Raw genomic sequence first — 57,124 nt, 5'->3', positions numbered from 1 at the left:
CCACGCAGAGTCATCGGCCGTGTCCGGTGGAGATACATCGTCCGGACCTCGCGCCGGCGTCGACTGGGCTCACCGCGGCTCCCGCATGACGTATCCGACGCCACGCAGCGTGTGGATCAGCGGGGCGACCCCATAGTCGAGCTTGCGCCGCAGGTAGGAGACGTAGGACTCGACGACGTTGACCTCACCACCGAAGTCGTAATTCCAGACGTGATCGAGGATGCGCGGTTTGGACAGCACCGTGCCCGCGTTGACCATGAAGTAGCGCAGCAATGTGAACTCGGTGGGCGAGAGCGAGATCGACTTGCCTGCCTTGCTCACCTCGTGCGACTCGTCGTCGAGTTCGAGGTCGGCGAAGGTGATACGCGTGTTCTCCTTGACCCGCTCACCGAACCCACCGCGCCGCAACAGAACCTGCAGTCGGGCGACCACCTCTTCGAGGCTGAACGGTTTGGTGACGTAGTCGTCGCCGCCCACGGTCAGACCGTTCACCTTGTCGGCAACCGAGTCCTTGGCCGACAGGAACAGTGCCGGCGCGCCGATACCGTCGGCCCGAAGTCGCCGCAGCAGACCGAAACCGTCCATCCCCGGCATCATCACGTCGAGGACGAGCACGTCGGGTTTGAGGTTGCGGCACCGGTCGATGGCCTCGGGTCCGCCGGCGGCCGTCGCGACGTCGTAGCCCTGGAATTTCAACGACACCGACAGCAATTCCCGGATGTTCGCCTCGTCGTCGACGACGAGAACCTTCGCACCATGACCCGCTCCACTCATGGTCTCCACCTCACAGACCCAGTCTGTCACGAACCTGGAATCTGCCTGGGAGGTTCCTGATAGCTCTGACCTGCAGAGATCCGTCAGACCTCGTCCGGTTCGCCGTAGCGGCGGGCGATGTCGGGTGACCCGGCCCACCCCGAATAGGTGGGATGCTGCGGCCACCCGGCCGGCGAGTCCTGCCATTGTTCCTGTCGTCCCCACGGCAGGAGGTCGACGAGACCCATGGTGTGCCCGAGTTGTTCGGTACCCCGACCGGTGGTGTGCCAGGTCCGGAACACGCGGTCACCGTCGCGCAGGAAGACGTTGACGGCGAATCCGGCGCCGGGCGCCGCGTCCATCTCGGTCCCGAAGGTGCTCTGCGACGCCGAATACCACTCCATCGGGTTGCCCACGCGCCGTTTGTAGGCGAGCGCCTCGTCGATGGGGCCGTTGGTGACGATGACGAACCGTGCGTCGTAGTCGTCGAGGAATTCCAGCCGGGTGAACTGTGAGGTGAAGCCGGTGCAACCGGGGCACTGGAATTGCGCGCCGTCGGTCCACATGTGGTGATAGGTGATCAGCTGGGACCGGCCGGCGAAGACGTCGGCGAGTCGGATCGGCCCGTCGGCGCCGATCAGGGTGGTCTCGTCGACCTCCACCATCGGCAGCCGTCGGCGGTCCGCGGCGATCGCATCGAGCTCGCGGGTCGCGGCCTTCTCACGTCGACGCAGGTCGGCGAGGGCGGTGCGCCAGGTCGCCTCGTCGACCACGGGCGGCAAGGCCGATGCGGTATCTGTCCGTGTCTGCTGGGTCATCGGGTCTCCTCGGGGGCTGTGGGATCGGAAGCCGGTACGAGGACAGACCGGGGGACGGCCGGGAAATCATCGGCGCGGCGTGAGTTCGCGAAGATACGGCGGCGGATAGCCGGGGCGGAAGGCGACGTCGCCGAGCCACGCGGTGAGCTCGTCGGCGCGCTCGGCGACTGCGCGCCGCGCCGCGCTCGACAGATCCTCGAACAGATGCACGTCGATACTGCGGCCGTCGCTTCCCTCGCCGCCGCGATACCAGCCGCCGACGATGCGCCCGTCCCACCAGACGGTTTGCCCGCCGTTGCCGTTGCGGTCGAAGATCTTGCCGGCATGTGGGCCGAGGTAGAAGTCGCGGGCCTTGTGGCCCATCGTGGTCGGGTCGAGTTCGGGTAGCAGGATCGCCGCAGGCGCCACCGGCTCGTCGTCGGGTCCGCCGGGTAGGTCGTCGGCGAGGACGTAACCCGTCGATCCGTCGTCGAGCTCGACCTCGGCGACGCCGAGCGTTGTGAGCGCCTGGCGCACATCGCGTTTGGTCGAGCCCAACCACCACACGAGATCGGCCTCGGTGCCCGGCCCGAACCGGGCGAGCCATCGGCGGATGAGAGCGGCATGCGCGGCGGCGACGTCGGGCACATCGAGTGGGTGCCGCAGCCATCGATCCATCGCCGACCACGACGGCCTCGACACGTGCCAGCCGCCGTTGTTCGGGCCACGCACCACCTCGCCGGCCGCGCTCATCATGTTGAGGACGCGAGGTATCAACGGACTCGGTCCGCCATACGATTTGCCCGGGCTGATGATGACCTGCCGGTCCACCTCGGGCAGCCGGGCCCGCAGCTCGGCGGAGGTCAGTGTCGTCCCGTCGGCGAATTCGGCGCGGATCGCCGCCCGCGCGGTGTCGATCCACCCCTCCGGGTCCACGGCGTCCTCGCTGCGGCGCAGATCGCGGAGCATGTTCGTGCGTTCGGAGCCCGCAACACGCGATCCGATCGCGCCCACGGCCTCTCCGAGTACGGCACCGGAAAAGACGAAAAGCGTTCGGCGCATGGCCAACTGCTTGATCAGGGTGCGGTCGTCGTAGAGCGCCGAATCCACGTCGGCGGCGCGGAGATCCTCGGTGCGCGCCCACGCCGACAGGTAGACCGTCGACGGTGTGGTCGCGTGCAGTCCCACCATTGCGTCGGCCACCTCGAGGACCGATGCGCCGCGATGGCCCGGTGCCAGACAATGCCTGCGCAGCAACCGATTACGTCGCTGCACATCAGTGATCCGCGGCCGATACGCACTCATGAACCTACCTCCGAACAATCGACCCCGAGCGTAGGACGCCGTGCGAGACGAGCCCGACGACGATGGCCCAGAAGGCGCCACTGATCCCCCAGAATGTCACACCCGCGGCCGCGGTGACGAAGGTCAGGGCAGAGGCGATGCGGAACTCGTCGTGGGTGAAGGCGCCGAGCAGCGCATTGCCCAGCGTCGCGAGCAATGCGAGACCGGCCACCGACTCGAGCAGCCCGGCCGGTGCAATCGCGGTGATGGTGACGAGTGCACCCGAGGCCACGGCCAGCACCAGATAGCTGATGCCGGCGGAGACGCCGGCGACCCAGCGCCGGGAGCGGTCGGCGCCGGCCTCGTCCCCGGCGGCCAGCGCGGCCGACAGAGCCGCCAGGTTGATCGCATGTCCGCCGAATGCGGCGCCGACGACGGTGCCCGCGCCGGTCACGAACATCGCCGGCCGCCACGGCGTCTCGTACCCGAAGGACTTCAGCACGGCGACGCCGGGGACGTTCTGTGAGGCCATTGTCACCACGTAGAGCGGAACGGCCAGACCGATGACGGCCGCGATGTCGAACGTCGGGGTGGTCCAGGTGATCTGCGGCCACCACTGCGTCGAGGTATGCGCATCGATGCCGTGCACGCCGACGTAGATCCCGATGACGACCAGCGCGGTCACCAGCGTCAGCGGCAAAGCCCACCGGGTCAGCCAGCGTGTCGTCAGCAGCCACACCGCCAGGATCGGCAATGTCAGCAACGGCTGCGCGGCAAGGGATTTCATCGGAGCAAGGCAGAGAGTCAGCAACACACCGGCAAGCATCGCCTGGGCGATGGGCGTCGGTATCCGGCCGATCAGGTCGCCGAGGGCGGGGACGAGTCCGGTGGCGAGAATCAGGATGCCCACCACGAGGAAGGCCCCGACGGCCGACGGCCACCCGGCGTGGTAGTTCGCCCCGGCGGCGACCAGCATCGCCGCACCGGGAGTCGACCACGCCAGCGTGACCGGGATACGTGTCGCCACACACAGGATGAGGATCCCGATCGCAAAGGTCACGGTGAGCGCGAGCAGTCCGGATGCGGCCTGCTCGGCATCGGCGCCGACCGCCCGCAGCCCGGCGACCACCACCACGAACGACGAGGTGAAGCCGACCAGTGCGGTGATGATCCCCGCGATGATCGGCTCATAGAGCGACGATGGGGCCCTCGAGGTGGTCACCCGGCCACCATAACGCTAGTGTTCTGTTTACGGAACACCGAATCCGGGATGAAGGGTCTGGCGATGAACGATACGGATCGACGGCGGGCGGCGGTCGGCGCCCGCATCTCCGAGATCCGGGCCCGGCGCGGAATCAGCCTGTCCGGCCTTGCGCGCGCCGCGGGCGTCGGTAAGGGCTCACTGTCGGAACTCGAGTCGGGTCAACGCAATCCGACGCTCGACACCCTCTACGCCATCGCCGGGCCACTCGGCGTGCCACTGACCGCCCTGCTCGGCGAGGAGGCCGGCACCGAGGGCTCGGGCCCGTATCTCGCGGCGCGGCTGCTGCACGTCGAACACCATCCCGACGGCGGCACGACCGAGGTGTTCTGGTTGCACGTGTCCCCCGGCGGCACGCGGGTCTCCCCGGCGCACGGCGCCGGCGTCGTCGAACACATCCGCGTGGTGCGCGGTCGCGTGTTCGCCGGACCCGTCGGCGGCGAGAAGTCTGCCGGACCGGGCGAATCCCTGCACTGGACCTCCGACACCGAACACACCTACCGCAGCGACGACGGTGCGCTGGCGGTGCTCACCATCGATTCACCGGCCGATGATCCGGCGCCGAAAACGCCACAGCGCGAACGCCAACCGCGTGAACAACAACGGCCCCCACCGCCGAAGCGGTAGGGGCCGTTGGGGTTTCGCAGAGAGACCGGCTCAGTTGGTGGTCTTGCCCGGGGACTTGCGAACCGGGGCGCGCTTGGCCGGCGCCTTCTTCGCGGCGGCGATCTTCTTGGCGGGCGACGACGACGCGGTACGGGCGCGGCCCTCCACGGTGCCGGCGGCGCCGTCGATCTTCGACGCGGCGGTCCCGGTCCGCGACTTCAGGGTCTCGCCGGCCTCGGTCACGGCTTCGCTTGCGTCGTCGAGCTTTTCGTTGACCTCGAGCGCAGCCTCGTCGACCCGGTCACCGATCGCATCGGCGGCGTCGTCGATGGCATCCCCGGCCTCGCCCACCCGGGCGCCGACCAGTCCGGCGATCTTGGCGGCCTGCTCGCCGACCGAACGTGTCTGCGACGACACGACACCGAGGGCGTCCTCGGTCAGATCGACGGCGTCGTTGTAGGTCTTCTCGGCGCGGGTCAGGCCTTCCTGGACCAGCGGCTGCCTGCGGAGGCGCTCGACGGTCTCCTCGCCACGCTCGGCGAGCGAGTTGTACAGGGTGGTGGCGAGCTCGACGTACGGCTCGGCGACCTTGCGCAGCTCTTCCGGGGTCAGCTTCGAGCGGAGCTCATCGATGCTGGGAACCTCTTCGGGAAGGCTGTTGAGCCGGGACTTGGTCTCCCCGAAGCGGGTGGATGCGGTCTCGGTGCGCTCACGCAGCTGCGCGAGCGTCTCGGTGACCTGGGTAACGGCCAGATCGCCGGCGCCGACGACGGCGTAGAAGGGGTTTGCCAGGGTTCGTTCGACGGTGCTCATAGCGGCCTCCTAGTGGGTGTGGAGAAGATTCAGCAGCGCTGATGATCTCGAACATGGCCGAAATCGGATGTCTTGCGCGCTTCCACCTACCAGTATCCACGCTTCGCTAGCAATTGCAAGCGCTCTGCTAGCGCAGTCTTCGGATCACCGGTCACACAGCGTGCCCGAGCACTCAGGCGTCGGCACCGGCCTCGGAATACGAGTAGAACCCGCGGCCGCTCTTCTTACCGGTGCGGCCGGCCTCGACCATCCGCAGCAGCAGCGGCGGCGGCGCGTACAGCGGCTCCTTGAACTCGAGATACATCGAATCCGCGATCGCCTTGATGGTGTCGAGGCCGACGAGGTCGGCCAGGCGCATGGGACCCATGGGGTGCGCGCAGCCGAGAACCATTCCCTTGTCGATGTCTTCGACAGTGGCAAAACCCCGCTCCACCATGCGAATTGCCGACAGCAGATACGGCACCAGCAAGGCATTGATGACGAAGCCGGAGCGGTCCGCCGAATGGATCACCTGCTTTCCCAGCACATCGTGGGCGAACGCCTGCGCGCGGGCGCAGACCGCCGGCGCGGTCTCCAGAGTCGTCACCAACTCGACCAGCGGCAGTACCGGAACCGGATTGAAGAAGTGCATACCGACCACCCGGCCGGTGTTCTGGGTCGCCATACCCAGCTTCATGATCGGAATCGACGAGGTGTTGGAGGCGAGCACCGCGTCGGCATCGGTGACGACCTTGTCGAGTTCGGCGAAGATCTGCGTCTTGACCAATTCGTCCTCGACGATGGCCTCGCACACGATCTGCCGATCGGCGAGATCGCCGAGATCGGAGGTGAAATGCAGTCGCGCGGAAGCCTGTTCGCGTTCCCGCTCGGTCAGCTTGCCGCTGGACACGCCGCGGTCGAGCGAGCGCAGGATGCGGGCACGCCCGGCGCCGGTCAGCTCCCGCGTCGCCTCGTACACCAGCACGTCGGTGTCGACCCGGGCACATACCTCCGCGATCCCGGCACCCATCTGACCGGCACCGACCACACCTACGCGGGACACCTTCTCGGTTGCCACGAACCACTCCTTCACCAAAAAAATGAACCCCGGCACCAAAAACGAAACCCGGGGCGAGCGGGAGTGATCCCACTCGCCCCGGGTTCTCGTCACATCGGGCTGTCGACTCTCGCCGGCCTGGTTCTCAGTGGAACTGGCCTTCCTCGGTCGAACCCTTCAGGGCTGCGGTCGAGGTGTTCGGGTCGACGGTGGTGGCGATGCGGTCGAAGTAACCGGCACCGACCTCACGCTGGTGCTTGGTGGCGGTGTAACCGCGCTCCTCGGCGGCGAACTCGCGCTCCTGCAGCTCGACGTAGGCGCTCATCTGGTTGCGGGCGTAGCCGTAGGCCAGATCGAACATCGAGTAGTTGAGGGCGTGGAAGCCGGCCAGGGTGATGAACTGGAACTTGAAGCCCATCGCGCCGAGCTCGTTCTGGAACTTCGCGATGGTCGCGTCGTCCAGGTGCTGCTTCCAGTTGAACGACGGCGAGCAGTTGTAGGCCAGCAGCTGGTCGGGGAACTCGCTCTTGACAGCCTCGGCGAACTTGCGGGCCAGCTCGAGATCGGGCTTGCCGGTCTCCATCCAGATCAGGTCGGAGTACGGGGCGTAGGCCTTGGCACGGGCGATGCAGGGCTCGATGCCCTTCTGCACGTGGTAGAAGCCCTCGGCGGTGCGCTCACCGGTGACGAACGGCTTGTCGCGGTCGTCGACATCGGCGGTGATCAGGGTGGCGGCCTCGGCGTCGGTGCGGGCCACGACGACGGTCGGGGTGTTCGCCACGTCGGCCGCGAGGCGCGCCGAGGACAGGGTGCGGATGTGCTGCTGGGTGGGGATGAGCACCTTGCCACCGAGGTGGCCGCACTTCTTCTCCGAGGCGAGCTGGTCCTCCCAGTGGGTACCCGCGGCGCCGGCCTTGATCATGGCCTTCTGCAGCTCGTACACGTTGAGGGCGCCACCGAATCCGGCCTCGCCGTCGGCGACGATCGGCACGACCCAGTTGTCGACCGACTTGTCGTCCTCGACGCGGGCGATCTCATCGGCGCGAAGGAGCGCGTTGTTGATGCGCTGCACGACGGCCGGGACCGAGTTGGCCGGGTAGAGCGACTGGTCGGGGTAGGTGTGACCCGACAGGTTCGCGTCACCGGCGACCTGCCAGCCCGACAGGTAGATGGCCTTGAGGCCGGCACGGACCTGCTGCACGGCCTGGTTGCCGGTGAGGGCGCCGAGCGCGTTGATGTAGTTGTCGCCGTTCACACCCTCCCAGAGGATCTCCGCGCCACGGCGGGCCAGGGTGTGCTCCTCGATGACACTGCCCTGCAGTTCGGCGACCTGCTCGGCGGTGTACTCGCGCTTGATGCCCTTCCATCGCGGGTTGGTGTCCCAGTCCTGCTGGATCTCCGCGGCGGTGCGGGGCTTTCCGACGTTGCTCATTAGCCACTTCGCTTTCGTTGTGCTGCTCGGCCCGATGTGACCGATCGTGGTTTCGGACCGGCCGTGGAATCTGGCGGTCGAACCCTTGCTGGCAGACAGCCGGCGGACCGGGAGAGACGCTTTGCCAACTCTCCGGGACTGCCCGGTGGTGTCTGTCTTCAAGAGTGCCACATGACAAACCTGCAGGTCCAGTGAGGTTTGGGGTGTGAAGAGTGGCCACGATTCGCCAGCGCCCGGCAAACTTTGCAAATCCGCGCGTGTGAAGTCCTGGCGTCGACCGGCAAAAAAGTACGCGCGTACTGGGATTTTTGCGTCGAGTACTCCGCCGCGCCACTCCCCGGCCCGCCTGGCGGGGGTCGACCAACGGCCCGACAAGTCGGCAGCCACGTGTGACCACCTTCACAACAAGGCGCCGGTAAATCCGGCAGCCGCCCGGCACCGACGGCGGACGGGCTAGCTCTTGCGGCCCTGCACGGCGGTGGTGAGCGCGCTGCCGAACAGCGATACGAAGTCCTGTTCGGGCATTGCCGGACGGGCCATCGGGGCCGGCGCGGGGGGCGCCACCGCCTCGGTCGGGTCGCCGGAGACCGTCAGCCCGACGGTCACCGGTGTGGCGCGCGCAGAGTCCGCAGAGGCGTGGGAGCCGGCCACAACGGCGTAGCCGACGTAGTCGATCCTCGTCCGCACCGAATGATCGGCGAGGGTGGTGGTGGTCGCCGATTTGATCAGGAGCATCTGCTCGACCTGATCGGCAGCGTGGCCGAGATCGGGCTGGGCCATCTCGGTGTGCTGGGTGACGACCCGCGTTCCGGCGAGGTTGCCGTTGCTGATGGTCGTCTCCGTGCGCGCGCAGTCACCGGTCATGGTCGCGATGTCGGCGCCGATGTCACGCGACTGCGTGGTCACCAACTCGACGAGCCCGCCGAACGAGGCCTGCGCCCCGAGTACCGCCGAGTTCGCCTCGTTCAGGGTGGGATCGAGTCGTGCATCGGCGGTGGGCCGGCACTGCGGCGGGGAGACCTCGGTGGCGTCGGAGGCCTTGAGCTGCGACGCGTTGGCCTCGACGAGCTGCGCGACCGACAATTCGGTGGCGGTGAATCCGACCGGCAGCGCCGACGGGTCGAGCAGCAGATCGGCAGGTGCGAGCGCGGACTGCGCGACACCCGTCGGGCCGCCGCCACACGCCATCGTCACCGCCGCGCACAAGGCCAGCACCACCGCCGGCCCCGCCGCTCTCCCCCTGCGCCCATGAGCGCGAAGCACACGCACGCGGGTCACCGTACCCTGAAGTGCGCTCTGCCCACGATCGCCGGTGATCTCCGGTCCGCGTCGGGGCGGCGCGGCCATCGGGAACGGCGGAGGTGTGTGCGGTGACCAAAAGTTATGCCGGAGCTCGGACATATGTCGGCTCACGGCTGCGTCAGCTGCGTTCGGAACGTGGTCTGTCTCAGGTGACACTGGCGCACACCCTGGAGATCTCGCCGTCCTACCTCAACCAGATCGAACATGATGCGCGGCCGCTGACCGCCACGGTGCTCGCCCGGATCACCGAGACCTTCGGAGTCGACGCCGGGTTCTTCGATTCCCAGGACGATGTGCGCCTCGTGGCGGAATTGCGGGAGGTGCTGCTCGACGACGACGTGGCGGCCGCGTCCACCTCGCTCGATCCCCAGGAGATCAGTGCGATGGTCGCCGTGCATCCCGAGATCGCCACCGCGATGGTCAATCTGTACCGGCGATACCGCAACTCCACCGATCAGCTCGCGGCGGCCACCGACGAACGTGGTGACCGGTCGATGCGCGGCGCGATCACCGCACCGCATGAAGAGGTGCGTGACTACTTCTATCAGCGCCGCAACTACATTCACGAACTCGACGTCGCCGCCGAAGAGATGACCACGCGTATGCGCATGCACACCGGAGACGTGCGCCGCGAGATCATCGACCGGCTGGAGAAACGCCACGGCGTCACCGTCGTCCGCCGCGTCGATCTCGGCGACTACGTCCTGCACCGCTTCGATACCGAGACCGGGCGCCTGGAGGTGTCGGCGGCGCTGTCCTCAGGGCAGCGGGCCTTCAAACTCGCCACCGAACTGGCGCTGCTCGAATTCGGCGATCTCATCGGCGAACTCGTCGAAGCCGGCACGTTCACCAGCGACGAGGCGCGCTCGCTGGCGCGGTACGGCCTGGCCAACTACTTCGCTGCGGCCGCCCTACTGCCCTACCGTCAATTCCATGGCGCCGCAGAGGATTTCCGCTACGACATCGAGCGACTGTCGGCGTTCTACGCGGTCTCCTACGAGACGATCTGTCATCGTCTCTCGACGCTGCAGCGACCCAACCTGCGCGGCATCCCATGGTCGTTCGTCCGTGTCGACCGGGCCGGAAACATGTCAAAACGGCAGTCGGCGACCGGGTTTCACTTCTCGTCGTCCGGCGGCACCTGCCCGTTGTGGAATGTGTACGAGACCTTCGGCTCGCCGGGCAAGATCCTGACCCAGATCGCCGAGATGCCCGACGGCCGCGAATACTTCTGGGTGGCGCGCACCGTCGAACGCCGCGCCGCGCGCTTCGGTCAGCCGGGCAAGACGTTTGCGATCGGGCTGGGTTGCGAACTGCGCCATGCGGCCCGCGTCATCTACTCCGATGGCCTCGAGATCGGGCCGCAGGCCCGCATCACCCCGATCGGCGCCGGCTGCCGCGTCTGCGAACGCCAGAATTGCGCGCAGCGCGCGTTCCCGTCGCTCGGCACCCCACTCCGATTCAACGAACACGGCAGCAGCATCTCGCCCTATATGGCACTCTGAGTTCGCCGAGCGGGTCTTTCCGAACCCGCATTCGGACAACGGCGTCGGGAGCCAGCCATGCGAACGGGAGTCAACCGTGCAAGCGGCGTGATCGTGGCGGTCACCGTCATGGCGCAACTCGCCGCCGGGATACTCGTGTGGTCCTCGGCGGGCGCCGAGCCGCCCGAGATGACGGCCGTCCCACCGCAGGTCCCGCAGGCGATCGATGGCGCGGTCCCGCCGCCGCCATTCCCGCATCTGACCCGGATTCCGCCGCGTGCGGTGGCCCCCGGACTTCCGCACCGGCTTCAGGAATTGCGTGCCGCCGCACTGCCCGATCCCACCGGTGACCCCTTCTTCGACCACTGGCCGGCCGATCTCGATCACCGCGCACCGGGAACGATCATCGCCACCCGCGACGTCACCGACCCCGCGGCGCTCCTGGTCACCGCACCCATCCGCTCGGCCCGACAGGTCAAGTTCGCCACCCGCGACGCCGTGGGACGGCCGTCGTTCGGCACGGCGACCATCCTTGTCCCACGCCAGGACTGGCACGGCCGCGGTGCCCGCCCGATCCTGGTCAACAACCTCCCCATCGACGCGCTCGGTGCTGCATGCACGCCGGGAATGACACTGGCACACGGACTTTCCATCGCCACGGGGTTCACCGACTTCTTTCCGCCGAGCACCCAGCTCGCACTGGCTCGTGGCTACTCGGTGATCGTGCCCGATCATCAGGGTCCGCGCATGGCGTATGCCGAGCCGACCACGGCGGGACACATCATCCTCGATTCGGTGCGGGCCGCCGACGCGCTCGACCACGTGGCATTCGGGTCGAGCCGAATTGCGATGACCGGTTATTCCGGCGGCTCGATCGCCACCAACGGGGCCGCCAAACTGCTCGGCGAGTATGCGCCGGAACTGTCACCGCGATTCGTCGGCGCCGCCATGGGCGGCGTTCCCGCCGATTTCCAGATGCTCGTCGGCAGCATGAACGCCAACCTCGCCACCGGACTCTTCCACGCCGCGACCTTCGGTATCGCCCGGGAACGCCCGGAGGTCCTCGCCCTGGCCAACCATGCGGCGCAGTGGATTGCGACGTCGCCGCTGAAGAACGTGTGCGTCGTCCCCGAGGCCGTCGCAGGTGCGACGTTCATGCCGATGCAGTTGATGTCCTCGGTCCCCGATCCGTTCCATTCGCCGGTGGCACAAGAGATCTACCGCGTCACCAAGATGGCCGATCGGCGTGCCGACGTGCCGCTCTACATCTACAACGGCACCCAGGAATGGTGGATCCCCGCGGCCGGCGCGCGCAACCTGTACCGCGAGCAATGCCGGTTGGGCGCGAACGCGACCTACCGGGAGGTGTTCGGTGAACACCTCAGCGCCGCGGTGCTCGGCTATCCCGACGCGCTCAGCTGGCTCGACCAACGACTACAGGGGATCCCGGCCCACAACGACTGCCCGCGGTGACCGTACGCGCTCCCGCTCAACCATTTGCTTCCCGCTCGACGAGATCGTCGAGCGGGAAGCAAATGAGTGAGCGGGAAGGTCAGTAGACGAGTACGCGCACGTTCTCCGCCACACATGCCGGCTTGTCGACGCCCTCGATCTCGACGGTGTTGCGGACCACCATCGTCACGCCTTTCGGGCCTTCCTCGACGGAGGTGATCACCGCATTGGATCGGATCCGGGAGCCGACGGGCACCGGGCGCGGGAAGCGGACCCTGTTCAGGCCGTAGTTGATCACGAGTTTCGGCCCTTCGACGGTGAAGATCGAGCCCGCCAGCCCGGGCAGCAGCGACAGGGTCAGGAAGCCGTGTGCGATCGGGGCGCCGAACGGGCCGGCGGCCGCGCGTTCGGGGTCGACGTGAATCCACTGATGGTCGCGCGTGGCGTCGGCGAACTGGTTGACGCGTTCCTGGGTGATCTCCAGCCATTCCCCCGACCCGAGGTCCTCGCCGATCGCGGCCTTGATTTCCTCCAGAGAACCGAACGAGCGTGGTGTGATGGTCGCCATAGTTCCCGTAGTCTACCGTGAGGGCATGAGCAGCCCTCGGATCGCTCCCGGTGGACTCCGCGACCTCGGCCCCGTCAATTGGGCTTTCGCCCGGATCGCCGGGCGCGTCATGGGAGTCGCCGACCCCCACATCTTCTCCACCCTGGGCCGCAGCCGCGGACAGTTTCGGGCCTGGCTGCACTTCGGGGCGCGGCTGATGCCCTTCGGGGCACTGTCGCGCAAGGACTCCGAGATGGTGATCATACGGGTCGCCCATCTGCGCGGATCGCAGTACGAGCTCGATCACCACCGACGTATCGGCAAGCGCGCCGGTCTCACCGACGACGACCTGTCCCGGATCATCGAGGGCCCCGACGCCGGGTGGGGCGATCGGGAACGGGCCATCCTGCGGGCCGCCGACGAATTGGTGACCACGTCCGACATCAGCGATATCGCCTGGACCGCATTGCGCCGTCATCTCGACGAGCGGCGCACCATCGGCTTTCTGCTCCTCGTCGGCCAATACGACATGCTCGCCACCACCCTGCACACGTTGCGGGTTCAGCCCGACGTGCGCGCCTGACCGCACGATGCCGTCGTTCGCCGCGCACCTGATGCGCAATCCGTGGTTCTCGCGCATCTACGAACGGGCGTGGCGCCCGGTGTTCACCCGCGGGTTCAGCCTCGGCAGTACCGAGACCACCGACTACGACACCGCACTTCGGGCCTACCTGTGCCGGCCCGGAGAGCGGATGGTCCTCGACATCGCCTGCGGGCCCGGCAATTACACGCGTCGCATCGCCGACGGACTCACCGGCACCGGACGGGCCGTCGGCGTCGACTCCGCACCGTCGATGCTGCACACCGCGGTGGCCACCAACGCCGCCTGCCCCGCGACCTACCTCCGCGTCGACGCACACGCGATCCCCTTCGCCGACAACACCTTCGACGAAACCCTGTGTCTGGCTGCGCTCTACCTCATCGACAACCCGCTGCCCGTGCTCGACGAGATGCTGCGGGTGACGCAGCCCGGCGGGCTGATCGTGGTGTTCACCTCGGCGCCGGGACCGGTGGCGGCATTACCCGGCGTATCCACCCTCGCGACCCTCGGCGGCTTCCGGATCTTCGGCCGGGACGAGATCACCGGTGCGCTACGCCGCTTCGGCGCCGAGCACATCGAGCAGATCGTCATCGGCGAAGGCCAGTACGTGCTCGCACGTAAGCCCTAGATCGCGCGATAGTCGCGTATGCTCATCCGGTGCCCGCGGCGCTGCGGCCACACCCCGTGGAGTCCGATCATCCGGATGACCCGATAGCGGTGTCCCGCATAGGGTTCGAGTAATTCGAGCATGCGCGCATCGTCGACACGCTCGCCGATGAGGGTCTGCCCGACCAGCGACGGGATGTGAAAGTCGCCGACGGGTACGGCATCGGCGTCGCCGACGGCCCGCCCCCGCGTCTCGGCGACCGTCCACGGGCCGACCCCACGCAGCACGTCGAGCCGGTCGGCATGCCGCTCGACGTCGATGGAGCCGGCGCCCCGGATGGTACGCATCCGCATGGGTTCGGCACCGCTTCGGTGCCACTCCCACACCGGGATCGAGGCCCACAGCGGTTGCGGCGGCGGCACCCGCATATCGTCGGGAACGGGCCCGGGCGCACGAGAACCGAAGCGCCGCAGGAGATACCGCCATGCCCGCCAGGCCTCGGCGCCGACCACCTTCTGCTCGAGGATCGCCGGCACGAGCGCTTCCCAGACGCGTCCGCTCGAACCGATCCGCAGGCCGGACGACCGCGCGGCCAGTCCGGCGACGACATCGTCATGGATCGGCATGTCCTCGGGGGTGTCGTCGGCGCCCAGCATCGCGGGCAGCGCGTCGAGCAGCCAGTCGGCGCCGTCGCCCCACGCGCGGCCCACCACACGATCGAAGTCGACGCGCACGGTCAGCGTGCCCGGTCCATCGGGAGTGTGGATCGCCCGCCACACCGACCCGTCGCGGCCGTAACGGAAGGCAGGATCACCGCTGCCCCGCCGATGCAGCCCCAGGGTCGCCCGCAGATCGATGGCTGCCGGCGGAGTCCACGCCCGGGTGCGCTCGCTGGTCATCGCCTGCGAGTCTAGCCGCGCCACCTGGCGCGACCGGCCCCGCCGCAGACCCGCCGCGACTGGGGTTGGCCGAGCCCACACCCTCGCCGGGATCATTCACGACGCCTGAGTGCTTCGGCCCCTCGAATGACCGACCGTGACCGTCGGTCGGCTGGGCAGATAAGGTCTCTCGACGACCGGGTTTTCCCCGGTCCGGGCAGAGGGGGAACGAATCCGATGCGCACCACACTCGTCCGCGGTGGCGCCGCCGCCGCGTCCACGGTTGTCTCGGTGATGCTGATCACCGGGTGCACGACGACGGGCACACCCGTGGCCGTCGACGGGGCCGGTGCCACGTCGACCGGGGCATCATCGACGGCGACGCCTACCGGTGACGTGGCCAAGGTGAAGAGTCTCGCGCTCACCGCCGCCGATCTACCTCCCGGGTTCACGTTCACGCCACTGCCCGAAGATCAGTTCCGGAAGGCGGTGACCCAGTCCGGCAGTTTTCTCCGCGACGCGACGATCACCCCGCCGGCGTGCGCCAATCTGCAGAAGCTGCCCGACGTGGACCCCGCCCAGCTCGGTGGCGCGGTGGCCACCGCGCCCGGCGGCGACGGCCTCGTCGAGGGTCTCGCCGCGCGACCTGCCGACATCGCCGCCGCCCGGACCGCGGCGACCGGGCCATGCAAGAACTTCACGATCCGCCTCAACTCCGGCCCCACGGCGGGCAGTGCGACCGCCGCGACGAGCACGCTGCTCCCGGCCCCCGCGACCCGGGCCGACCCGCAGGACGTGCTGATGCTGCGACAGGATCTGAAGGTCTCGACCGACGGGCAGACCGTCGACGTCGTCTCCTACTCCGGTGTCGCATCGGTGAAGGGTTACAACGTCTCGGTCGTGGCCGGCCCGGGAAGACCCGGCGCCACCCCCGACGACGCCGCATTCCGCCAGTTCTTCACCGCGGCGGTCAACAAGGTGGCCGCCCAGGGGTGACCGGGCACCCGCTCGTCAGAGATTGATCATGTGCCCGATCGCGCCGTGGAAGGTTTCCTGCAGCGCCTCACTCAGCGTCGGGTGGGTGTGGACGTTGCGGGCGAGTTCACGCGCGGTCAGATCCCACTTGTGTGCGAGGGTCAGCTCCGGCAGCATCTCGGAAACGTTGTCGCCCACCAGATGTCCGCCGAGCAGTTCCTCGGTCTCGGAGTTGGTGAGGAGCTTGACGAAGCCGGCGGTCTCACCGAGCCCCTGCGCCTTGCCGTTGGCGCTGAACGGGAACGTCGAGACGGTGACGTCGTAGCCCTCGTCCTTGGCCTGCTGTTCGGTGAGCCCGAACGAGGCCACCTGCGGCTGGCAGAACGTGGCGCGCGGCATGAAGCGGTAGTCGCCGAGCGTCATCGTCTCCGCGCCCGCGATGGTCTCGGAGGCCACCACGCCCTGCGCCTCGGCCACGTGCGCGAGCTGCAGCTTGGCCGTCACATCGCCGATGGCGTAGATGCCGTCGACGTTGGTGCGCATGTGGTCGTCGATCGCGATCGCGCCACGATCGGTCAGTTCGACGCCGGCCTTGTCGAGACCGAAGCCCTCGACGCGCGGGGCGAAGCCGACCGACATCAGGACCTTGTCGACGGTGAGCTCGCCGTCGGCGTCCTTGGCATCCTTGTAGCTGACGGTCACGCTGTTTCCGTTGTCGGTGACGGTCTGCACCTTCGTGGAGGTCAGGACCTTCACGCCGAGCTTCTTGTACTCCTTGGCGATGGCCTTGGAGACGTCGATGTCCTCGTTGGGCAGCACGCGGTCGAGGAACTCGACGATGGTGACATCGACGCCGTAATTGGCGAGCACGTAACCGAATTCCATGCCGATGGCGCCGGCCCCGACGATGACGATCGACTCGGGCAGTTCACGGGTGAGGATCTGGGTCTCGTAGGTGACGACGTTATCGCTCAGTTCGACGCCGGGCAGCAGCTTGACCGTCGAACCGGTGTCGATGATGACGTTGTCGAAGGTGATCTCGCGGTCGTCGCCGTCGGCGCCCTTGACCCGGATCGTCTTGGCGTCGAGGAACACGCCATAGCCGTCGATCTCGGTGATCTTGTTCTTCTTCATCAGGAAGTGGACACCCTTGACGATGCCATCACTGACCTTGCGGCTGCGGTCGAAGGCAGAGCCGAAGTCGAAGCTCACCTCGCCCGTCATCCCGAAGGTCTTGGCCTGATGGTTGAAGATGTGCGCGAGCTCGGCATTGCGAAGAAGTGCCTTCGACGGGATGCAGCCGACGTTCAGACACACACCGCCCCAGTACTTCTCTTCGATGACGGCGGTTTTCATGCCCAGCTGGGCGGACCGGATCGCGGCCACATACCCACCTGGACCAGCACCCAGGACAACAGTTTGGAAGTGTTCAGCCACGGTCACCACCCTACGACCACGCGGCACACCGGCGCAGAGCGTCCCCGCTACTGGCCGGTAACCCCGACCGTTTCACACAGTGATTGAATCGGTGATGGAGCTGTGCTTTGATCGGTACCCATGGCACCGACGCGCCCGCAGACCACCCGGGAGCACCTGCTCGCCACCGCCGAGCGGCTGTTCCTCACCGAAGGGTTCGACACCGTATCGGTGCGGGCGATCTGCTCGGCCGCGGCAGTCAACCCGGCCGCCGTGCACTATCACTTCGGGTCCAAGGAAGATCTGATCGCCGCGCTGCTGGAGGAACGGCTGGCACCGCTGTGGGCCGATCAGCTCGATGCCGCGGAGTCCGTGCGCCGCGATGTTGCCGGCCTCGTCGCCGTCGTCGTCGCCCCCTTGATCCGACTGCAGAACGATCCGGTCGGGCATCTGCATCTGCAGTTGCTGGCACGCTTCGTCGACGCACATCCCGACGCCGCGTGGTCGCGTCCGTGGTTTCGTCTCGAGGACTGGGCGGACCTACTGACCGAGCTGGTGCCGGACCTCGACCGGCGTACCGCACGCAGACGCTGGGGGCTGGCATTCACCCTCGTCCTCACGCGTTTCGGCGCGCAGCGGCGGCTGTCGGAGGATGCGATCGCGGCACTGAGATCCTTCGTCATCGCCGGACTCGGCGCACCGGTCGCCGGGGATGATCGATGAACACCCCCATTCGGTCCGGTACCCCCGATCCGTTTGCGCCTGCACGGTTGGGGCCGTTGCACCTGCGCAACCGGCTCATCAAGAGCGCCACCTTCGAAGGCCGCACCCCCGATGCCCTCGTCACCGACGACCTGATCGACTTCCATCGCGAGGTCGCCGTGGGTGGGGTGGCGATGAGTACCGTTGCCTACTGCGCGATCTCGCCCGAAGGTCGCACCGACCGCCATCAGATGTGGTTGCGACCCGAGGCCGCGGGAGGGCTGACGCGACTCACCGACGCCATCCACGACGAGGGCGCCCGCGCCGCCGCACAACTCGGACACGCCGGGCCGGTCGCGAACTCGGCGTCCAATCGCGCGAAAGCGCTGGGACCATCGAGGATTCCGGCGCCGATGGGGATGTCGATGACCCACGCACTCGACGTCGACGACATCGCCGGACTACGCGCCGCATTCCGGCGTGCCGCCCGGATAGCTGTCGACTCCGGGTTCGATGCACTCGAAATCCATTGTGGCCACAACTATCTGATCAGCTGCTTTCTCTCCCCGCTGCTCAATCGGCGCCGTGACGCCTACGGCGGCTCGCTGATCAATCGCGCCCGGCTGGCCCGCGAGGTGTGCGAATCGGTGCGCGCCGAGGTCGGCGATTCGGTCGCGGTCTGGGCCAAGCTCAACATGTTCGACGGGGTCGGTGCCGTAGGTGCACCACCGGGAAGGTATCGGGGATTCAACGTCGACGAGGCGTGCGCGGTGGCGCAACTGCTCGAGTCCGACGGTGTCCTCGACGCGATCGAACCCACTGCGGGCAGTTCACTGCTCAACCCGATGTACCTATTTCACGGGACGGCTCCCCGCCGGGCGTTCGCCGACGCCTTCACCGGTCCGATGCGCTGGGGACTCAAGGCCGCGGGCCCGGTCTTCTTGAAGCACTACGCATATCGCCCCGGCTACCTGCTCCCGCTGGCGCGGCGACTCCGCGAGGCGGTCGATCTGCCGATCATCCTGCTGGGCGGGATCACCGACCGCGCCGGCATGGACTCCGCACTGGCGGACGGCTTCGACTTTCTCGCCATGGGGCGTGCGCTGCTGCGCGAACCCGATCTGCCACAACGGATTCGTGCGGACCCGTCGACGGCGTCGGCGTGCATCCACTGCAATCTGTGCATGCCGACGATCTACACCCGCACTACATGTCCGCTCCGGGAAGACGCGTCGACGTCGACGGATCGGTACGACATCGATCGCGGTTTCCGAGAGTAATGTCTACCGATTGGCGAGCCCGCGGAAGACCCGTTCACACCGACCCGTGGGACTCCTGGAAATCGACGACCGCTTCGCCATGGTCGCGCGCCCACCGGTTCAGCATCTCGATGGGCTCGACGAGGGTGCCACCGAGTTCGGTCAACGCGTAGCGGGCATGCTCGGACTCCTGCGTCCGGGACACCAATCCGTAGCCCTGCAGCTTCCGCAAGGTCTGTGTGAGCACCTTGCGGGAGATGCCCCCGACCATCTCGACGAGTTCACCGTGGCGGTGCGGCTCCTCGCGCAGCGCGAAGATCACCAGAAACGACCAATTGTCGGCGATGATCTCGACGGCCAGACGAGCCGGGCAGTCGGTGAGCAGTGCATTCGGGGCCGATGTTTCCACAAGATCGAAGGTACCGACAGGTAACAGGGCGATTCGTAGCGTTGCATGCGTGCGGTCGTTCACCGACCGCACTGCCACCACAGATCACACCGATCGGAGCTGTCATGCCACGAGTTGTCGTATTCGACGAAACCGGGAATCCGGATGTCCTGCACATCGTCGACGAGCCCGCTCCCGACCCCGCACCCGGCGAGGTGCGCATCAGGATCGAGGCCATCGGGCTCAACCGACTCGATCAGATGATGCGCACCGGCACGTATCCACGTCCGTTCCACCTGCCCGCCCGCCTCGGGTGCGAGGGCACCGGCGTCATCGACGCCGTCGGCGACGGGGTCGAGGGCTGGGACGTCGGCGACCCGGTCATCGTCGCGGCGCTGGCGACCATGGAGGTCAACGGTACGTATGCCGAGTACGTCACGTTGCCGGCAAGTGCGATCGTCGCCCGCCCGGACGGCCTCGATCCCGTACACGCGGCCGCACTGTGGGTGGCGGGATCCACCGCGTACGGCGCCCTTGTCGAGAAGGCCCGGATGCGTCCGGCCGACCGCGTCCTGATCACCGCTGCATCCAGCGGCGTCGGGCTCGCCGCGATCCAGGTGGCCAATCAGATCGGCGCGGTCCCCATCGCCGTCACCCGCCACGGCGCGAAGCGCGAGGCACTCCGGGCGGCCGGGGCCGCGGCGGTCATCGCCACCGACGAGGAGGATCTGCACGAATCCGTCGAACGCCTCACCGGCGGGGCGGGCGTCGACATCATCCTCGACTCCGTGATGGGTCCGGGACTGTCGGATCTCTCGCAAGCGGCGCGCCCGGGCGGCACGTTCGTCGCGGTCGGCTGGCTCGATCCGCGGCCCGCGTCCTTCCCCGCCAACGGTCCGCTGACCATCTATCGCTACGTGGGTTTCGAGCTCCTCCTCGACCCCGCGGCGGTGGCGCGTATCGCGGCCTTCCTCGGCGCCGGACTGCGCAGCGGCGCAATCACTCCCGTGATCGATTCGGTCTACACCCTCGACGACGTCGCCGAAGCACATCGCCGCCTCGACGCCGCCGACGGGATCGGGAAGATCGTCGTCACCGTGTGAACGCCCGCGATCACTGCCGGAGATGTTGCGCCAGAAAGCGTCCGGTCACCGAATCGGGATCGTCGGCCACCTCATCGGGCGTGCCGGTGGCGACGATCCGACCACCGTCGTCGCCGCCGCCGGGACCCATGTCGATGACGTGGTCGGCGTTGGCGATCATGTCGAGATCGTGTTCGATCACCAGCACCGTCGCGCCGCGGTCGGTCAGCCGGGTGAGAACGTCGAGCAGGGTGCGCACGTCGAGCGGATGCAGACCCACACTCGGCTCGTCGAGAACGAAGAGCGCGTCGTCCTGCTTGCGGTGCAACTGATTGACGAGTTTGAGTCGTTGGGCCTCACCGCCGGAAAGGGCCGGCGTCGCCTCGTTGAGGGTGAGGTAGCCCAGGCCCAGTTCGTCGAAGGCGCGCAGCCGCCGCCGCACCCGCGACAGGCCGGACACCATCTCGAGCGCGTCGCGCACGGTGTGGCACAGCAATTCCGGCAGCGAGGCACCATAGCGGCGGAAGTCGTTGGCGCGCGGTGCATATCGGGTGCCGTCGCAGTCGGGGCAGACGATGTCGACGTCGGGCAGGAACTGCACGTCGAGGGACACCTCACCGGTTCCGTCGCATCGCGGGCAGGCGAGGGACCCGGTGTTGTAGGAGAAGTCCGATGCGGTCAGCCCGGCCGCGCGGGCAGCCTCGGTGCCGGCGTACGCGTCGCGCAGATCGTCCATCACCTTCGAGTACGTGGCGACGGTGGAACGGACGTTGATCCCGATCGGCGTCGCATCGACGACATGTACGCGAATACCCTTGTCCGACAGGCCTTCCGGCATGCCGATCGCTCGTACGTGAGCGGGCATCCGGCCGCCGGCGGTGGAGCGGGCACCCACGGCGGGCACCAGGGAGTCGAGGACCAGGGTCGTCTTGCCCGAGCCCGACACGCCGGTCACCGCCACGAGCCGGCCACGCGGGATGTCGACCGACAACGGGTGCACGGTGTGGATGGCATCGGTCTCGAGATGGATGCGGCCGAGATCGAAGGTGTCGGCGGCACTGACCCGGTCGCGGACGACGACGGGCTCGGTGCCCGAGAGGAATCCGGCCAGCCGGGAGTCCGGCGCCGCTGCCAGATCGTCGGTGGTTCCGGCGGCGATGACGGTGCCGCCGTCGGTGCCCGACCCGGGCCCGATCTCGACGAGCCATTGGGCACGCCGCAGGATCTGCACGTCATGGTCGACGAAGACCACCGAATTGCCGTCGACGAGAAGGTCGTCCATCACCCCGAGCAGGCCCTCGATGTTGGCGGGATGCAGCCCGATCGACGGTTCGTCGAGCACGTAGAGCACTCCGGTGGTGCGGTTGCGCACCGCGCGCGCGAGTTGGACTCGTTGCCGTTCCCCGGTGGACAGGGTGGCCCCGGCCCGATCGAGGGTGAGATAGCCCAATCCCAGCTCGACCAGCCGCTGCGCCATGCCGAGCAGCGTGTCGACCAATCCCGTGGCCATTCTCTGCATTTCGTCGGGCAGGGTCGGTGGTACCCCCGGCGCCCACGCGAGCACATCGTCGAGCGACAGAGCGGTCACGTCGGCGAGGTTGCGGTCCCCGATCCGCGGAGCGCGGGCGGCAGCGCTGAGCCGGGTGCCGTGACAATCCGGACACGTTCCCTCGGTGAGGAAGCGGCTGACGCGCGACAGCCGCTTCTCGGTGTCGGCTCGTCGGAGTTCCTCGGTGACGGTCAAACGTGCGTTGCGGAACGTGAAGTCCAGGTCGTGGATACCCTTGCGGGAGGCAAAGGTGATGTGCTTTTTCTCCGCCGGCCCGCCGAGCACGATCTGCCGCTCGTCATCGGTGAGATCCCGCCACGGCACGTCGGTCCGTACGCCGAACTCGCGGGCGATCGTCGGCTGCACGTTGAACCCGAACATGTTCCACGGCACCACCGCCCCTCCGTCGAGGGTCTTGGAGTCGTCGGGTACGAGCGCGGCATCGTCGACGGTGCGTACGACGCCGGTACCCGAACACCTCGGGCAGGCGCCGGCGGAGTTGAAGGCGAGCGCCTCCGCGCCGGGCGCGTCGACCTGCGCGCCGCATGTCGGACAGAAGAACGGTACTTCGGCCGCAACATCGATGGTCGGCGGCACCCGGTGACCGTTCGGGCACACATGTGAAGCCAACCGCGAGAACATCAGCCGTAGTACGTTCAGCAGTTCGGTGGACGTACCGAACGTCGAACGCACCCCCGGGACACCGGGCCGCTGCCGGAGGGCGAGCGCCGCCGGAACGTGTTCGACCGAATCGACCGCAGCGCGCGGCGCCTGCGCCATCCGGCGGCGGGTGTAGGTCGACAATGCCTCGATGTAGCGGCGCGATCCCTCCGCGTACAGCACACCGAGCGCAAGCGAGGACTTTCCCGATCCCGACACCCCGGCGACGCCGACCATCATCCGCAAGGGGATGTCGACGTCGACATCGCGCAGGTTGTTGACGCGGGCGCCGCGTACCGCGATCCGGTCGGGGGCCGGTGGCCGGTCAGCAGATCTGCTCACCCGATCCAGGGTATCGGTGCGCCGCCACTCATATCGGGATCGAACGGCACGCGCGGGTAGGTTGACGGGGTGACCGACAGCGCAATCTCGTCCGGCGATCCCTCAGTCGACCCCTACCTGTGGCTCGAGGATGTCACCGGCGATGAGTCGCTCGCCTGGGTGCGCACCCACAACGAGCCGACGATCGATGAGCTCACCGATTCCGACCGGTTCGCCGAACTGCAGGCACAGTCCCTCGAGATCCTCGACACCGACGACCGCATCCCGTACGTGCGCCGCCGCGGCGAATTCCTGTACAACTTCTGGCGCGATGCCACACATCCGCGCGGACTCTGGCGCCGCACCACCCTCGAGCAGTACCGGACCGACACCCCGGACTGGGATGTGCTCGTCGACGTCGACGCGCTCGCGGGCGCCGAGGACGAGAACTGGGTGTGGAAGTCGGCGAGTATGAACTGGCCCGACTTCGACCGCGCACTCGTCTCGATGTCACGCGGTGGCGCCGACGCGGCGGTCGTCCGCGAATTCGACGTGCCCACCCGCGCCTGGGTCGACGGCGGCTTCGAGCTGCCCGAGGCGAAGTCGTCGATCTCCTGGATCGACCGTGACACCGTCTATGTGGGAACCGATTTCGGTGTACAGCCAGATGGTGCGGGGTCACTCACCACATCGGGATATCCGCGGGTGATCAAGCGCTGGACCCGCGGCACCCCGCTCGCCTCGGCGCCGACGGTGTTCGCGGGAACTGTCGACGATGTCGCGGTCAGTGCCGGCTACGACCACACCGTCGGCCACGAACGGCATTTCGTGGCGCGCGCGACCGACTTCTTCAACGAACTCGCCTACGAGTTGCGGGACACCGAAACAGTACTGATCGACGTGCCGACCGATGCCGACTTCAACGTCCATCACGACGCGATGTTCGTGCGGCCGCGCTCGGCGTGGGAGGTCGGTGGCGTCGAGTACCCCGCAGGCACGCTCCTCGTCTTCGACTACCCGTCCTACCTCGACGGCGCACGCGAGCACACCGTGCTCTTCACGCCCGACGAACACACCAGCCTGCAGTCGTTCGCGTTCACCCGCTCCCATCTGATCGTGGCGACCCTGCACGACGTGCACACCGAGATCACGGTCCGCACCCTCGGCGACTGGGCGACGGTCGAGCAGCCCGGGCTGCCCGCGCTCGCGACGGTGTCGGTCCTCGACACCGACCCCGACGAGAGCGACGAGGTGTTCTGGTCGGCGACCTCCTTCACCGACCCACCGAGCCTGCTGCACGGCGACAGCGGCGCACCGGCCACCGTCATCAAGCAGGCCCCCGCGTTCTTCGACTCCGATTCGGTTGTCGCCGAACAGTTCTTCACGTCCTCCGACGACGGCACCGCGATCCCCTACTTCGTCGTCCGGCGTGCCGATGTCTCCACCGGCCCCACCCTCCTCTACGGCTACGGCGGCTTCGAGAACTCGTTGACCCCCGGCTATCTCGCCTTGTCCGGACGTAACTGGATCGAGCGCGGTGGCATCTATGTGATCGCGAACATCCGCGGGGGCGGCGAGTACGGCCCGAGCTGGCATACCCAGACCCAGAAGGCCGGCCGCCACCTGGTGTACGAGGATTTCGCCGGTGTGGCAAGGGATCTGGTACGTCGAGGGCTCACCACGCCGGCGCAGCTCGGTGCGCAGGGCGGGTCGAACGGCGGACTGTTGATGGGCGTGATGCTCACCCGGTATCCGGAGTTGTTCGGCGCGTTGGTGTGTCAGGTCCCGTTGATCGACATGCGCCGCTATCACCTGTTGCTGGCGGGTGCGTCGTGGATGGCCGAGTACGGCGACCCGGACGACCCCGACGAGTGGGCGTTCATCAAGGAGTACTCGCCGTATCAGAACGTCTCTCGCACGGCGAGCTACCCACCGATCCTGGTGACGACCTCCACCCGCGACGACCGCGTCCACCCCGGCCATGCCCGCAAACTCGTTGCGCGCCTGGAGGAGTACGGCCACGACGTGCGTTACTACGAGAACATCGAGGGTGGCCACGGCGGCGCCGCCGACAACAAGCAGGCAGCGTTCAAATCGGCGCTGGCCTACGAATTCCTGTGGCGCACCCTCGGTGCCGATCAGCCGACAGACGCGAATCCGGGTCAGCGGTAGACGATCACCGCGGCCGCGCGCACCGACCGCTGCCCGACGCGCAGCCCGGGACGAACCAGGTCGGCGACGGTGCGCCGCGCGGACTCGCCGGGCGCGTCGCGGATGTCGACGGCGTCCATGACGGCCGCATCGAAACCGTCTCCGGCGACCGGCACGACGAGCGTCCCGCCGCGCCCGGTGATCAGCCGGTCGAGCCCGTCGGCCAATGCCTCGAACGCCGCGCGGTCGGCCTCCTCGGCCGCCGATACCGCACACGTCCGGGCGTCGGTGTACAGGGCCAGCAGGTCGACGAGCAACGGAAGATCCGCACCGGCCTTCGCTTGCGCCGCCCGTGCCCGGTCCGCGTCGACCAGACGATCCAATGAGGTCGCCTGGCGTGCGAGCACCCGTCCGAGGTCGGTGATCTGTTCTTCGAGCCGGCCGAACTGCTCGGCGATATCGTTGCCTTCCGCGGTCATCCGGGTAGCGTAATCGACCCGCCGAGGCGCGGGCGATGCCTGCTCGCGGGACATCCGGCGCTGTTACGATCCCCGCCGTGGGCGTATACGGAATCGACCTGGGCACGACCAATTCGGAGATCGCGGCGATCGACCGGGACGGCCGGCCGGAGATCATCGGCGACTGGAACGGCGCGCCGACGACCCCGTCGGTGGTGCTGCTGCCCTCGGCACACGATCACCTCGTCGGCGAAGGCGCCCGCAGGCAAGCCCGACTCGACCCGGACAACGTGTGCACACTGGTCAAGCGACGCATGGGCGAGGCCGATTGGCGCTTCGTGGCGCACGGGCAGAGCTGGTCGGCACCGGCGATCTCCGCGCTCATCCTGGAGGCACTGGCGTCGAACGCCGAATTCGCCGGCGGCAAGGTCGAACGGGTGGTCATCACCGTCCCCGCCTACTTCGGCGACGAGGAACGCCGCGCCACCATCGCGGCCGGCTCCTACGCCGGACTCGACGTCGCCGGGGTGCTCTCGGAGCCGATCGCGGCCGCACTGTCCTACGGCTTCACCCGCCTCACCGATGCGTTCGCGAAGACGATCCCCGACGAGACGGTCCTGGTCTATGACCTCGGCGGCGGCACTTTTGACGCGACGGTCATCGAGTTGGCCGACCGCCGTATCTCGGTGCTCGCCGTCGACGGCGACCATCAGCTCGGCGGCGCCGACTGGGACGAGCGACTGGCGCTGCACCTGTCGCGCCGGTTCTGCACCGAGCACCCCGACGCCGAGGATCCACTCGACGACTCGGCCGGATCACAATCGCTCATCCTGGCGGCCGAACGCGCCAAACATGAACTCAGCGAAGCGGAATCGACGTCGGTGATCATCTCGCACGACGGTGCACGTTCGGTGATCACGGTGACGCGCAGCGAGCTCGAGGACCTCACCGCGGGCCTGTTGACGCGCACGCTGGAGTTGACCGAGTCGTGTCTGGCCGGCGCCCGCACGCGCGGCGTGGGCCGCGTCGACCGGGTGTTGCTGGTCGGCGGATCGTCGCGGATGCCCGCGGTGGCACGCGAACTCGGCGCTCGGCTGCAGATCGTCCCGGAACTATCGGATCCCGACCTCGCGGTCGCCCGCGGCGCCGCCGTCTACGGGGAGAAACTCGAGATCGAACGTCTCGTCACCGCCGACCTACAGACCCGCGGCCGATTGGCTTCGCGCGGATCGCTGTTCGACGCCGACCCCACCGACGTCGACGCCGCCGCCACACGTGTGGCGGCCGCTTTCGGAATGCCGGTCGCCGGGGTACGCCGCATGCTGGAGATCAGCGTCGACACCGTCGTCTCGCGCGGCTTCGGAGTGCTGGCCGTCAGCAGCCGGACGGGCGATCTCGAGGCCAGTTGGCTGGTGCATCGCAATCAGCCGTTGCCGATTCGCGTGCAACGCTCGTTCGGCACCGTGCGCGCCGATCAGCGCCGCATCGAACTGACGGTCGTCGAACAGCTCGGCCAAGAGGCCTCGCCACTGCCACGCGATGCGAAGATGCTGATCGAGGGTGCCATCGAAGACATCCCGCCCGGCTACGGCGAGAACAGCGAGGTGCGAGTCACCTTCGAGATGGGATTCGACGGTGTGCTGCACGTCCGGATTCATCATGTCGAGGCGGATATGCCGTTGACCCTGACCACCAGAACCGGTGCGACGCTGTCGCAGGCGGAGGTCCGGCGTGAGCTCGACCAGGTCCACCGCAGCCGGCGACGGGACGGGTGAATCGCGGTGGAGCCCTTCGTACCCGACGACTATCGCAAACGGGTCCTCGCCCCGGTGCTTCGCCGCGGCGTCGAGTCCTCGGATTCGTTTGAGCTGTACGACATCCCGATCGAGGAGGCCGACGCACTCGCTGATGTCGAGGTGGCTTCGCGACTCGATGAGGTGTGGGCATTCTGGCAGAAGCAGCGCGATCACCCCAAATACCGGATTCTCGTCGAGCAACTCGTCGCCGAACATCCGGAGCGCAGCGCTCCGTTGCGCATCGGCTCGTCCCGGATTGCGTATGCGCGCGAGATTGCGGCTCGGCGTGGTGAACACGATGCGCAGCGATACCAGTTGCTCGACAACGCCATCGAGCGTCTCGTCGCTCGCCATGGCGGCATCCCGGAGAGCAAACGCGCCGGCCTCGACGAGATCGGGACGATGGGCGGCCTGAGCGCCGACGAGGTGGCCACCCGCCTACGCAGGCACCGTCTCATCCCGGACGTGCCCACCACCGCCGACCTCCCGGTGCCACCGGTCCCGGCTGCCCTTTCCGAACACAAACTCGCCCAGATCACCGAACTGCTGGCCGAATTCAGCCTGCGCCGTTCCGGGCCGCCGAGGCACACGCTGCTCGCGGTCCTCGACCTGAGCACCGATGACGCCGACGATCGCGCCGAGATCCGGGCACGCGCCGACGGATTTCGGCGCCGGGCACGCGAACTCCCGGCCGGACGGATGCGCGCGATCGTCGACGAACTGCTGATCGACGTCGACGAGATCCTCCTCGGGCCGGGCGACATCACCACCGCATACCTACGCTCGGTCACCGACCGGGCGGCCGATCACCTGCGCCCGCGCATCCGGGCGGCCATCCTCGTCGAAGATCGGCTCCACCCCGACGACCATCAGTTCATGCTGGACGAGGCGCGCGAACTGGGCCTCGGCACCCACAGCGCCCGTCGCCTGATCGCCGACATCGCCGCCGAGTACGGCGGTGCGGTCGATGACAGCCGCGCGGCCGCGAACACCGGGCCGCCGCCCCGCCCGGCACCGCCGACGACCGGGGACTGGCAACGCGAGCTTCGCTCGGCCCGGCAGGCGCTCAGAAAAGGACGCCTCGACGAGGCACGCCGCCGCTGTGAGCAGGCCCGCGCGTTCGCCGGCGACGACGCGGCGGCGCGCCGGCAGATCGATGCCGTCGCCGACGAGGCGCAGCGGTCCCAGACCGTTCCCGCATCTGCACCTGCACCTGCACCCGCACCCGCACCCGCACCCGCACCCGCACCCGCCACCATTGCACCCCCGGCAAAGGTGCGCGTCGGCGTCGTCGACGGCACGGTGCGGGTGAGCTGGGACCCGTCGCCGACTGCGGGGGTGAGTTACCGGGTCACCCGCATCGAGCCGAACGGCCGGCGACAGGTCGTCGGCCGCACCCCGGTTCCCGAACTCGACGACGGCGGGGTCGGCGGGGCGCCCCCACCACCGGTGTACGAGGTCACCGCCACACGCGACGGCGTCCACTCCGAGCCGGTGATCTCCGGTATCACGCCACCGGCAACCGCCCGGGCGCCGGTCCCGACGTCGCAGGTCACCGGTGCGGCGCCGGCCGACGATCTGCCCGCGATCACCGACGTCGTGGTGACCGGTGGGCGGATACGGTTCACGTGGCCCGACGGGATCACCGAGGCCGTGATCGTCATTCGGTCGGATGCACCTCCGGAGCATCCGGCCGATCCGGCCGCATTCGCCAAGAAGATCACCAACACCCGCTACGACATCGACGGCGGTTTCCCGGTTCCCGGTACCGTCGCACGTCCCGGACACGTCGCCGTCGCGGCATGCCGGCGCGATGGGACCGGCACGCTGCGGGTGGCCACCACATTCGGACCGCACGCCCGCGCCGGCCTATGAATGTGCACCGGCGCGGCCGCGTCGCACTTCGCTAGGCTGGGCGCACCCGAACCGGACATCAGCGACATCCGACGATCCACCCCGAAGGCAAGATCCAACGGAAGCAAGAGGAGAACGAACTCCATGGGCATCGACTACACCAAACGACCGAAGACACCGGCGCCGCAACCGGCACCGCAGCCCACCCCGCAGCCGACTCCGCCTGCAGCGCAAGGTTATCCGGCCGGCCAGTCCTACCAGCAGCCGCCGGTGTCGCTGTCGAAGGTGACGTTGACCAAGTCGGCGCCGAGCGTGTCGCTGAGCAAGCAGGGCTCGGCGACCGGTCAGGTGCGCGTGAACCTCAACTGGACCGCGGGGTCGAAGGGCGGTCTGTTCAAACGCTCCGGCGGCATCGACCTCGACCTGGCATGCCTGTGGGAGTTCACCGACGGCAGCAAAGGCATCGTGCAGGCCCTCGGCAACTCCTTCCAGGCGCCGTATCAGGGTCGCCCGATCATCTGGCTCGACGGCGACGACCGCTCCGGATCGAATACCGGTGGCGAGAACATGTACATCGACCTGTCGGCGTCGAATCAGATCCGTCGCGTCCTGATCTTCGCCTACATCTACGAGGGCGCCCCCAACTGGGCGGCCGCCAACGGTGTGGTCACCCTGTTCCCGGCAAGTGGACCCCAGATCGAGGTGCGCCTCGATGAGGCCGACCAGGGCGCCATCTCCTGCGCGATCGCGCAGCTGGAGAATCGTGGCGGCGAGCTGGTCGTCAACCGCGAGGTGCGTTACATCCGCGGTTCACAGTCAAAGGTCGACGAGGCCTACGGCTGGGGCCTGAACTGGAAGGCCGGCCGCAAGTAGTCGCGCCCACACCCCGGCCCGGGCGGGGACGCGTCAGGCGGTGAACCGGGCGCGGACGGCACGCGCCGGGACCATCGGGTCCCACGGTTTGCCTGCCCGGCCCCGGGTGATCGGGTACCAGGCCAGACCGATCAGCGCCGAACATGCGTGCCCGATGGCGGTGAACGTGAGATCGGTGACGAGCGGCAGCAGATAGAACGCCAGCGTGCCGACCAGGTACACCCACCGCCACGGACGCACGAAGTGATACGCGAGGACCGCCGCGACGGCGGCGAGGAAGTAACTGACCCCGACGTCATGGGTGTCGGTCAGCAGCGGACTTCGGAGCCCGTTGTCGATGGCCCACCGCAGGATGCCCTCGCTGACGTAGGTGGCGATGACGTGCGCGCTGAATCCGACCACGATGAACCGGGGGCTGCCCAGCCATCGTTCGGTGGGGATCACGAAGATGCAGAAGGAGATCAGGTAGGGCAGCCAGTAGGCGCCGTCGAGCCAGAAGAGACTGCTGACGAGGACCTGGAACGGGTCGTTGCCCAGGTTGGTGATGTTGGTCGAATGATGCCCCAGTACCCGGTCCAGATGCTGCGGCGACATCGAGTGCTGCAGGACCGTCGTGATGAACAGGATCACCAGCCACACACACGACACCGGCGCGGCGGCCAGGTGCGTTCCGATCCATCTGCACGAGCGGGTCAACCGACTCATCTCGATCCGCCCCCGTCCGTCGATCCGCCCAGTCCGTCCAGCCGCGTCTCAGCGAGCCGCGATCCGCACGATGACGCCCACCACGACGACGATCGCGCCGGCGACGGCGGCGATGATGGCCCACCAGGTCAAGTCGTTGGCCAGCGCGTCGGTCGCCGCCCGGGTCAGTGCGTTGCCGCTGCTGTGATCGGTGAACTGGTGGTTGATGATGGTGGGTGCGGCGAGTGCTGCCACCCAGGCGGCCAACGCGGCCAGCAGCGCACCGACGCCCAGCCAGGCGAGCACCGTGCCGCGTCGACGCGCCACCACGAGCGCCAGCAGCCCGGCGATCACCGCGAGCGCCGTGGCGCCGTAAGCGATCCACGTGATCTGTTGTCCCACTTTGTGATAGCGTCCCGCGGCGAGTCCGCTGCCCTGCGCCATCGGCACCTCGATGTGGGTGGTGCCGAGCGACGGCGTGAACGGTAGGTCCGCGTTCGTCAGCGCCCGTTTCACCATGTCGGTGATGTCGAGTTGCATCTCCTGCTCTGCGCCGGCCGGCGCCGGATCGAACAACCAGCCATGTTCCTGACGGACCAGGTCGGTGAAGTCGCCGGGGAAGTCGGGGCCCTGGGTGTAACGCTTGGCGACGGGCTTGATCAGCGTCGCCGCGCCGGGGAAGCTCACCCGCGAGGAGACCTGCTCGGTGATCTCGTCGGAGATGAAGGACTGGACGTCGGCGTCGTGGGCCAGCGGGGCGACGACGTCGACGAAGCCGTCCTCGTCGACCACCCGTTCCGACACCCACATCGACGACAGGGCGACGACGATGGCCGCCATCGCGATCAGCGTCGCAACCGCACTGAGAAACGTTCGCACCGGCACGAGGTTACCTGCACCCGGTGACCGCCGAGCGGCGCCGACACCGGGTGTTGCGCCGTCACTCGTCGGCGATGGCGCGGGCGCGACCGACGATCAGCGGGTCGGGGCGGCCCACGAGTTCCTGGTTCTTGCCCTTGTAGTCGAACAGGCTCAGCACATGTCGCATCGCGTTGATGCGGGCGCGCTTCTTGTCATTGCTCTTGACCACCGTCCATGGCGCGGTGTCGGTGTCGGTGTTGGCGAACATCGCCTCCTTGGCGGCGCCGTAGGCGTCCCACTTGTCGAGGGAGGCGAGATCCATCGGCGAGAGTTTCCACTGCCGGACCGGATCGATCTGACGAATCGCGAACCGGGTGCGCTGTTCGAGCGGGCTCACCGAGAACCAGAACTTCACCAGGTTGATGCCGTCGTCGACGAGCATCTTCTCGAATGCCGGGACCTGTTCCATGAACTGCACGTACTGCTCGGAGGTGCAGAACCCCATCACCCGCTCCACTCCGGCACGGTTGTACCAGGAGCGATCGAAGAAGACCATCTCCCCGCCGGCGGGCAGATGCGTCACGTAGCGCTGGAAATACCACTCGGTGGACTCACGCTCCGAGGGCTTCTCCAGAGCGACGACGCGCGCGCCACGCGGGTTGAGATGTTCGTTGAAGCGCTTGATGGTGCCGCCCTTGCCTGCCGCGTCACGTCCTTCGAAGACGAGCAGATGGCGCTGTCCGGTCTGTTTGGACCATCTCTGCAGTTTGAGCAACTCGATCTGCAGCCGGCGTTTGGTCACCTCGTACTCGCGGCGGCTCATCCGCTCCTCGTACGGGTAGTCCTCACGCCAGGTGTCGACGACGTTGCGCTCGGGCAGAGTCAGCAGGACGGGGTCGTCGTCGTCATCGTCGTTCACCTCGAACTGCGTGGTGTCGTGCAAGTCGACGAGCGACTGCAGCGCCTCACGTCCGTTCAGCTTGCTGAAGTCGGGTCCCAGGGTTTCCAGATCGCGCAACTCGGTCACGGATCTACGATATGCCGCGCCCACCACCGTCGGGTGTCGAAGGGGTGAACAGCACCGTCCCGCCTCAGTTGTGCAGGTCGATCGCGCCGGACTTCACGCACACCTTTCCGGTGGTGGAATCCGCGGCGGCCGCGAAGCCGCCGGTGCACTGGACCCCGGGTTGGCCGGAGAAGGCCTGTCCGCCCCAGCCGCCGACGGCGACCGAATACCCACCGGCGCGGGCCTGTGCGATCGAGAGGGCCTTGGGGCCGGTCGTGATCGAGTACGAGGTGCCGTTGGTGGTGGCCCCGGCCAGTGCCGACGATCCGGGTTGCTGATTGATCGCATTGGCGTTGCCGCCGCGATCGGACACGGCCACCGCCGTGCCGCCACCGCTCTCCTGCGCACTCGCCCGACTGCCGGCGCCGGCCCGTGCGCCGCATCCGCTGGTGCCCTGGATTTGTTGTGTCTCATGGCCGTTCGCAGTATTACAGGTGACCGCGTGGGCATGACCACCGCCGAAGCCGAGACCCAAGATCGCGCCTGCACCACCTACCGTCACAACCAGTGCACGTACCGCAAACCTGTGGATCCGCAACGTAACTCGGCCTCCTCGCCGTATCGATTTCGGTGACCAGATGGTCAGACTGACCACAGCGTACCCCTTCACACGCGTTCGTAGGTCACGATCCGGCGCGTCGTTCGACCTCCGCGGTCAGTCCCTTCTTCGCGGTTTCGACGGCCGTCTTCTGGCCACGCTTGACGAGCATTCCCGGCAGCTTGACCTTGAGATCGATCTCCAGCTCGAATTGCACATGCGAGCCGTCACCCGAGGGTGTGACGGTGTACTTCCCGCGTTGTTCGGCGAGCATTTTCGACTCGACGAGTTCCCACGTGCACGAGTTGTCGGTCCAGGTATAGGCGACGGTCTGATCGTCGTTCACGCCGACCGCCGAGACGGTGATCGAGACCTGATCGGGAGTGCCGTCGTCGTGTTCGGAGATGATCGTGGCCGAGCGGTGCGGGCCGGACCATTCGGGCAGGGATTCCACGTCCAGGAGCACCTCCATCACCACCGATGGTGGTACGGCGACGTCGAATTCGGTTTTCGCAGAGACAGCCATGCCCAGAATCTACCGTGCTCGGGTTCGGCCCCGACAAAGAACCGCGCGGTTGGCGAGCGCGCCGGACGACGGCCGGTCAGCCCTCGCGATCGACCAGCGTCAGCGGCCACGCCTCATCGGGGATATCGCGGAGTCCGCACGCGATGTCGGTGGCGGTGAACCATCCGCGGAAGTGCAGGATCTCCCCGATCAGCGGGTTGCGCACGGTCGCATCGCAGCGGAACCGTTGATGTTGTTCATCCCAGCCCTCGATGTATTTCATCTGCGCCCCGAGCAGGCCCTTCATGCCCACCTTGGGTCCGCGGCCCAGCCACCGCATCGGACCGCTCTCGAGGAGGAGTTCGCCGGCCCGGGTCACCGACGGTTCGATCGGGTACAGCAGTTCCGGGCCGTCGCCGAAGTAGTCGACCAGTCCGGTATTGCCCGCCACGAGCAGTGAGTTGAGTTTTCGCGACCCCGAGGTGTAGTCGAAGCTGCGCAGCACGGCCAGACACTCACGTCCGAGCTCGTCGGTGTAGCAGTAGTGGCCCTGGGTGAACGGCACCATCCGGCTGGTCTTGGACGGCAGCGCGTTGCGTTTGCCGTAGTACCAGAAAAATGGTGGCGGCAGCGCCGAGGTGATGTAGACCGACTCGAGGATTCCGCTGCCGATCTGGGCCACGTTGGACGTCGAGTCGATGCTGTAGCGCCATGCGACGTTCGGATGCAGACGGTCGAACTCGGAGCCGAGGATATCCCGGTACACCGGCGTCATCGCCCCATCACCTCCCGCGTGTCTCCCCACGACGTGTTTGGCCAAAACCTACTATGTTCGGCTTCACAACGGCAGTCCGAGGTGTGCCCCACGCCATCGCCGGGGATATTCGCCCAGGATTCACGCAGCGTTCCCGGAAGATCGATCAGTGCGCTGCGGCGTCGTCGCAGAGTCGCGCGAGCTCGCCGATGACCTGGTCGAGGGGCTCGACGCTGCGCTGTGTCTGACACAGTCCCACGGCCCCCTCGATCCCGGCGACGACCAGGTTGGCCAGCGAATCCGCCCGGTCGGGGCTCACCCCTTCGGAGATCAGCCGCGCCGCGATCAGGTGCAGCCAGTTGCCGAAGATCGCGTCGGCCTCGTCTGCGACAGCGGGCTCGGATCGCCGGGCCAGTCCACCGGCAAGGATCGGACAACCGAACTGATAGTCGGTGGCCACCAGCATCCGGCGCCACACGTCGCCGATCCCGATGATCGTCGCCGCCGGCGAACCGGGATCCTGGCGACCGATACGGGTGGCGATGTAGTCACCCGCATATCGCACGGCCTCGGTCATCAGTTGGGTCTTGCCACCGGGAAAGTGGTGGTAGATGGAGCCACGCGGTGCGGAACTGGCGGCGATCACGTCGCCGATCGATGTCGCCGCGACGCCGTCGCGGCCGATGAGATCGGCTGCATGCATCACCATCCGCTCGCGCGGCCCCCCGTCGCGGGCCTGCGGTGTGACGATGTCGGACGCCTCGTCGCCCATCGGGCATCAGCTCCTATGTTGGCTTTGATGATCGGCAGGTTCACAATGCTGGGGTTCTATGCAACCATACATAATCATGACGACGTCAACGAGCTCCGCGGGGCCGGCCGATCCCACCGAGATGTCGGGCCTGGAACTACTTCGCGCCTGGCAGGCCGACCCCGACGACGACCGGCCGAGCATCGGGCGGCTCCTCGGTATGCGTCCGGTACGGATCGACGAGGGCGAGGTGCACTTCGCCGTGACCCCGAAGCCCGATTTCGCCAATCCCCTCGGCACCGTGCACGGCGGCATCTGCGCCACCCTGCTCGACTCGGTGATGGGCTGTGCCGTTCATACGACCCTGCCGGCCGGGGCCGGCTACACGACGCTGGAACTGAAGGTGAACTACATCCGGGCCGTCGCCCTCGACGCCGACGAACTCACCGGCGTCGGCACCGTCATCCACGTCGGCGGACGGACCGCCACCGCCGAGGGCAAGGTGTTCTCGGCCGATGGCAAACTCGTCGCGCACGGCACGACGACGTGCATCGTGTTCCGGTGACCGCCAGCGTCAGTTGAGCGGTATGCGCAACCAGGGGCTCGCCGGATCGCCGAGCAGCCGGCTCAGCACCGGTCGGGTGTGCGCGCACGATTCGTCGGCCGCGGCCGCCGGGTCGCGGCCCGCTTCGGCCGACGCCAGCGCACGCCCCCATTCGAACCCGGCCGCGAACGCCGACCAGTCGGCATAGGCCTGCTGGGCGCGGCGCCCCACCTCGGCCACGGCATTCCACGCCCAGGCCTCGGTGACGAAACCGGCACGGTGGCACATACGTACCAGATCGACGGCCTGAGCCAGCTCCCATGCCGACGTGCTCACCGGGAACCCCGGTGGCAGCGAGCGTGATCCGACGGCGACGCGGACGACGGAGTGGGCGCGAATCGGGTCGATGCCACCCGCCGCGGCCGTCACCGACTGCACAAGGCTCGCCTGGTTCGGCAGTCCGGTGCGGGGACCGCCCGCAGTGGCCTGCGCCAGTTTCGCCAGAATCAGGTCGTAGTCGGGGGTGATCATCCCGAGCGCCAGCAGTTCGACAGTGTCGACCGCCGACGCCGCATCGGTGACCGCCCACGCGCGTCGGATGACCTTGCGCAGGTGCCGGTCACCGTCATTCATCAGCAGATGATCAACCGGGTCGGCCGTCGACTCGAGAGAAAAGTATGCGCCACATGCCAATCCGCGCAATTGCTCGACGGTGCCCGGGTATCCCCACCATCGGATCGGGCTGGGCGGCGCGAGCGGTGGCGGCGGCGGTGGCGGCGGTGGCGGCGCCAGAGGTGGCGGCGGCGGTGGCGGCGCCAGAGGTGGCGCGGGCACCGGCACCTGCTGGTTCTGCAGCGCCGCAGCCAACTCGTCAACGAACTCGCGGCAGCACCGATACTGCTGGGCCGGGTCGGTCGAACCGGCGCGCGCGATCACCGCACCGGAACCGAAAGATGCAGCGTCGCCGAGCATTCGGGCGACGGTGACGGCCAGGCCGCGCTGGTCGGGTGCGCCGCGGTCGGTCGGCTCGGCGGCACCGGCCCCGAGTCCGGTGAGGAAGACCTGCCGCGACCCGGTCGTGAGGATCTTCGCCGGTGTGACGCGGAGATGCATCAGCCCGCTCTCGCGGACCGCATCGAGCGCGTCGGCGACAGGCCCGACGATCTCGGTGACCGACTCGACCGGCGCCATGGCACCACCCGCCAGCAACGAACCGACATCCGTGCCGTCGACAAAAGCTGCCGAAACCCACAGGCGCCCTTCGCTTTCACCGGCGTCGTGCAGTGCGACGAGGTGCGGGTGCACCAGCGCCGAGGCCATGTCGGTCTCGCGTCGGAACCGGTCTCGCGCATCGGCGTCGTCGCAACGATCTCGATTCAGGATGCGGATGACGTCGCGGCGCGGCAGCCGCGGGTGATCGGCCAGGTACACCTCGCTCGTGTTGCCGGCGCCGAGCACACGGATGATCCGATAGCCGGCGATCTCCTCCCCTGCGGACAACAACGTCACACCAGGTAGAGCTCGCGTAGCTGCTGCTGCGCGGCGTCGTCGATGCCGAGTCCGTCGGCGAAGTATCCCGGGATCCCGCCGAAGCGTTTGTCGACCTCACCGAAGGCTGCGTCGAGGTAGTGCGCGTCCACGCCGAGCACCGGGATCAGGAGGCCGGGATCGCCACCGGCGGCGGCGAAGTCGTCGAAGATCGGCTGCAGGGCCGGCACGAGACGGTCGTTGGTGAGCAGATAGTCTTGATACACATCGTCTTTCGCTACACCCATCAGCGTCAGGAACGACGCGGCCGCCCACCCGGTGCGGTCCTTGCCGGTCGTGCAGTGGAACAGGGACGGCCGCGGATGTTCGCCGAGCAGCCCTCGGTAGAAATCCCGATAGGACTCCACAGCGCTCGGCATCGAGACGAACTTGACGTAGGTGTCGGCGATCAGGTCGCGGGCCTTGCCGCCCGAGAGTTCCTGGCTCGCCATCGCCACCGTCTTGGGATCGGAGAGGAATTTGCCGATGTTGCCGGGGATCGTCATTCCCGCGCCCTCGAGCACGTCGAGGTGGATGTCGGCGACCTCGGGCAGCGCCGGATCGGGAAGTGCCGTGCGTTCGGCCGCCGAGCGGAGGTCATAGATGGTGCGGACGCCGAGGTTCTCGAGATGTTCGAGATCGGCGGTGGCCATCGCGGAGAAGTCCGTCGACCGGAACAGCACACCGTCGCGGACCACTCGGCCGTCGGCCGTCGGCCAGGCACCGAGGTCACGGAGATTGGGCAGACTGGGGACCGGACTGGGAGCGCCGGGCGAGGGGGTCATGCGTCGAGTATTACAAACGACGCGGCCCGGCCTGCGGCCTCACTGCCGGTGCGGTGATCAGTCGTCGGTGCCGTCCGCCGCGACCTGCGCCAGCGCCTGCGCGAACACCTCGGGTGGCTGCGCACCGGACACGCCGTACCGCCCGCCGAGGACGTAGAACGGTACGCCGCCGATGCCGTAGGCGGTTGCCTGGTCGAGGTCGGCGGCGACGGCATCCGCCTCGGTACCGTCGGTCAGCGCCGTCAGTGCCGCAGCGCGGTCGAGTCCGATCTCGGCGGCGAGATCGGCCAGATCGTCGGCCCGGCCGATGTGGCGGCCTTCCGAGAAGTACGCCGCGAACAGCCGCTCGACCATGTCGAGTTGGCGCCCTTGCGCTTGTGCGAAGTGCACGAGCTCGTGGGCCTTGCCGGTGTTGGTGTGCGCCACGATGCCGAAGTCGTAGTGCAGTCCGGCCTCCGCGGCGATCGCGGTCACCTGGTCGAGCATCGGTGTCACCTGCTCGGCCGGCATGCCCTTGTGACCGACGAGGAAGTCGATCTCGCTGCCGTCGAAGTCGATCGGGGTGTCGGGGGCCAGCTCGAAACTGTGATAGGTGACGTCGACGCGGTCGGCCAGGCCGGATTGCGCCAGTCCCGCCTCGAAGTTCCGCTTGCCGATGTAGCACCACGGGCAGGCGATGTCGGACCAGATGTCGACGGATATCGGCGAGTTCATGTGGGTCTCAACCGGTGCCGGTGCCATGGCATTCCGGCACCCGCACACGCCGAAGGCCGGCCACCCGTGCGGGTGACCGGCCTGCGGTCGGAAACGCTGTGAGCGTTGGGTTCTGAACTATCTCAGAAACCCATGCCGCCCATCTCGTCGCCACCCGGCATGGCCGGGGCCGGGTTCTTCTCCGGCTTGTCGGCGACGACGGCCTCGGTGGTGAGGAACAGGGCCGCGATCGACGCAGCGTTCTGCAGCGCCGAGCGGGTGACCTTCACCGGGTCGTTGATGCCGGCGGCGAGCAGGTCCTCGTAGGTGCCGGTGGCGGCGTTGAGGCCGGTGCCCTTCGGCGAGTTGAGAACCTTGTCGGCGACGACGCCGGGCTCGAGGCCCGCGTTGATGGCGATCTGCTTGGCCGGGGCCGACAGCGCAACCTTGACGATGTTGGCGCCGGTGGCCTCGTCACCGTCGAGCGAGAGTGCGTCGATGGCCGGCTCGGACTGCAGCAGGGCCACGCCACCGCCGGCGACGATGCCCTCTTCGACGGCAGCCTTCGCGTTGCGGACGGCGTCCTCGATGCGGTGCTTGCGCTCCTTGAGCTCGACCTCGGTGGCCGCGCCCGCCTTGATGACCGCAACTCCGCCGGCCAGCTTGGCCAGGCGCTCCTGCAGCTTCTCACGGTCGTAGTCGGAGTCGCTGTTCTCGATCTCGGAACGGATCTGCGCCACGCGACCGGCGATCGCGTCGGCATCGCCTGCGCCGTCGACGATGGTGGTCTCGTCCTTGGTCACGACGACCTTGCGGGCGGTACCGAGCAGCTCGACGCCTGCACCCTCGAGGGACAGACCGACCTCTTCGCTGATGACCTCGCCACCGCTGAGGATGGCGATGTCGGCCAGCATGGCCTTGCGACGGTCACCGAAGCCCGGAGCCTTGACGGCGACGGACTTGAAGGTCCCGCGGATCTTGTTGACGACCAGCGTCGAGAGGGCTTCGCCCTCGACGTCCTCGGCGATGATCAACAGCGGCTTGCCGGCCTGGATGACCTTCTCCAGCAGCGGCAACAGGTCCTTGACGGTCGAGACCTTGCCCGACACGAGCAGGATGTACGGGTCCTCGAGGACGGCTTCCTGACGGTCGGCGTCGGTCACGAAGTAGCCCGAGACGTAGCCCTTGTCGAAGCGCATACCCTCGGTGAGCTCCAGCTGGAGCCCGAAGGTCTGAGCCTCTTCGACGGTGATGACGCCTTCCTTGCCGACCTTGTCCATCGCCTCGGCGATGAGCTCACCGATCGACGGGTCACCAGCGGAGATGCCGGCCGTCTGAGCGATCTGCTCCTTGGTCTCGACCTCCTTGGCGCTCTTGAGCAGCGACTCGGTGACGGCCTCGACGGCCTTCTCGATGCCGCGCTTGAGGCCGAGCGGGTTGGCGCCGGCGGCGACGTTGCGCAGACCCTCACGCACGAGAGCCTGGGCGAGCACGGTGGCGGTGGTGGTGCCGTCGCCCGCGACGTCGTCGGTCTTCTTGGCAACTTCCTTGACGAGTTCCGCGCCGATCTTCTCGTACGGGTCCTCGAGCTCGATTTCCTTGGCGATGGAGACACCATCGTTGGTGATGGTGGGGGCGCCCCACTTCTTCTCCAGAACGACGTTGCGGCCCTTGGGGCCCAACGTCACCTTGACTGCGTCGGCGAGGCTGTTCAGGCCCCGCTCGAGGCCGCGGCGGGCCTCTTCGTCGAACGCGATTTGCTTGGCCATGGGTAAGTGATCCTCCGATGGGGGGTGACACCAGGTATCTATGGCCGGACTCGGTGCCCGCGACGGACGACCGGTGTGTCATTCGGTACCGATCTCACCGTCCCGACCTGGCACTCACAGTCCGCGAGTGCCAACGTCCGTTTTAGCACTCGACCAGGGTGAGTGCAAGGTGTCGGCGCGACTCCTGCCGAGAAGATCGGTCAGACATCGGTCGCGGTTTCCGAGAGAGATGTCTACCGATTCAGACAACACTCGCCTCCGACGCCACCGGCACGTCGGTGGTCGAGTGGGTGAAGCCCTGGTCGGCGCCGATGAAGCGGCTCAGCACCAGCATCAGCACCGCCCCGAGCAACGCACCCACCGGCCAGCTGAGTGCGGTGATGTTCTGCGACTCCGGGACGAGCGCGACGACGGCCGCGACCGAGCCGGATACCAGCAGTGCCACGATCGCGGCCGGATTGAATCCCCGGCGGAAGTGGTAGGTGCCGCTCGGGTCGACCGTGTACAGGTCGGAGATCTTCGTCCGCTGCCGACGCAGCATGTAGTAGTCGACGATGAGGATGCCGAACACCGGGCCCATCAGCGATCCGACGCCGCCGAGGAAGTACACGATCGCGACCTCGCTGCCCCAGACCTTCCACGGCAGCACCAGGATCGAGAGCACCGCGGTGATGATTCCGCCGGTCCGGAACGAGATGTACTTGGGCGCGACGTTACTGATGTCGTACGAGGGTGAGACGAAGTTCAGCACGACGTTGATACCGACGGTCGCGATCGCGAACAGCGCGGCCGCGATCACCACGACGACGTCCGAATCCACCTTGGACACCAGGGCGACGGGATCCATCGTGCCGTCGCCGAACACCTTGAGCGCACACAGCGAGATGACGATCGACAACACCACGAAAGCCGTTTCGTTCAACGGGATACCCAACGCGTTACCGCGCTTGATCGCCTTCTTCGACGGTGCGAACCGCGCGAAGTCGCTGTAGTTCACCAGCGGTCCCGCCATGTAGGCGATCATCAGGAACGCCACCGCGACGAATGCGGCGATTGTGGCCGGGGTCGACAAGACGTTGCCGATCCGCGCATTCCAGTCGATGCTCCAATGCGCCTGGTCGAGCATCCAGATGGCCAGCGCGATCATGCCGATCCACACCACCGGCCCGGCGAAGTCGGAGACCTTGCGGACGATCTCCATTCCGTAGCTGAGCACCAGCAGCTGAGCCGTCCACAGGGCCATGAAGGTGATCCACCCGAGCGGACTCTGCCCGAGGAAGCCACCGTGGGTCCACGACGCCATACCCGGCCAGATGCGCACGATCAAAGCGATCACCGCGAGGGAGGCGAGATAGGTCTGGATGCCGTACCAGAACACCGCAACCAAGCCACGGAACAGTGCGGGGATGTTGGAACCGAAGATGCCGAAGGTGGCGCGGGCGAAGACCGGGAACGGCACCCCGACCTTCTGCCCGGCGGCACCGATCAGGTTGGAGCCCAACCACAGTCCGAGTACGCCGGCGAACAGCGCCAGCATCGTCTGCCACCCCGTCAGGCCCAGCGCGAGCATACCGATGGCGAAGGTGTAACTACCCAGGCTGTGCGCCGAGGTCATCCAGAGACAGAACAGGTCCCAGGACCGCCAGGTGGCCTTGCCCTCGGCGGTCGGCGCCAGATCGGCGTTGAACAGGACGGACTTCTCGGGCATCTGCTGAACTGTTGTGTCGGCCATCACCGCACCATCCCTTCGCTGTTGTCGCGCAAGACTTCTCGATATATATCCATTGCCTCGCCGACCTCGTCGTCGGTGACCACGCACGGCGGTACCACATGAATCCGGTTGTCGACGGTGAACGCCAGCAACCCGCGTGCCGCGAGCTCCGATCTCATCGCCGCCACCCGCGCCGCGGGTAGCGGTTCGCGCGACGCGCGGTCGGTGACGAGTTCGAGGGCCCAGAACACCCCGGCCCCGCGGACCTCGCCGATGATCGGGAACTCCTCTGCGAGCGTGGCCAATTCGGGACCGATCACCTCGGCGCCGACCCGGGCCGCATTCTCGACGATGCCCTCGTCGGCCATCGCGTCGAGCGTCGCCACCACCGATGCCGCGGCGAGCGGATGACCGCTGTAGGTCAGTCCGCCGGGAAAGATCCGGTGCGCAAAGGTCTCGGCGATGTGATCGGCGATCACCACCCCGCCGATCGGGACGTAGCCGGAGTTCACACCCTTGGCGAAGGTGATCAGATCGGGCACCACGTCATGGGCCTCGAACGCGAACCACCGTCCGGTGCGGCCGAATCCGGCCATCACCTCGTCGAGGATCAGCACGATGCCATGCCGGTCGGCGATCTCACGCACCCCGGCGAGATAGCCGGGCGGCGGCACCAGGATGCCCGCGGTGCCGGGCACCGATTCGATGAGGATCGCCGCGATACTCGAGGCACCCTCGACGGCGACGAGCCGTTCCAGATGTGCGAGCGCGCGTTCGGTCTCCTGCTCGGGACTGTCCGAGAAGAACTCCGAGCGGTAGAGGAACGGGCCGTGGAAATGGACGTGCCCGCGCGCGAATTCGTTGGGGATGCGCCGCCAGTCGCCGGTGGCGACGACCGCGGCACCGGTGTTGCCGTGGTAGGAGCGGTAGGTGCTGAGCACCTTGTCGCGGCCGGTGTGCAGGCGCGCCATCCGGATCGCATTCTCCACCGCGTCGGCGCCGCCGTTGGTGAAGAACACCTTGTTCAGGCCGTCGGGGGCGCGCTCGGCGATCCGGCGGGCGGCCTCGCCGCGCGCGAGGTTCGCCGTGGACGGCGCGATGGTGCACAACGTCTGTGCCTGTTCGGTGATCGCGGCGACCACCCGCGGGTGCTGATGGCCGATGTTGGTGTTGACCATCTGGCTGGAGAAGTCCAGATATCGGTGACCGGAGTCGTCCCAGACCCGACATCCGCGGCCACCGGTGATGACGATCGGGTCGAGATCTGCTTGCGCCGACCAGGAATGGAACACATATTGCCGGTCCAGTTGCCGGGCGCGCTCGTCGGCGGTGGTCTCGAGAGTGCTCACGTCCCTATCCCTTTCGCACCGCGCCGGCGGTTCTGGTGAGGATGGGGATGATCCGCTCGCCGTAGACGCGCATCGTCTCCTCCTTGTTGTCGTGCTGCAGATAACCCGCGAACTGGTCGACGCCGAGCTTTTCGAGGGCTTCGAGTTTGGTGAGGTGGTCCTCGGCGCTGCCGAGTACGCAGAAGCGGTCCACTATCTCGTCGGAGACGAAGTCGGTGTGGCTGTTGCCGACCTGTCCGTGCTGGTTGTAGTCGTAACCCTCGCGACTGGTGATGTAGTCGGTGAGCGCGGCGGGCACCGATCCGTCGTTGCCGTAGCGCGCAACGATGTCGGCGACGTGGTTGCCGACCATGCCACCGAACCAGCGCGACTGGTCGCGTTGATGGGCGAGGTCGTCGCCGACGTACATCGGCGCCGCCACACAGAATTTCACGTCATAGGGGTCGCGACCGGCGTCGGAGGCGGCCGAGCGGACGGTGTCGATCATCCACGAGGCGATGTCGAGGTCGGCGAGCTGCAGGATGAAGCCGTCGGCCACCTCGCCGGTCAGCGCGAGCGCCCGGGGACCGTAGGCAGCCACCCACACCGGCAGTTGCGATCCCGAGCTCCACGGGAAAACTATTGTGGTGCCGTTGATCTCGACCTCGCGAGAATTGCCGAGTTCCCGGATGACGTGCACGGCCTTCCGCAGATCCCGCAACGTGGTCGGCGCGCCGCCGGTGACCCGGACCGCCGAGTCGCCGCGGCCGATGCCGCAGATGGTGCGGTTGCCGTACATCTCGTTGAGTGTCGCGTACAGCGATGCGGTGACCGTCCAATCACGCGTCGCCGGATTGGTGACCATCGGCCCGACCGTGATACGTCGCGTCTCGGCCAGCATCTGCGCGAACAGCACATAGGGCTCCTGCCAGAGGACGTGCGAGTCGAACGTCCAGACATGGTTGAAGCCATGGGATTCCGCCAGCCGGGTCAACGCGATGGTGCGGGCCGCCGGCGGATGGCATTGCAGGACAACTCCGAAATCCATGATGCTCCTAGATGAGGTACTGGCTCAGTTCACGGCGGACGAACCGGCCGTGCCCCTTGGTGCCGACGTAATCACGGTCACCGACCACCACGGTGCCGCGGGAGAGCACGGTGTCGACGGCACCGTCGATCTCGTAGCCCTCCCAGGCCGAGTAGTCCATGTTCATGTGGTGGGTCTTGCCCATGCCGATGGAGGTGTGTCCGTTCGGGTCGTAGATGACGATGTCGGCGTCGGCGCCCGGCGCGATGACACCCTTGCGGCCGTAGAGCCCGAACATCCGGGCCGGCGTGGTGGCGGTGATCTCGACCCACCGCTCCAGACTGATCTTGCCGTCGACGACGCCCTGATAGAGCAGGTCCATCCGGTGCTCCACCGACCCGATCCCGTTGGGGATCTTGGTGAAGTCGCCGATGCCCATCTCCTTCTGGTCCTTCATGCAGAAGGGGCAGTGATCGGTGGACACCAGTTGTACGTCGTTGGTGCGCAGTGCCTGCCACACCTCGTCCTGATGATGTTCGTGCTTCGACCGCAGCGGCGTGGAGCACACCCACTTGGCACCCTCGAATCCCGGTGCGCCCAACTGGTCTTCGAGCGAGAGATACAGGTACTGCGGGCAGGTCTCGCCGTAGACGTTGCGTCCGGCATCGCGGGCGGCGGCCAATTGGGTGACGGCCTGTTTGGCCGATACGTGCACGATGTAGAGCGGCGCCCCGGTGAGGTCGGCAAGCATGATCGCCCGGTGGGTGGCCTCCTCCTCGAGCTGCCAGGCCCGGGCGATGCCGTGATAGTACGGGTCGGTCTTGCCTGCGGCGACGAGTTGTTCGGCGAGCACGTCGATGGCGGGCCCGTTCTCGGCGTGCATCATCGTCAGCAGCCCGGTGTCGGCGGAGACCTGCATGGCCCGCACGATCTGGGCGTCGTCGCTGTAGAAGACACCGGGGTAGGCCATGAACAGTTTGAAACTGGTGATGCCCTCGTCGGCGAGGCCCCGCATCGCGGACAGCGACTCGGCGTCGACGTCACCGACGATCTGGTGGAACGAGTAGTCGATCGCACATTCACCCGCGGCCATATCGTGCCAGGTGGCGAGTGAATCCTGAAGTCGCTCACCGTATTTCTGCACGGCGAAGTCGATGATCGTGGTCGTTCCGCCCCACGCCGCCGCGCGGGTGCCGGTCTCGAAGGTGTCGCTGGCCTGCGTACCACCGAACGGCATCGACATGTGGGTGTGCGCGTCGATCCCGCCGGGGATCACGTATTTGCCGGTCGCGTCGATGACGGTGCCGGCAGTGGTGGCCAGGTCGGCGCCGAGCACCGTCGATCCCGGCTCGAGCAGTGCGACGATCCGCTCGCCGTCGACCAGCACGTCGGCGGCACCGGTGCCGGTGGCCGAGACGACGCTGCCGCCGTGGATGAACGTGGTTGCCATGGTTGTCCTCTCGGGATCGGGTCGTCAGCGCTGCGGGATCGCGTCGTAGCTGTCGGGCCGCCGATCGCGGTAGAACTGCCAGTCGTTGCGCACCGCGCGCACCAGATCCAGGTCGATTTCGCGCACCACGACCTCCTCGGCGTCGGTGGAGGCGACCTCGCCCACGTAGTTGCCGCGCGGATCGGCGAAGTAGGAGCTGCCGTAGAAGGTGACCGCCTTGTCACCGAATTCGCCTGTCTCGGTGCCAATTCGGTTATTTGCGGCGACGAAGTACTGGTTGGCGGCCGCGGCGGCGGGCTGTTCGAGTTCCCACAGCCGGTTGGACAGCCCGGGTTTGGTGGCCGACGGATTGAAGACGATCTCGGCGCCGCCGAGACCCAGTTCGCGCCAGCCCTCCGGGAAGTGACGGTCGTAGCAGATGTACACACCGACCTTGCCGACGGCGGTGTCGAAGACCGGGTATCCGAGATTGCCGGGCCGGAAGTAGAACTTCTCCCAGAACCGGTCGAGATTCGGGATGTGACTCTTCCGGTATTTGCCGAGGTAACTGCCGTCGGCGTCGATCACCGCGGCGGTGTTGTAGTAGAGGCCCGGCATCTCTTCTTCGTAGACGGGCAAGACGATCACGATGCCGAGTTCGGCGGCGAGCGCGGCGAAGCGCTCGGTGAGCGGCCCCGGCACCGACTGGGCGTACTCGTAGTATTTGGCGTCCTCGACGATCCCGAAGTACGGGCCGTGGAACAGCTCCTGGAAGCAGACGATGTGCGCTCCTTCCGCAGCGGCCTGCCGGGCCAGCCCTTCGTGTTTGACGACCATCGACTCCTCGTCACCGGTCCATGCCGCCTGAGTGATCGCCGCTCTGATCACGGTCATTGCTCGCTACCTCCGTTGCCGGTGAGACACCTCGCCGTGTGCTTGAATTGAATGACACTGTGGCCAGTAAACATTTCGAGAATATTTCTCCCCGTAGAGCAATTGTTACAACGGAGCAGCCGATGTCCATAGACGATCCCACCGCCGACGCCGCGCCGCAGCGCATCGTGATCGACGACCCCTCCCCCGCCGGGATCGCCGGGGCCATCGGACGGATGATCCGGGCCGGTGAACTCGTTCCCGGCGACCGGCTGCCCACGGTGCGCCACCTCGCGGCCCAGCTGGGTGTCTCCCCGGCCACCGTCAGCCATGGCTGGAAGGCGCTGGCCCGCTCGGGTCTGGTCATCTCGCGGGGACGCAGTGGGACCTTCGTCGCCGCGAGGGCCGGCGTCGATGTCGCGCGGGCGTCGCGGACGGCGACGATGGCGCGCACCCACGGCAGCATCGGACTCGATCTCTCCAAGGGCTCCCCCGATCCGGAACTGCTCCCGGAACTCGCTGCGGCACTGGCGAATGTCGCCAAGCGGGCCGCCACCACCAGCTATCACGATCACCCCGTCGTACCTGAGCTCGGTGAGCTGTTGCGCACCCGGTGGCCGTCGAAGGCGCAGGCACTGACCGTGGTCGACGGCGCCCTCGACGCGGTGGCCCGGTCCTTGCAGGCCGTCACCACCTACGGCGACCGGGTGATCGTGGAGGACCCGACATTTCCGCAGTTCCTCGACCTGCTCGAGGGTCTCGGACTCCAGCATGTCGCGGTGCCGATCGATCCGCACGGACCCGATCCGGCTGCTTTCGCACAGGCGGTCTCGCAGTAACCGACCGCGGCGATTCTGCAACCGCGTGCGCACAATCCAACCGGCGTGAGCATGACGGCGGCGCGGGCCCGCGAGCTCGCACGCCTGCTGCGCGGCGCGCGCTGCGTCGTCATCGAGGACGACCACAGCGGCGCCGCCGTGAGCGCCCCGGACGTCAGCCTGTCGCGCTGGCTGCCCGAGCAGGTGATCCACGTGCGCAGCTTCTCCAAGTCGCACGGACCTGATCTGCGGATCGCCGCGATGACCGGGCCCCGCGAGGTGATCGACCGGATCGCCTCGACGCGACGGCTCGGGCCCGGATGGACTCCGCGGCTGCTGCAACGGGTGCTCTACGAATTACTCACCGACGAGGCCGCCATCGCCGCCGTCGACCATGCCCGGACCGTGTATCACACCCGCCGCACCGCACTGGTCGACACCTTGCGCGGCAACGGGATCGAGGTGATCGGAACCGACGGCTTCAATGTGTGGGTCCCCGTCGCCGACGAGCGCAGCGCACTGATTCATCTGGCCGCCAACGGCATCCAGGTGGCGCCTGGCGAACCGTTCGTCGCGGGACCGGCGCGCGGCGGCGACCACGTGCGCGTCACGATCGCCACGCTGCGCGCGGATTTCGAGCGGGTCGCCGCCACCATCGCAACCGCTGCGTCCGGCGGCGAAGCGGGTTTCTTCGCCTTGCGGTGACCGATGGGCACCGGGCATCCCGGACTCATCTCAGCCTGCGCCGCAGCAGCTTTCCGGTGGCGGTATGCGGCAACTCGCCGACGAGCTCGATCTCGCGTGGGTATTTGTACGCCGCGAGCCGCTCGCGGCAGTATTCGATCAGATCGTATTCGGTGGCGCCATCGGGCTGCCGGAGAACGACGAACGCCTTGACCGACTCGCCGCGGTATTCGTCGGGGATGCCGACGACGGCCGCGTCGACGACGTCGGGATGCGCACGCAGTACCCGCTCGACCTCGTTGGGCCACACCTTGTAGCCGGAGGCGTTGATCAGTTCGCTCTTGCGGTCGATGACATAGAACCAGCCGTCGGCATCCATGAAACCGATGTCGCCGGTGAGTAGTTCGCCACCGAGAAATGCCTCGGCGTCCGCGCGCGGGTTGCGCCAATAGCCGCCGATCACCTGCGGGCCGGACACCACCAGCTCGCCGATCTGACCGGCCGGGAGCTGCGTGCCGTCGTCGTCGACGACGCGCGCGACGGAGTCGAAGACCGGGAGCCCGACCGAGAGCACCCCGGTCTCCGGGTCGACGGGGGCCGGCGTGCCGATGGGCACCATGTGGGTTGGGGATGACGTCTCGGTGAGGCCGTAGACGTTGTGGATGTAGCCGCCCAGGCGCGCCTCGAGACGTTCGGCGGTGGCCGGATCGATCGGCGCACCACCGGACAGCCGCACGCGCAACGACTCGAGATCTGTTGCGGTGAGGGACGGTTCATCAGCCAACGCAATGTAGGCGGTGATCACCGCGACCATGAAGAACGGTCGCGCACGCCGGATGGCGTCGAGGACGACGTCGGCGCGGAACCGGTGCGTCAGTACCAGGGGCGCGCCGGTCAGCATGGAGAGCGCGACGGCCCCGACCAATCCGGTGACATGGAAGAACGGCGATACCGCCAGGATCGGTTCGCGCTCCAGCGCGCACCAGCGGCGGTAGACGTGTGCGTTGAACACCAGATTGGAATGCGACAGGCAGGCGCCCTTGGGCGGGCCGGTGGTTCCGGAGGTGGCCATCAGTACGGCGGTGTCGGCGGGACCGACGGACCGGGCGACTGTGTCGAATCCCGTTGCGGGAGTGGTACTGCGCAGCAGCGTGTGCAGGTCGATGGTGTCGACGGGCCGATGCCGTCCTGCTGCGGTACGTCCGGCGTCGGCGAACAGGCGTGGTTCGTCGACCACCCCCTGCGGGCCGTCGAGGGGTGAGATGGTCAGCACGACGCGCACACTGCGGGTGCCGTCGGCGAGCAGTGGTGCGACGATCCCGGTGTAGAGGTCGTCGAGTACGACGATCGCGGTCGGGGTGTGATCGTGGAGCCGCTGCCGGAGTTCGTCGGCGGTGACCATCGGGCTGATGAGGGCGGCGATTCCGCCGGCTCGCCAGGTGGCGACGAGGCAGATGATGAAGGCCGGGTTGTTCTGCAACATCAGTGCGCACCGGTCGCCGCGCGCGAAGCCGCGGGCCACCAGCAGCCCGGCCACCGCGTCGGCGGCGGCGTCGACCTCACGCCAGGTCATCGTCTGGCCGAAGTAGTCCAGGGCGATGGCATCGGGTCGGGTGGCGACGGTGGCATCGAACATCTGCAGCGCGGTTGCGGCCCCGACCCGCAGGTGCGCCCCCAGTCCCGGACGGTAGTGGGCCAGCCAGGGTCGCCGGTCGTAGTCGCCGGGTTCGGCGTCGCGGTTCGGCGGATCGGGATCGAGATCGTCAGGTGTGCGCATCGCGTGCGTGAGTGTACGAACACTCGGCAACCGGTGTTGCCGAAATGGGGGTAACCGGCCCGCGTCATCGATTGTCGGGACCGGCCGGGACGCGTCTTCGGAGTTCTTCGAGGAAGTCCCACAGTTCGCGCTCGCGTTGTGGGTCATACGACTCCGGCGACGATGGGACGACCCGCGTGCGGTCGATGTACTCGCCGCTGCCTGCGGCGGTCCGGGCGAGGATGGCGTCGGCGAGTTTAACTCCGGCAGTGGGAATCCGGTCCACGAGCGGCGTGATCGAGAGTGCCGGCAACACCCACCGGCCGGCGAACCGGTCGAGCGCGCGGGCGTCGCGCGTGAGCCCCGTACCGGGCACCAAGGAAGGGTTGTACGAGACGATGTCGAGTCCTGCCGGCAGGTGACGTGCCCATTCGTGGACCAGATGGAGCGCGGCCAATTTACTCGTCGAATACGCAGTCCGGCCGGCCGCGGTGCTCGCCGGGTCCGCGAACGCGCCGGGGGCGGCCAGCGTCCGCGGAGCTGACCAGCGGGGCGCCGGAACCAGCCCGCCGGTGTGCCGGAAGTCACCGAAGTGCGTGTCGCTCACCGTGATCGTGATCCGCGCGGGAATGCGCAGGTGCTCGCGTAGACCCATGATCAGCAGGTGGTTGGCGACCACGTTCACCGCGAAGGTCGTCTCCAGCCCGGCGCCGGTGGCGTGCAGCGCGTCGACGAACTGGATTCCCGCGTTGAGGCCGAGGGCACTCAGCGGCGGCAGTGTCGCGGCGTCGAGCGCACCGACGAGGGTTGCGATGGCGCCGTCGATACTCGTGGCGTCGGTGAGGTCGGCGGGGAGCATCGTGATCCGGTCCGCGTACGCCGCCAGCCCGGTGGGAAGTTCATCCATCCGGCCTCGAGAGAGCAGCGCGAGATGGACGTCGCCGGTCGTGGACAGAATGTGACGGGCGGCGGCGAGGCCGATCCCCCGAGTCGCGCCGGTCATGACCACCGTATGCATGGGAAAACCCTTCAGTTGACGCTGTCACCTCACCTAACCATTTCCAGTTGACGGCGTCAACCCGTAGTCTCGCCTGGTGCGCACCCGAACGGAGAACGCAGCCAGGACCCGACGCGCGCTACTCGACGCCGCGATCACACTCGTCGACTCCGGTGGCCCCGAAGCCGTGACCCTCCGTGCGGTCGGCGACGGAGCCGGTGTCTCGCGCGGCGCCGCCTACCGCCACTTCGCGGACAAGGACGCATTGCTGACCGCGATCGCCGTCGAGGCCTGGGGCGAGGTCGCCCACGGTCTCGAAGCCATCGTCGAGGACGATTCGCAGACTCCCGCCGACGCATTGCGCAGTGCGTTGATCGCCATCTCCGATCTCGGGCGCGCACGGCCGCACCTGTATCGGTTGATGTTCTCGGTCCCGGCCGACGGCGACATGTCGGCGACCGCGGCGGGCGAACGCGCGCAGGACGGCTTCTTGGCCCTGGTCGAGCGCGTCACCGGCCGCGCCGACGCGTTGCCGATCGCCGGCCTGCTCTTCGCGGTGACACACGGACTCACCGACCTGGACCTCAGTGGACACCTGCCACGGGACAAGTGGGCCGCCGGCCGCCACGAACTTCTGGAACTCGCGGTTGCCCGCCTCACCTAGCCTGCGGGCCTTCCCGACGGCGCCGAACCGCAGACAGGCCCGGCTCATTCGCCTACATTGTTCAGTGTGGCTGAACAGGCGGTAGGCGCCGCGGTGCGTCGTGCGCGCGAACGGGCGGGTATGACCCTGCGCGACCTCGCCGGCCACCTCGGCGTCAGCGCCGGCACGATGAGCGCCATCGAGAACAACAAGGTGGCCGTCACCGTCGAGCGGCTCAACGCCGTCGCGGCCGCTCTCGGGGTGACCGCGACCGCACTGCTCGCCAGGGACACCGCGATGGCACCGCCGACTCCCGCGCGTGGCGACGACGACTGGCGACACTTCGCCGACCTCGACCTCGACCCGGTGCTGGCCGCCGCCGTGGAGGTCTTCACCGAGACCGGGTATCACGGCGCCACCATGCGCGTGGTCGCCGGCGCTGCCGGGATCAGCGTGGCCGGCATCTATCACCACTACCGCAGCAAGCAGCAACTTCTCGTCGCACTCTTCGACGTCATGATGAACGAAGTGCACTGGCGAATGACCGCCGCCGCGAGCGAAACCCCGGACCCGGTAACGACTTTCGCCTTGATGGTGGAAGCGCTGACGCTGTGCCACACCCAGCGTCGCGACCTGGCGTTCATCGCGGCCACCGAGATGCGCAGCCTCGTCGAGCCCGACCGTTCACGCGTGGCAGACGAACGCCGCCGAGTGCAGCACCACCTCGACGTCGTCGCCGCGAAGGCCGTGGCCACCGGCGCGTTCACCACACCCAATCCACACAACACCGGCCGCGCCATCGCGACGATGTGCATGGCGTTGCCGTACTGGTTCTCGGTGAGCGGACCGCAGTCGCCGGCCGAGGTGGCCGCCGAATATGCCGATCTGGCCCTGGCCATGATGGGCCGCCGTGTTCAGCCGGACTGAACCGCAACCGCCGCGTCGGTAGCCGGCGAGCGGGCCATAAAACCGGGGGTTGACGCGTTCACGGCGATCTGTGATGCTCATCTCACTGAACGCGAGCCTAACGATCGCTCGGACTGTTCAGAACTTGTCACCACTCTCCCGGAGGATCACCGATGACCACCGCTCATGACGCTCCCGCACTCACCGAACTCCTCGACGACTCACCCAGCAACTGGGGCAAGTGGGGTCCCGATGACGAGGTCGGCAGCCTCAACTACCTGACCGCCGAGCATGTGCTCGCGGGCGCGTCGCTGATCAAGAAGGGCGAGCTGTTCACCTTGCAGCGCCTGATCGGGGACCCGAAGGGCGATCCGGTCTGGCCGGGCCGCAGCCCCGCCACCCGCGAGATGGTGTGGGACGAGTCCGACTGGGACGACGGCGGCAATGGCCCGGTCTTCCCCGGCGGCCTGCACTATGCCGACGACAAGATCAGCGCCTTCCTCCAGGGTTCGACGCAGTACGACGCGCTGGGACACGTCTGGTACGACGGCAAGATCTGGAACGGCTACGACGCCCGCACCACCATCGGCGGCCTCGACAAGGCCAGCGTCGAGCCGATCGCCGAGCGGGGTATCGCCGGGCGTGCGGTGCTGCTCGACATCGCCCGATTCCGTGGCGTCGACAGCCTCGGACCGCGCGAGACGATCGACCACAACGACCTCGAAAACTGCGCGCGGGCACAGGGAATCGAGATCAAGCCGCGCGACATCCTGATCCTCCGGACCAATCACCTCGAGCTGTTCTTCGCGCAGGGCGACAAGTTCTACGACGACTTCTGCGAGCCGGGTCTGGTGTACTCGCCGGAACTCGTGGAGTGGTTCCAGCGCAACGAGATCCCCAACCTCGTCACCGACACCATCGGCAACGAGGTCACCACCGACCCCAACAACGGGGTCGCGCTGGTCCTGCACAACGCGCTGATGCGCAATCTCGGTGTCGCCTTCACCGAGATCTGCGACCTGGAGAAGCTCGCCGCCGACTGCGCCGCGGACGGGGTGTACGAATTCTTCTATGTCGCAGCGCCGTTGCGGATTCAGAACGCCACCGGCTCGCCGGTCAACCCGGTGGTGATCAAGTGACCGAAAGCCGTTACACCGAGCGGCCATGGTTGTCGCTGTATCCGCCGGGCACCTCGGGCGACATCGCGGTGGAGTACGCCAGTGGCCTGGCGGTCTTCGACGCCGCGGTCGCCGAGAACCCCGACGACGAGTTCCTGGTCTATTTCGATCGGTCGATGTCGTTCGCCGAGGTCGACCGCGCGTCGCGGGCCGTGGCAGTCACCTTGCTGGAGCATGGCTTTCACACTGGTGATCGGCTGGGGTTGTACGTGCAGAACAATCCCGGATTCGTGATCGGTCTGATCGCGGCATGGCGGGCCGGTGGTGCGGCGGTCGCGATCAACCCGATGAACAAGGCTCGCGAGCTGACCTATCTGCTCACCGATTCCGGTGCGGTGGCACTGCTGACGCTCGAGGATCTCTACACCGATGTCGCGAAAGGCGTCATCGACTCGGGTTCGACGGCGGTACACACCGTGATCACATGTTCGCCGCTGGACTTCCAGACCCGCGACGACCCGCGGCTGTTCGCCGAGGTGGAACGCCACCGGCCCGAGGGCACCCTGGATCTGGTGACGATCATCGACGACTTCGCCGGTGGCGATCTACCCGAGGTGTCCCCCGGCCCCGATGATCTGGCGATTCTCGCCTACACGTCGGGCACCACCGGTAACCCCAAGGGCGCCATGAACACCCATGGAAACCTTGCGTTCAACGCGCAGACCTACCGGGAGTGGACCGGCCTCAAACCCGGCGAGGGTGTCCTGGGTATCGCACCGCTGTTCCACATCACCGGCCTCGTCGGGCACGTGATGTTCGCGATGCTGGCCCGATCGCCGTTGGTCCTCGCGCATCGCTTCGACCCGGCCGTCATGCTCGACGCCATTCGTGAACACCGGCCGGTGTTCGCGATCGCCGCGATCACCGCATTCAACGCTCTCGCGTCGGCGCCGGGGGCGACCCGCGACGACTTCGAGAGCCTGCGCATCCTCTTCTCCGGCGGCGCACCGATCGCGCCCGCAGTCGGCGACCGGCTGGAGAAGGTGTTCGGCGCGTACATCCACAACTTCTACGGGCTGACCGAGACCAACTCGCCATCTCACGGTGTGCCCCACGGGGTTCGGGCTCCGGTGGATGCGGCGTCGGGCGCGTTGTCGGTGGGTGTGCCGGTGTTCAACACGGTGGTGCGGGTCGTCGGCGAAGACGGCAACGACGTCGCGGTTGGCGAGATCGGCGAGTTCGTCACCTCGGGCCCGCAGGTGGTGCCCGGGTATTGGAACAAGCCCGAGGCCACCGCGAAGTCGATACCCGGCGGTGCTCTGCACACCGGCGATGTGGGTTTCATGGATGCCGACGGCTGGTTTTATCTGGTCGATCGCAAGAAGGACATGATCAACGCCTCCGGCTACAAGGTGTGGCCGCGTGAGGTCGAGGACGTGCTCTACACCCACCCGGCGGTCCGCGAGGCGGCGGTGGTGGGTGTACCCGACGAGTACCGCGGCGAGACGGTGAAAGCCTATGTGTCGCTTCGTGATGGCCAGCAGGTGGAGCCGGATGAGCTGATCGCGTTCTGCAAGGAACAGATGGCGGCTTACAAGTATCCGCGGTCGGTCGAGGTTGTCGGCGACCTGCCGAAGACCGTCACCGGCAAGATCTTGCGCCGGGAATTGCGCGACGCATAACGCCGCGACCACGCGGAGTCCGCCCGGGATGGTGCCGGAAACGGCACCCACCGGGCGGACTTTCGTTGCGCCCTGATCAGTTCAGCTCGGCAACGTCAGCTCAGCTTCTCGACGCAGACGAGCTTGTGCCGCTCCTTGTAGGTGTAGTAGTTCGTCGTGCCCTCCGGGCACTCGCTGTCATCGGTGGTACCTGGGCGCACGGCCAGAATCCGGCGGGCGTCGTAGTCCGTCGATGAGCAGTCGACGTGCGCCGGGTCGCCGAAGCTCGGCACCGTCATGCACTGTCCGACAGCCCAATCGGTGTCGAGGCACAGGGCACCCTGCTGCTTGCCGCCCTGGGTGACGTAGTAGGTCTGGTCGATATCCGACGGGCAGGCTTCCTTGGTCGGCGCCTTGGCCACCACCACATAGTTCGCGGGTGCCTGCCCGCAGGTTGCGTGCTCGATATCGGCGTGGACCATGTCCCCGGTCAGTTTGACGCAATCTCCTATCGCAGCCTCGAAGTCCACGTCACCACCGGCATCCTGGCTCTCGGTGACCGACGACACCGGGGTGGACTTGCCGAACGGCAATGCCGAACATCCGGTCACCAGTATCGCGATCACCCCGGATACGCCGAGAATCAGCGCAATTCGCATGGACAGACGACGCATCTTCGATTTCCTCCCGTTGGAACCGGACCCCTGCCGGCAACGCGAAGACTTTACGACACTCCAGACAATGCACTGATGTCGGGCCATTCGAACATCCGACAACGCAGCTGCACCATCACCGCACCGGTCAGCGTGGATGGGTGACGATGGTCTGTCCGGTGTCGCGGTGACGCCAGGTGACGGTGCGGTCGATGTTCAACGTGGGCCGCCAGATCCCGAGGTGCTTGCGTTGATGATCGGGGCGGCACAACGGGATCAGGTCCGCGGGCAGCGTCCAACCCCCGGCCCGCGGATCGGCATGATCGAACGCCACCACATGGTCGAGTTCACACGCCTCCGCAGGCATGCCGCAGTACGGGAACCGACACCACACATCGGTACCCAACACCTCCGCCCGCACCCGCGCCGACGGCCGATACCGCAACGCACCCGGCGGTGCCGTGGCATGCCCACCATGCCCACTCGAATCCCACGGCGGCGCCAGGGACCGATCAGCAATCGACTCCACCAACCGCGCCGCGGCGCGACGCGCCGCCTCCGACACCTCGACACGGGTCGCCAACGGCGCCAACTCCCCCGCCAACACCGGATCAATCACCCCATACCCACGCAACCGCGGCACCACCACCCCCGCCGAATCCGCCACCAGCGTGAACGCCGGAGCATCCGGGGTGATCATCGGCGA

Annotated in this window: 55 protein-coding genes (1 of these 55 cut by a window edge); 20 read left to right on the top strand and 35 right to left on the bottom strand. The window is 67.5% G+C overall.

What is annotated here, in order from left to right; all coding sequences use genetic code 11:
* From ACLQ3C_RS15285 to ACLQ3C_RS15265, 5 genes are all read right to left on the bottom strand, one after another.
* Positions 1–14: the 5' end (the start) of a HAMP domain-containing sensor histidine kinase gene (locus tag ACLQ3C_RS15285; protein ID WP_425705935.1), read on the bottom strand. Its footprint begins 1,426 nt before the window's first position; 14 of the gene's 1,440 nt are visible here — the first part of the coding sequence; the start codon lies at positions 12–14; its stop codon lies beyond the left edge, outside the window.
* Positions 15–69: 55 nt separating this feature from the next.
* Positions 70–774 carry a response regulator transcription factor gene (locus ACLQ3C_RS15280; RefSeq protein WP_425705934.1) on the bottom strand — a complete coding sequence of 235 codons (705 nt, stop codon included), beginning with the start codon at positions 772–774 and terminating at the stop codon, positions 70–72.
* A gap of 83 nt (positions 775–857) precedes the next feature.
* Positions 858–1,571 carry a DUF899 family protein gene (locus ACLQ3C_RS15275; RefSeq protein ID WP_425705933.1) on the bottom strand — a complete coding sequence of 238 codons (714 nt, stop codon included), beginning with the start codon at positions 1,569–1,571 and terminating at the stop codon, positions 858–860.
* Positions 1,572–1,637: 66 nt separating this feature from the next.
* The gene (locus tag ACLQ3C_RS15270; RefSeq protein WP_425705932.1) at positions 1,638–2,855 is read right to left on the bottom strand and encodes a winged helix DNA-binding domain-containing protein; all 1,218 of its coding nucleotides are present in this window, start codon (positions 2,853–2,855) and stop codon (positions 1,638–1,640) included.
* Positions 2,856–2,859: 4 nt separating this feature from the next.
* Complete coding sequence (locus ACLQ3C_RS15265) at positions 2,860–4,056, bottom strand: benzoate/H(+) symporter BenE family transporter (protein ID WP_425705931.1); 1,197 nt, start codon at positions 4,054–4,056, stop codon at positions 2,860–2,862.
* 63 nt (positions 4,057–4,119) lie between these two features.
* On the opposite strand from ACLQ3C_RS15265, the gene ACLQ3C_RS15260 reads away from it, so the two are divergent.
* On the top strand, positions 4,120–4,722 hold the full coding sequence (locus ACLQ3C_RS15260) for a helix-turn-helix domain-containing protein (protein WP_425705930.1): 603 nt from the start codon (positions 4,120–4,122) through the stop codon (positions 4,720–4,722).
* A 30-nt stretch (positions 4,723–4,752) separates the two neighbouring features.
* Here ACLQ3C_RS15260 and ACLQ3C_RS15255 read toward each other — a convergent pair whose 3' ends face one another.
* The 4 genes from ACLQ3C_RS15255 to ACLQ3C_RS15240 all read right to left on the bottom strand — a co-directional run bounded on the left by ACLQ3C_RS15255 (position 4,753) and on the right by ACLQ3C_RS15240 (position 9,251).
* Positions 4,753–5,514: a heparin-binding hemagglutinin gene (locus ACLQ3C_RS15255; protein WP_425705929.1), complete on the bottom strand. Its 762-nt coding sequence runs from the start codon at positions 5,512–5,514 to the stop codon at positions 4,753–4,755.
* A gap of 172 nt (positions 5,515–5,686) precedes the next feature.
* Positions 5,687–6,571 (bottom strand): 3-hydroxybutyryl-CoA dehydrogenase, encoded by an 885-nt coding sequence (locus ACLQ3C_RS15250; protein ID WP_425705928.1) that lies wholly within the window; start codon positions 6,569–6,571, stop codon positions 5,687–5,689.
* 124 nt (positions 6,572–6,695) lie between these two features.
* Entirely contained in the window at positions 6,696–7,982 is a 1,287-nt protein-coding gene (gene aceA, locus ACLQ3C_RS15245; RefSeq protein WP_425705927.1) for an isocitrate lyase, read from the bottom strand.
* Positions 7,983–8,435: 453 nt separating this feature from the next.
* Positions 8,436–9,251: a hypothetical protein gene (locus ACLQ3C_RS15240; RefSeq protein ID WP_425705926.1), complete on the bottom strand. Its 816-nt coding sequence runs from the start codon at positions 9,249–9,251 to the stop codon at positions 8,436–8,438.
* A 101-nt stretch (positions 9,252–9,352) separates the two neighbouring features.
* On the opposite strand from ACLQ3C_RS15240, the gene ramB reads away from it, so the two are divergent.
* Together ramB and ACLQ3C_RS15230 are read left to right on the top strand one after the other, a co-directional pair.
* Entirely contained in the window at positions 9,353–10,789 is a 1,437-nt protein-coding gene (gene ramB, locus ACLQ3C_RS15235) for an acetate metabolism transcriptional regulator RamB (RefSeq protein WP_425705925.1), read from the top strand.
* Positions 10,790–10,846: 57 nt separating this feature from the next.
* Positions 10,847–12,241, top strand: coding sequence for a lipase family protein (locus tag ACLQ3C_RS15230; RefSeq protein ID WP_425705924.1), 1,395 nt, complete (start codon positions 10,847–10,849; stop codon positions 12,239–12,241).
* Between the two features lie 79 nt (positions 12,242–12,320).
* On the opposite strand, the gene ACLQ3C_RS15225 is transcribed toward ACLQ3C_RS15230, so the two are convergent.
* On the bottom strand, positions 12,321–12,788 hold the full coding sequence (locus ACLQ3C_RS15225) for a MaoC family dehydratase (protein WP_425705923.1): 468 nt from the start codon (positions 12,786–12,788) through the stop codon (positions 12,321–12,323).
* A 25-nt stretch (positions 12,789–12,813) separates the two neighbouring features.
* On the opposite strand from ACLQ3C_RS15225, the gene ACLQ3C_RS15220 reads away from it, so the two are divergent.
* Both ACLQ3C_RS15220 and ACLQ3C_RS15215 read left to right on the top strand, forming a co-directional pair.
* Entirely contained in the window at positions 12,814–13,350 is a 537-nt protein-coding gene (locus ACLQ3C_RS15220) for a carboxymuconolactone decarboxylase family protein (protein ID WP_425705922.1), read from the top strand.
* A gap of 7 nt (positions 13,351–13,357) precedes the next feature.
* Entirely contained in the window at positions 13,358–13,996 is a 639-nt protein-coding gene (locus ACLQ3C_RS15215) for a class I SAM-dependent methyltransferase (protein WP_425705921.1), read from the top strand.
* On the opposite strand, the gene ACLQ3C_RS15210 is transcribed toward ACLQ3C_RS15215, so the two are convergent.
* Positions 13,993–14,874, bottom strand: a complete 882-nt coding sequence (locus ACLQ3C_RS15210) for a DNA-3-methyladenine glycosylase family protein (protein WP_425705920.1) — start codon at positions 14,872–14,874, stop codon at positions 13,993–13,995. The two genes, ACLQ3C_RS15215 and ACLQ3C_RS15210, sit on opposite strands and share 4 nt — an antisense overlap.
* A gap of 216 nt (positions 14,875–15,090) precedes the next feature.
* Between ACLQ3C_RS15210 and ACLQ3C_RS15205 the strand changes: the two genes are divergently transcribed.
* Positions 15,091–15,849, top strand: coding sequence for a DUF5642 family protein (locus tag ACLQ3C_RS15205; protein ID WP_425705919.1), 759 nt, complete (start codon positions 15,091–15,093; stop codon positions 15,847–15,849).
* A gap of 15 nt (positions 15,850–15,864) precedes the next feature.
* Here ACLQ3C_RS15205 and lpdA read toward each other — a convergent pair whose 3' ends face one another.
* Positions 15,865–17,265 carry a dihydrolipoyl dehydrogenase gene (gene lpdA / locus ACLQ3C_RS15200; RefSeq protein ID WP_425705918.1) on the bottom strand — a complete coding sequence of 467 codons (1,401 nt, stop codon included), beginning with the start codon at positions 17,263–17,265 and terminating at the stop codon, positions 15,865–15,867.
* A gap of 120 nt (positions 17,266–17,385) precedes the next feature.
* Between lpdA and ACLQ3C_RS15195 the strand changes: the two genes are divergently transcribed.
* Both ACLQ3C_RS15195 and ACLQ3C_RS15190 read left to right on the top strand, forming a co-directional pair.
* A complete protein-coding gene (locus ACLQ3C_RS15195; RefSeq protein WP_425705917.1) occupies positions 17,386–17,967 on the top strand; it encodes a TetR/AcrR family transcriptional regulator in 582 nt (193 codons plus the stop codon).
* Complete coding sequence (locus tag ACLQ3C_RS15190; RefSeq protein ID WP_425705916.1) at positions 17,964–19,226, top strand: NADH:flavin oxidoreductase; 1,263 nt, start codon at positions 17,964–17,966, stop codon at positions 19,224–19,226. The genes ACLQ3C_RS15195 and ACLQ3C_RS15190 overlap by 4 nt, the downstream gene beginning before the upstream one ends.
* Positions 19,227–19,260: 34 nt before the next feature.
* On the opposite strand, the gene ACLQ3C_RS15185 is transcribed toward ACLQ3C_RS15190, so the two are convergent.
* Positions 19,261–19,614 carry a winged helix-turn-helix transcriptional regulator gene (locus ACLQ3C_RS15185; protein WP_425705915.1) on the bottom strand — a complete coding sequence of 118 codons (354 nt, stop codon included), beginning with the start codon at positions 19,612–19,614 and terminating at the stop codon, positions 19,261–19,263.
* A 104-nt stretch (positions 19,615–19,718) separates the two neighbouring features.
* Here ACLQ3C_RS15185 and ACLQ3C_RS15180 point away from each other — a divergent pair, with 104 nt between their 5' ends.
* Positions 19,719–20,696, top strand: coding sequence for a zinc-dependent alcohol dehydrogenase family protein (locus tag ACLQ3C_RS15180; RefSeq protein WP_425705914.1), 978 nt, complete (start codon positions 19,719–19,721; stop codon positions 20,694–20,696).
* A gap of 10 nt (positions 20,697–20,706) precedes the next feature.
* Here ACLQ3C_RS15180 and ACLQ3C_RS15175 read toward each other — a convergent pair whose 3' ends face one another.
* Entirely contained in the window at positions 20,707–23,226 is a 2,520-nt protein-coding gene (locus ACLQ3C_RS15175) for an excinuclease ABC subunit UvrA (RefSeq protein ID WP_425705913.1), read from the bottom strand.
* A gap of 69 nt (positions 23,227–23,295) precedes the next feature.
* Here ACLQ3C_RS15175 and ACLQ3C_RS15170 point away from each other — a divergent pair, with 69 nt between their 5' ends.
* On the top strand, positions 23,296–25,377 hold the full coding sequence (locus ACLQ3C_RS15170) for a prolyl oligopeptidase family serine peptidase (RefSeq protein ID WP_425705912.1): 2,082 nt from the start codon (positions 23,296–23,298) through the stop codon (positions 25,375–25,377).
* Here ACLQ3C_RS15170 and grpE read toward each other — a convergent pair.
* The gene (gene grpE / locus ACLQ3C_RS15165; RefSeq protein ID WP_425705911.1) at positions 25,368–25,835 is read right to left on the bottom strand and encodes a nucleotide exchange factor GrpE; all 468 of its coding nucleotides are present in this window, start codon (positions 25,833–25,835) and stop codon (positions 25,368–25,370) included. The genes ACLQ3C_RS15170 and grpE overlap by 10 nt on opposite strands.
* A 77-nt stretch (positions 25,836–25,912) precedes the next feature.
* Between grpE and ACLQ3C_RS15160 the strand changes: the two genes are divergently transcribed.
* The 3 genes from ACLQ3C_RS15160 to ACLQ3C_RS15150 all read left to right on the top strand — a co-directional run bounded on the left by ACLQ3C_RS15160 (position 25,913) and on the right by ACLQ3C_RS15150 (position 30,337).
* Complete coding sequence (locus ACLQ3C_RS15160) at positions 25,913–27,589, top strand: Hsp70 family protein (RefSeq protein ID WP_425705910.1); 1,677 nt, start codon at positions 25,913–25,915, stop codon at positions 27,587–27,589.
* A 6-nt stretch (positions 27,590–27,595) separates the two neighbouring features.
* Positions 27,596–29,485, top strand: a complete 1,890-nt coding sequence (locus ACLQ3C_RS15155; protein WP_425705909.1) for a hypothetical protein — start codon at positions 27,596–27,598, stop codon at positions 29,483–29,485.
* A gap of 123 nt (positions 29,486–29,608) precedes the next feature.
* The gene (locus ACLQ3C_RS15150; protein WP_425705908.1) at positions 29,609–30,337 is read left to right on the top strand and encodes a TerD family protein; all 729 of its coding nucleotides are present in this window, start codon (positions 29,609–29,611) and stop codon (positions 30,335–30,337) included.
* Between the two features lie 33 nt (positions 30,338–30,370).
* On the opposite strand, the gene ACLQ3C_RS15145 is transcribed toward ACLQ3C_RS15150, so the two are convergent.
* From ACLQ3C_RS15145 to ACLQ3C_RS15115, 7 genes are all read right to left on the bottom strand, one after another.
* Complete coding sequence (locus ACLQ3C_RS15145; RefSeq protein ID WP_425705907.1) at positions 30,371–31,042, bottom strand: rhomboid-like protein; 672 nt, start codon at positions 31,040–31,042, stop codon at positions 30,371–30,373.
* A 48-nt stretch (positions 31,043–31,090) separates the two neighbouring features.
* Entirely contained in the window at positions 31,091–31,900 is an 810-nt protein-coding gene (locus ACLQ3C_RS15140; protein WP_425705906.1) for a hypothetical protein, read from the bottom strand.
* A 61-nt stretch (positions 31,901–31,961) separates the two neighbouring features.
* Positions 31,962–32,909, bottom strand: coding sequence for a polyphosphate kinase 2 (gene ppk2, locus ACLQ3C_RS15135; protein WP_425705905.1), 948 nt, complete (start codon positions 32,907–32,909; stop codon positions 31,962–31,964).
* Between the two features lie 64 nt (positions 32,910–32,973).
* Positions 32,974–33,486 (bottom strand): DUF6764 family protein, encoded by a 513-nt coding sequence (locus ACLQ3C_RS15130; protein ID WP_425705904.1) that lies wholly within the window; start codon positions 33,484–33,486, stop codon positions 32,974–32,976.
* Positions 33,487–33,571: 85 nt separating this feature from the next.
* Positions 33,572–34,012, bottom strand: a complete 441-nt coding sequence (locus tag ACLQ3C_RS15125; RefSeq protein ID WP_425705903.1) for an SRPBCC family protein — start codon at positions 34,010–34,012, stop codon at positions 33,572–33,574.
* 76 nt (positions 34,013–34,088) lie between these two features.
* On the bottom strand, positions 34,089–34,766 hold the full coding sequence (locus ACLQ3C_RS15120; RefSeq protein WP_425705902.1) for a DUF4166 domain-containing protein: 678 nt from the start codon (positions 34,764–34,766) through the stop codon (positions 34,089–34,091).
* Positions 34,767–34,911: 145 nt separating this feature from the next.
* Positions 34,912–35,517, bottom strand: a complete 606-nt coding sequence (locus ACLQ3C_RS15115) for a TetR/AcrR family transcriptional regulator (protein ID WP_425705901.1) — start codon at positions 35,515–35,517, stop codon at positions 34,912–34,914.
* A 58-nt stretch (positions 35,518–35,575) separates the two neighbouring features.
* Here ACLQ3C_RS15115 and ACLQ3C_RS15110 point away from each other — a divergent pair, with 58 nt between their 5' ends.
* Positions 35,576–36,061, top strand: coding sequence for a PaaI family thioesterase (locus ACLQ3C_RS15110; protein ID WP_425705900.1), 486 nt, complete (start codon positions 35,576–35,578; stop codon positions 36,059–36,061).
* Between the two features lie 9 nt (positions 36,062–36,070).
* Here the strand turns inward: ACLQ3C_RS15110 and ACLQ3C_RS15105 are convergent, their stop codons facing one another.
* The 9 genes from ACLQ3C_RS15105 to ACLQ3C_RS15065 form a co-directional block, all read right to left on the bottom strand.
* Complete coding sequence (locus ACLQ3C_RS15105; RefSeq protein WP_425705899.1) at positions 36,071–37,549, bottom strand: DUF1266 domain-containing protein; 1,479 nt, start codon at positions 37,547–37,549, stop codon at positions 36,071–36,073.
* Entirely contained in the window at positions 37,546–38,352 is an 807-nt protein-coding gene (locus ACLQ3C_RS15100) for a tyrosine-protein phosphatase (protein WP_425705898.1), read from the bottom strand. Before ACLQ3C_RS15100 ends, ACLQ3C_RS15105 begins: the two co-directional genes overlap by 4 nt.
* A 57-nt stretch (positions 38,353–38,409) precedes the next feature.
* On the bottom strand, positions 38,410–39,066 hold the full coding sequence (locus tag ACLQ3C_RS15095; RefSeq protein ID WP_425705897.1) for a DsbA family oxidoreductase: 657 nt from the start codon (positions 39,064–39,066) through the stop codon (positions 38,410–38,412).
* 122 nt (positions 39,067–39,188) lie between these two features.
* Positions 39,189–40,814 (bottom strand): chaperonin GroEL, encoded by a 1,626-nt coding sequence (gene groL / locus ACLQ3C_RS15090; protein ID WP_425705896.1) that lies wholly within the window; start codon positions 40,812–40,814, stop codon positions 39,189–39,191.
* 241 nt (positions 40,815–41,055) lie between these two features.
* Complete coding sequence (locus ACLQ3C_RS15085) at positions 41,056–42,546, bottom strand: NCS1 family nucleobase:cation symporter-1 (protein WP_425705895.1); 1,491 nt, start codon at positions 42,544–42,546, stop codon at positions 41,056–41,058.
* On the bottom strand, positions 42,546–43,874 hold the full coding sequence (locus ACLQ3C_RS15080) for an aspartate aminotransferase family protein (protein ID WP_425705894.1): 1,329 nt from the start codon (positions 43,872–43,874) through the stop codon (positions 42,546–42,548). Before ACLQ3C_RS15080 ends, ACLQ3C_RS15085 begins: the two co-directional genes overlap by 1 nt.
* Before the next feature lie 4 nt (positions 43,875–43,878).
* Complete coding sequence (locus ACLQ3C_RS15075) at positions 43,879–44,901, bottom strand: TIGR03842 family LLM class F420-dependent oxidoreductase (protein ID WP_425705893.1); 1,023 nt, start codon at positions 44,899–44,901, stop codon at positions 43,879–43,881.
* 7 nt (positions 44,902–44,908) lie between these two features.
* Positions 44,909–46,330, bottom strand: coding sequence for a dihydropyrimidinase (gene hydA, locus ACLQ3C_RS15070; RefSeq protein WP_425705892.1), 1,422 nt, complete (start codon positions 46,328–46,330; stop codon positions 44,909–44,911).
* 24 nt (positions 46,331–46,354) lie between these two features.
* On the bottom strand, positions 46,355–47,203 hold the full coding sequence (locus ACLQ3C_RS15065) for a nitrilase-related carbon-nitrogen hydrolase (protein ID WP_425705891.1): 849 nt from the start codon (positions 47,201–47,203) through the stop codon (positions 46,355–46,357).
* Positions 47,204–47,325: 122 nt separating this feature from the next.
* On the opposite strand from ACLQ3C_RS15065, the gene ACLQ3C_RS15060 reads away from it, so the two are divergent.
* A complete protein-coding gene (locus tag ACLQ3C_RS15060; protein ID WP_425705890.1) occupies positions 47,326–48,021 on the top strand; it encodes an aminotransferase class I/II-fold pyridoxal phosphate-dependent enzyme in 696 nt (231 codons plus the stop codon).
* A 12-nt stretch (positions 48,022–48,033) separates the two neighbouring features.
* Entirely contained in the window at positions 48,034–48,705 is a 672-nt protein-coding gene (locus tag ACLQ3C_RS15055; RefSeq protein WP_425705984.1) for an aminotransferase class I/II-fold pyridoxal phosphate-dependent enzyme, read from the top strand.
* A 25-nt stretch (positions 48,706–48,730) separates the two neighbouring features.
* Here ACLQ3C_RS15055 and ACLQ3C_RS15050 read toward each other — a convergent pair whose 3' ends face one another.
* The gene (locus ACLQ3C_RS15050) at positions 48,731–50,461 is read right to left on the bottom strand and encodes an AMP-binding protein (RefSeq protein WP_425705889.1); all 1,731 of its coding nucleotides are present in this window, start codon (positions 50,459–50,461) and stop codon (positions 48,731–48,733) included.
* A 64-nt stretch (positions 50,462–50,525) separates the two neighbouring features.
* Positions 50,526–51,443, bottom strand: coding sequence for an SDR family NAD(P)-dependent oxidoreductase (locus ACLQ3C_RS15045; protein ID WP_425705888.1), 918 nt, complete (start codon positions 51,441–51,443; stop codon positions 50,526–50,528).
* A 91-nt stretch (positions 51,444–51,534) separates the two neighbouring features.
* Here ACLQ3C_RS15045 and ACLQ3C_RS15040 point away from each other — a divergent pair, with 91 nt between their 5' ends.
* The 4 genes from ACLQ3C_RS15040 (at position 51,535) to ACLQ3C_RS15025 (ending at position 55,786) form a co-directional block, all read left to right on the top strand.
* A complete protein-coding gene (locus ACLQ3C_RS15040) occupies positions 51,535–52,101 on the top strand; it encodes a TetR/AcrR family transcriptional regulator (RefSeq protein WP_425705887.1) in 567 nt (188 codons plus the stop codon).
* 66 nt (positions 52,102–52,167) lie between these two features.
* Entirely contained in the window at positions 52,168–53,007 is an 840-nt protein-coding gene (locus ACLQ3C_RS15035) for a TetR family transcriptional regulator (RefSeq protein ID WP_425705886.1), read from the top strand.
* A 152-nt stretch (positions 53,008–53,159) separates the two neighbouring features.
* Positions 53,160–54,125 (top strand): cyclase family protein, encoded by a 966-nt coding sequence (locus ACLQ3C_RS15030; protein ID WP_425705885.1) that lies wholly within the window; start codon positions 53,160–53,162, stop codon positions 54,123–54,125.
* Complete coding sequence (locus tag ACLQ3C_RS15025; RefSeq protein WP_425705884.1) at positions 54,122–55,786, top strand: class I adenylate-forming enzyme family protein; 1,665 nt, start codon at positions 54,122–54,124, stop codon at positions 55,784–55,786. Before ACLQ3C_RS15030 ends, ACLQ3C_RS15025 begins: the two co-directional genes overlap by 4 nt.
* A gap of 95 nt (positions 55,787–55,881) precedes the next feature.
* Here ACLQ3C_RS15025 and lppU read toward each other — a convergent pair whose 3' ends face one another.
* Together lppU and ACLQ3C_RS15015 are read right to left on the bottom strand one after the other, a co-directional pair.
* Positions 55,882–56,439, bottom strand: a complete 558-nt coding sequence (lppU, locus tag ACLQ3C_RS15020; protein WP_425705883.1) for an LppU family putative lipoprotein — start codon at positions 56,437–56,439, stop codon at positions 55,882–55,884.
* Positions 56,440–56,566: 127 nt separating this feature from the next.
* The coding region (locus ACLQ3C_RS15015) for an HNH endonuclease signature motif containing protein (RefSeq protein WP_425705882.1) at positions 56,567–57,124 on the bottom strand (558 nt) is incomplete at its 5' end.

The organism is Gordonia sp. DT30 (assembly GCF_049844915.1).
Lineage (GTDB): Bacteria > Actinomycetota > Actinomycetes > Mycobacteriales > Mycobacteriaceae > Gordonia.
The sequence above is the reverse complement of the archived record's forward strand: the minus strand, read 5'-3'. Positions and strand labels throughout refer to the sequence as shown.

Coding starts and splice junctions, on each gene's coding strand:
- ACLQ3C_RS15280 (WP_425705934.1), bottom strand. CDS start 774: ATGAGTGGAGCGGGTCATGGTGCGAAGGTTCTCGTCGTCGACGACGAG.
- ACLQ3C_RS15275 (WP_425705933.1), bottom strand. CDS start 1,571: ATGACCCAGCAGACACGGACAGATACCGCATCGGCCTTGCCGCCCGTG.
- ACLQ3C_RS15270 (WP_425705932.1), bottom strand. CDS start 2,855: ATGAGTGCGTATCGGCCGCGGATCACTGATGTGCAGCGACGTAATCGG.
- ACLQ3C_RS15260 (WP_425705930.1), top strand. CDS start 4,120: ATGAACGATACGGATCGACGGCGGGCGGCGGTCGGCGCCCGCATCTCC.
- ACLQ3C_RS15255 (WP_425705929.1), bottom strand. CDS start 5,514: ATGAGCACCGTCGAACGAACCCTGGCAAACCCCTTCTACGCCGTCGTC.
- aceA (WP_425705927.1), bottom strand. CDS start 7,982: ATGAGCAACGTCGGAAAGCCCCGCACCGCCGCGGAGATCCAGCAGGAC.
- ACLQ3C_RS15230 (WP_425705924.1), top strand. CDS start 10,847: ATGCGAACGGGAGTCAACCGTGCAAGCGGCGTGATCGTGGCGGTCACC.
- ACLQ3C_RS15225 (WP_425705923.1), bottom strand. CDS start 12,788: ATGGCGACCATCACACCACGCTCGTTCGGTTCTCTGGAGGAAATCAAG.
- ACLQ3C_RS15220 (WP_425705922.1), top strand. CDS start 12,814: ATGAGCAGCCCTCGGATCGCTCCCGGTGGACTCCGCGACCTCGGCCCC.
- ACLQ3C_RS15215 (WP_425705921.1), top strand. CDS start 13,358: ATGCCGTCGTTCGCCGCGCACCTGATGCGCAATCCGTGGTTCTCGCGC.
- ACLQ3C_RS15210 (WP_425705920.1), bottom strand. CDS start 14,874: ATGACCAGCGAGCGCACCCGGGCGTGGACTCCGCCGGCAGCCATCGAT.
- ACLQ3C_RS15205 (WP_425705919.1), top strand. CDS start 15,091: ATGCGCACCACACTCGTCCGCGGTGGCGCCGCCGCCGCGTCCACGGTT.
- ACLQ3C_RS15195 (WP_425705917.1), top strand. CDS start 17,386: ATGGCACCGACGCGCCCGCAGACCACCCGGGAGCACCTGCTCGCCACC.
- ACLQ3C_RS15190 (WP_425705916.1), top strand. CDS start 17,964: ATGAACACCCCCATTCGGTCCGGTACCCCCGATCCGTTTGCGCCTGCA.
- ACLQ3C_RS15180 (WP_425705914.1), top strand. CDS start 19,719: ATGCCACGAGTTGTCGTATTCGACGAAACCGGGAATCCGGATGTCCTG.
- grpE (WP_425705911.1), bottom strand. CDS start 25,835: ATGACCGCGGAAGGCAACGATATCGCCGAGCAGTTCGGCCGGCTCGAA.
- ACLQ3C_RS15150 (WP_425705908.1), top strand. CDS start 29,609: ATGGGCATCGACTACACCAAACGACCGAAGACACCGGCGCCGCAACCG.
- ACLQ3C_RS15145 (WP_425705907.1), bottom strand. CDS start 31,042: ATGAGTCGGTTGACCCGCTCGTGCAGATGGATCGGAACGCACCTGGCC.
- ACLQ3C_RS15125 (WP_425705903.1), bottom strand. CDS start 34,012: ATGGCTGTCTCTGCGAAAACCGAATTCGACGTCGCCGTACCACCATCG.
- ACLQ3C_RS15120 (WP_425705902.1), bottom strand. CDS start 34,766: ATGACGCCGGTGTACCGGGATATCCTCGGCTCCGAGTTCGACCGTCTG.
- ACLQ3C_RS15115 (WP_425705901.1), bottom strand. CDS start 35,517: ATGGGCGACGAGGCGTCCGACATCGTCACACCGCAGGCCCGCGACGGG.
- ACLQ3C_RS15110 (WP_425705900.1), top strand. CDS start 35,576: ATGCAACCATACATAATCATGACGACGTCAACGAGCTCCGCGGGGCCG.
- ACLQ3C_RS15100 (WP_425705898.1), bottom strand. CDS start 38,352: ATGACCCCCTCGCCCGGCGCTCCCAGTCCGGTCCCCAGTCTGCCCAAT.
- ACLQ3C_RS15095 (WP_425705897.1), bottom strand. CDS start 39,066: ATGAACTCGCCGATATCCGTCGACATCTGGTCCGACATCGCCTGCCCG.
- groL (WP_425705896.1), bottom strand. CDS start 40,814: ATGGCCAAGCAAATCGCGTTCGACGAAGAGGCCCGCCGCGGCCTCGAG.
- ACLQ3C_RS15085 (WP_425705895.1), bottom strand. CDS start 42,546: ATGGCCGACACAACAGTTCAGCAGATGCCCGAGAAGTCCGTCCTGTTC.
- ACLQ3C_RS15075 (WP_425705893.1), bottom strand. CDS start 44,901: ATGGATTTCGGAGTTGTCCTGCAATGCCATCCGCCGGCGGCCCGCACC.
- hydA (WP_425705892.1), bottom strand. CDS start 46,330: ATGGCAACCACGTTCATCCACGGCGGCAGCGTCGTCTCGGCCACCGGC.
- ACLQ3C_RS15065 (WP_425705891.1), bottom strand. CDS start 47,203: ATGACCGTGATCAGAGCGGCGATCACTCAGGCGGCATGGACCGGTGAC.
- ACLQ3C_RS15060 (WP_425705890.1), top strand. CDS start 47,326: ATGTCCATAGACGATCCCACCGCCGACGCCGCGCCGCAGCGCATCGTG.
- ACLQ3C_RS15050 (WP_425705889.1), bottom strand. CDS start 50,461: ATGCGCACACCTGACGATCTCGATCCCGATCCGCCGAACCGCGACGCC.
- ACLQ3C_RS15045 (WP_425705888.1), bottom strand. CDS start 51,443: ATGACCGGCGCGACTCGGGGGATCGGCCTCGCCGCCGCCCGTCACATT.
- ACLQ3C_RS15030 (WP_425705885.1), top strand. CDS start 53,160: ATGACCACCGCTCATGACGCTCCCGCACTCACCGAACTCCTCGACGAC.
- lppU (WP_425705883.1), bottom strand. CDS start 56,439: ATGCGTCGTCTGTCCATGCGAATTGCGCTGATTCTCGGCGTATCCGGG.